Source organism: Cyanobium sp. T1B-Tous (assembly GCF_024345475.1).
Classification (GTDB): domain Bacteria; phylum Cyanobacteriota; class Cyanobacteriia; order PCC-6307; family Cyanobiaceae; genus Cyanobium_A.
Genome location: NZ_JAGQBE010000002.1, coordinates 1 through 55817 on the forward strand (window position 1 = coordinate 1; position 55817 = coordinate 55817).

The 55817-nt window shown below is 69.3% G+C and carries 57 protein-coding genes, 2 pseudogenes and 1 riboswitch (1 of these 60 running past the window's edge); of the genes and pseudogenes, 45 read left to right on the forward strand and 14 right to left on the reverse strand.

The window, feature by feature from the left end:
• Both KBY71_RS00580 and KBY71_RS00585 read right to left on the reverse strand, forming a co-directional pair.
• Positions 1–831, reverse strand: an 831-nt coding sequence (locus tag KBY71_RS00580) for an NAD-dependent epimerase/dehydratase family protein (RefSeq protein WP_254927152.1), incomplete at its 3' end; no start/stop codon positions are given.
• Between the two features lie 60 nt (positions 832–891).
• Positions 892–1833, reverse strand: a complete 942-nt coding sequence (locus KBY71_RS00585) for a substrate-binding domain-containing protein (RefSeq protein WP_254927064.1) — start codon at positions 1831–1833, stop codon at positions 892–894.
• Positions 1834–1963: 130 nt separating this feature from the next.
• On the opposite strand from KBY71_RS00585, the pseudogene KBY71_RS00590 reads away from it, so the two are divergent.
• The 11 genes and pseudogenes from KBY71_RS00590 to glnT all read left to right on the forward strand — a co-directional run.
• Positions 1964–2152, forward strand: a pseudogene (locus KBY71_RS00590) (TIGR02450 family Trp-rich protein); the annotation flags it as partial.
• Between the two features lie 33 nt (positions 2153–2185).
• Positions 2186–2950 (forward strand): 1-(5-phosphoribosyl)-5-[(5-phosphoribosylamino)methylideneamino]imidazole-4-carboxamide isomerase, encoded by a 765-nt coding sequence (hisA, locus tag KBY71_RS00595; RefSeq protein WP_254927153.1) that lies wholly within the window; start codon positions 2186–2188, stop codon positions 2948–2950.
• Positions 2951–2969: 19 nt separating this feature from the next.
• Entirely contained in the window at positions 2970–3719 is a 750-nt protein-coding gene (locus KBY71_RS00600; RefSeq protein ID WP_254927065.1) for a hypothetical protein, read from the forward strand.
• A gap of 158 nt (positions 3720–3877) precedes the next feature.
• A complete protein-coding gene (locus tag KBY71_RS00605) occupies positions 3878–4243 on the forward strand; it encodes a Fur family transcriptional regulator (protein ID WP_254927154.1) in 366 nt (121 codons plus the stop codon).
• A 71-nt stretch (positions 4244–4314) separates the two neighbouring features.
• On the forward strand, positions 4315–5925 hold the full coding sequence (locus KBY71_RS00610; RefSeq protein WP_254927066.1) for a DUF3685 domain-containing protein: 1611 nt from the start codon (positions 4315–4317) through the stop codon (positions 5923–5925).
• 78 nt (positions 5926–6003) lie between these two features.
• Entirely contained in the window at positions 6004–6594 is a 591-nt protein-coding gene (locus KBY71_RS00615) for a thylakoid membrane photosystem I accumulation factor (RefSeq protein ID WP_254927067.1), read from the forward strand.
• A complete protein-coding gene (gene fumC, locus KBY71_RS00620; protein WP_254927068.1) occupies positions 6594–7967 on the forward strand; it encodes a class II fumarate hydratase in 1374 nt (457 codons plus the stop codon). The genes KBY71_RS00615 and fumC overlap by 1 nt, the downstream gene beginning before the upstream one ends.
• Before the next feature lie 115 nt (positions 7968–8082).
• Positions 8083–9794: pseudogene (locus KBY71_RS00625) on the forward strand (putative bifunctional diguanylate cyclase/phosphodiesterase).
• A 5-nt stretch (positions 9795–9799) separates the two neighbouring features.
• Positions 9800–10717 (forward strand): fatty acid desaturase, encoded by a 918-nt coding sequence (locus tag KBY71_RS00635; RefSeq protein WP_254927070.1) that lies wholly within the window; start codon positions 9800–9802, stop codon positions 10715–10717.
• Complete coding sequence (locus KBY71_RS00640; RefSeq protein ID WP_254927071.1) at positions 10714–11715, forward strand: alpha/beta fold hydrolase; 1002 nt, start codon at positions 10714–10716, stop codon at positions 11713–11715. The genes KBY71_RS00635 and KBY71_RS00640 overlap by 4 nt, the downstream gene beginning before the upstream one ends.
• Positions 11708–13024 (forward strand): type III glutamate--ammonia ligase, encoded by a 1317-nt coding sequence (gene glnT, locus KBY71_RS00645; RefSeq protein ID WP_254927072.1) that lies wholly within the window; start codon positions 11708–11710, stop codon positions 13022–13024. Before KBY71_RS00640 ends, glnT begins: the two co-directional genes overlap by 8 nt.
• Positions 13025–13034: 10 nt before the next feature.
• Here the strand turns inward: glnT and KBY71_RS00650 are convergent, their stop codons facing one another.
• Entirely contained in the window at positions 13035–14447 is a 1413-nt protein-coding gene (locus KBY71_RS00650; protein ID WP_254927073.1) for a PhoH family protein, read from the reverse strand.
• Between the two features lie 139 nt (positions 14448–14586).
• Here KBY71_RS00650 and KBY71_RS00655 point away from each other — a divergent pair, with 139 nt between their 5' ends.
• The 15 genes from KBY71_RS00655 to fba all read left to right on the forward strand — a co-directional run bounded on the left by KBY71_RS00655 (position 14587) and on the right by fba (position 27910).
• Positions 14587–15753, forward strand: a complete 1167-nt coding sequence (locus tag KBY71_RS00655; RefSeq protein ID WP_254927156.1) for a F420-0:Gamma-glutamyl ligase — start codon at positions 14587–14589, stop codon at positions 15751–15753.
• Positions 15754–15811: 58 nt separating this feature from the next.
• Positions 15812–16903 (forward strand): GNAT family N-acetyltransferase, encoded by a 1092-nt coding sequence (locus KBY71_RS00660; protein ID WP_254927074.1) that lies wholly within the window; start codon positions 15812–15814, stop codon positions 16901–16903.
• A gap of 20 nt (positions 16904–16923) precedes the next feature.
• Positions 16924–17373: a Holliday junction resolvase RuvX gene (gene ruvX / locus KBY71_RS00665; RefSeq protein WP_254927157.1), complete on the forward strand. Its 450-nt coding sequence runs from the start codon at positions 16924–16926 to the stop codon at positions 17371–17373.
• A gap of 19 nt (positions 17374–17392) precedes the next feature.
• A complete protein-coding gene (locus tag KBY71_RS00670; RefSeq protein WP_254927075.1) occupies positions 17393–17953 on the forward strand; it encodes a DUF3727 domain-containing protein in 561 nt (186 codons plus the stop codon).
• Positions 17953–18462, forward strand: a complete 510-nt coding sequence (locus KBY71_RS00675) for a YqeG family HAD IIIA-type phosphatase (protein ID WP_254927076.1) — start codon at positions 17953–17955, stop codon at positions 18460–18462. Before KBY71_RS00670 ends, KBY71_RS00675 begins: the two co-directional genes overlap by 1 nt.
• Entirely contained in the window at positions 18462–19550 is a 1089-nt protein-coding gene (gene proB, locus KBY71_RS00680) for a glutamate 5-kinase (RefSeq protein WP_254927077.1), read from the forward strand. Before KBY71_RS00675 ends, proB begins: the two co-directional genes overlap by 1 nt.
• Positions 19551–19587: 37 nt before the next feature.
• Positions 19588–20640: a UDP-3-O-(3-hydroxymyristoyl)glucosamine N-acyltransferase gene (gene lpxD / locus KBY71_RS00685; protein WP_254927078.1), complete on the forward strand. Its 1053-nt coding sequence runs from the start codon at positions 19588–19590 to the stop codon at positions 20638–20640.
• 25 nt (positions 20641–20665) lie between these two features.
• Complete coding sequence (gene leuB / locus KBY71_RS00690) at positions 20666–21748, forward strand: 3-isopropylmalate dehydrogenase (protein ID WP_254927079.1); 1083 nt, start codon at positions 20666–20668, stop codon at positions 21746–21748.
• 102 nt (positions 21749–21850) lie between these two features.
• Positions 21851–22753, forward strand: a complete 903-nt coding sequence (locus KBY71_RS00695) for a phosphoribulokinase (protein ID WP_254927080.1) — start codon at positions 21851–21853, stop codon at positions 22751–22753.
• A gap of 41 nt (positions 22754–22794) precedes the next feature.
• Positions 22795–23163 carry a hypothetical protein gene (locus tag KBY71_RS00700; RefSeq protein WP_254927081.1) on the forward strand — a complete coding sequence of 123 codons (369 nt, stop codon included), beginning with the start codon at positions 22795–22797 and terminating at the stop codon, positions 23161–23163.
• Positions 23164–23170: 7 nt separating this feature from the next.
• A complete protein-coding gene (locus tag KBY71_RS00705; protein ID WP_254927082.1) occupies positions 23171–24019 on the forward strand; it encodes an A24 family peptidase in 849 nt (282 codons plus the stop codon).
• 50 nt (positions 24020–24069) lie between these two features.
• Complete coding sequence (accD, locus tag KBY71_RS00710; RefSeq protein WP_254927083.1) at positions 24070–24945, forward strand: acetyl-CoA carboxylase, carboxyltransferase subunit beta; 876 nt, start codon at positions 24070–24072, stop codon at positions 24943–24945.
• Between the two features lie 10 nt (positions 24946–24955).
• Positions 24956–25363, forward strand: a complete 408-nt coding sequence (locus tag KBY71_RS00715; protein WP_315858476.1) for a hypothetical protein — start codon at positions 24956–24958, stop codon at positions 25361–25363.
• On the forward strand, positions 25360–26487 hold the full coding sequence (locus KBY71_RS00720; protein ID WP_254927084.1) for a Gfo/Idh/MocA family protein: 1128 nt from the start codon (positions 25360–25362) through the stop codon (positions 26485–26487). Before KBY71_RS00715 ends, KBY71_RS00720 begins: the two co-directional genes overlap by 4 nt.
• A gap of 2 nt (positions 26488–26489) precedes the next feature.
• Positions 26490–26553, forward strand: a riboswitch (Glutamine riboswitch).
• A gap of 283 nt (positions 26554–26836) precedes the next feature.
• Entirely contained in the window at positions 26837–27910 is a 1074-nt protein-coding gene (gene fba, locus KBY71_RS00725) for a class II fructose-bisphosphate aldolase (protein ID WP_254927085.1), read from the forward strand.
• Positions 27911–27970: 60 nt separating this feature from the next.
• Here the strand turns inward: fba and KBY71_RS00730 are convergent, their stop codons facing one another.
• Positions 27971–30820, reverse strand: a complete 2850-nt coding sequence (locus KBY71_RS00730; RefSeq protein WP_254927086.1) for a UPF0182 family protein — start codon at positions 30818–30820, stop codon at positions 27971–27973.
• A 179-nt stretch (positions 30821–30999) separates the two neighbouring features.
• Here KBY71_RS00730 and thrC point away from each other — a divergent pair, with 179 nt between their 5' ends.
• The 3 genes from thrC (at position 31000) to KBY71_RS00745 (ending at position 33645) form a co-directional block, all read left to right on the forward strand.
• Positions 31000–32265, forward strand: coding sequence for a threonine synthase (gene thrC, locus KBY71_RS00735; RefSeq protein ID WP_254927087.1), 1266 nt, complete (start codon positions 31000–31002; stop codon positions 32263–32265).
• Positions 32266–32295: 30 nt separating this feature from the next.
• Positions 32296–32571, forward strand: a complete 276-nt coding sequence (locus KBY71_RS00740) for a MoaD/ThiS family protein (RefSeq protein ID WP_254927088.1) — start codon at positions 32296–32298, stop codon at positions 32569–32571.
• A 108-nt stretch (positions 32572–32679) separates the two neighbouring features.
• Positions 32680–33645, forward strand: a complete 966-nt coding sequence (locus KBY71_RS00745) for a cupin domain-containing protein (RefSeq protein WP_254927089.1) — start codon at positions 32680–32682, stop codon at positions 33643–33645.
• Here KBY71_RS00745 and ftsH read toward each other — a convergent pair.
• Positions 33583–35379 carry an ATP-dependent zinc metalloprotease FtsH gene (gene ftsH / locus KBY71_RS00750; protein ID WP_254927090.1) on the reverse strand — a complete coding sequence of 599 codons (1797 nt, stop codon included), beginning with the start codon at positions 35377–35379 and terminating at the stop codon, positions 33583–33585. The two genes, KBY71_RS00745 and ftsH, sit on opposite strands and share 63 nt — an antisense overlap.
• Before the next feature lie 171 nt (positions 35380–35550).
• On the opposite strand from ftsH, the gene rpmF reads away from it, so the two are divergent.
• Positions 35551–35730: a 50S ribosomal protein L32 gene (gene rpmF, locus KBY71_RS00755; RefSeq protein ID WP_254927091.1), complete on the forward strand. Its 180-nt coding sequence runs from the start codon at positions 35551–35553 to the stop codon at positions 35728–35730.
• Between the two features lie 12 nt (positions 35731–35742).
• Here rpmF and KBY71_RS00760 read toward each other — a convergent pair whose 3' ends face one another.
• Genes KBY71_RS00760 through KBY71_RS00770 form a run of 3 tightly spaced genes read right to left on the reverse strand, consistent with a single transcriptional unit; the run spans position 35743 to position 37657 of the window.
• Positions 35743–36564: a hypothetical protein gene (locus tag KBY71_RS00760; RefSeq protein WP_254927092.1), complete on the reverse strand. Its 822-nt coding sequence runs from the start codon at positions 36562–36564 to the stop codon at positions 35743–35745.
• The gene (locus tag KBY71_RS00765) at positions 36561–36908 is read right to left on the reverse strand and encodes a DUF565 domain-containing protein (RefSeq protein ID WP_254927093.1); all 348 of its coding nucleotides are present in this window, start codon (positions 36906–36908) and stop codon (positions 36561–36563) included. Before KBY71_RS00765 ends, KBY71_RS00760 begins: the two co-directional genes overlap by 4 nt.
• Entirely contained in the window at positions 36905–37657 is a 753-nt protein-coding gene (locus KBY71_RS00770; RefSeq protein ID WP_254927094.1) for an HAD-IA family hydrolase, read from the reverse strand. The genes KBY71_RS00765 and KBY71_RS00770 overlap by 4 nt, the downstream gene beginning before the upstream one ends.
• Positions 37658–37745: 88 nt before the next feature.
• Between KBY71_RS00770 and recJ the strand changes: the two genes are divergently transcribed.
• Entirely contained in the window at positions 37746–39653 is a 1908-nt protein-coding gene (gene recJ, locus KBY71_RS00775) for a single-stranded-DNA-specific exonuclease RecJ (RefSeq protein ID WP_396095047.1), read from the forward strand.
• A 1-nt stretch (position 39654) separates the two neighbouring features.
• Positions 39655–40992, forward strand: coding sequence for a chloride channel protein (locus tag KBY71_RS00780; RefSeq protein WP_254927095.1), 1338 nt, complete (start codon positions 39655–39657; stop codon positions 40990–40992).
• On the opposite strand, the gene psb30 is transcribed toward KBY71_RS00780, so the two are convergent.
• Positions 40971–41078 carry a photosystem II reaction center protein Ycf12/Psb30 gene (gene psb30 / locus KBY71_RS00785; protein ID WP_094559277.1) on the reverse strand — a complete coding sequence of 36 codons (108 nt, stop codon included), beginning with the start codon at positions 41076–41078 and terminating at the stop codon, positions 40971–40973. The genes KBY71_RS00780 and psb30 overlap by 22 nt on opposite strands.
• 165 nt (positions 41079–41243) lie before the next feature.
• Between psb30 and KBY71_RS00790 the strand changes: the two genes are divergently transcribed.
• The 12 genes from KBY71_RS00790 to KBY71_RS00845 all read left to right on the forward strand — a co-directional run bounded on the left by KBY71_RS00790 (position 41244) and on the right by KBY71_RS00845 (position 51965).
• Positions 41244–41639: a YkgJ family cysteine cluster protein gene (locus KBY71_RS00790; protein ID WP_254927096.1), complete on the forward strand. Its 396-nt coding sequence runs from the start codon at positions 41244–41246 to the stop codon at positions 41637–41639.
• Positions 41636–42001, forward strand: a complete 366-nt coding sequence (locus tag KBY71_RS00795; RefSeq protein ID WP_254927097.1) for a TMEM165/GDT1 family protein — start codon at positions 41636–41638, stop codon at positions 41999–42001. Before KBY71_RS00790 ends, KBY71_RS00795 begins: the two co-directional genes overlap by 4 nt.
• A gap of 13 nt (positions 42002–42014) precedes the next feature.
• Positions 42015–42335: a TMEM165/GDT1 family protein gene (locus KBY71_RS00800; RefSeq protein WP_254927098.1), complete on the forward strand. Its 321-nt coding sequence runs from the start codon at positions 42015–42017 to the stop codon at positions 42333–42335.
• A gap of 171 nt (positions 42336–42506) precedes the next feature.
• On the forward strand, positions 42507–44840 hold the full coding sequence (locus KBY71_RS00805) for an RNB domain-containing ribonuclease (protein ID WP_254927099.1): 2334 nt from the start codon (positions 42507–42509) through the stop codon (positions 44838–44840).
• Between the two features lie 3 nt (positions 44841–44843).
• Positions 44844–45500 (forward strand): flavin prenyltransferase UbiX, encoded by a 657-nt coding sequence (locus KBY71_RS00810; RefSeq protein ID WP_254927100.1) that lies wholly within the window; start codon positions 44844–44846, stop codon positions 45498–45500.
• A gap of 26 nt (positions 45501–45526) precedes the next feature.
• Entirely contained in the window at positions 45527–46066 is a 540-nt protein-coding gene (locus KBY71_RS00815; RefSeq protein WP_254927101.1) for a hypothetical protein, read from the forward strand.
• 67 nt (positions 46067–46133) lie between these two features.
• Complete coding sequence (locus tag KBY71_RS00820; RefSeq protein ID WP_254927102.1) at positions 46134–46556, forward strand: DUF2996 domain-containing protein; 423 nt, start codon at positions 46134–46136, stop codon at positions 46554–46556.
• 48 nt (positions 46557–46604) lie between these two features.
• Positions 46605–47708 carry a magnesium-protoporphyrin IX monomethyl ester (oxidative) cyclase gene (gene acsF / locus KBY71_RS00825; RefSeq protein WP_254927103.1) on the forward strand — a complete coding sequence of 368 codons (1104 nt, stop codon included), beginning with the start codon at positions 46605–46607 and terminating at the stop codon, positions 47706–47708.
• Between the two features lie 51 nt (positions 47709–47759).
• Positions 47760–49184, forward strand: coding sequence for a TldD/PmbA family protein (locus KBY71_RS00830; RefSeq protein ID WP_254927104.1), 1425 nt, complete (start codon positions 47760–47762; stop codon positions 49182–49184).
• 2 nt (positions 49185–49186) lie between these two features.
• Positions 49187–50608: a TldD/PmbA family protein gene (locus tag KBY71_RS00835; protein ID WP_254927105.1), complete on the forward strand. Its 1422-nt coding sequence runs from the start codon at positions 49187–49189 to the stop codon at positions 50606–50608.
• Between the two features lie 24 nt (positions 50609–50632).
• Complete coding sequence (gene fmt / locus KBY71_RS00840; RefSeq protein WP_254927106.1) at positions 50633–51652, forward strand: methionyl-tRNA formyltransferase; 1020 nt, start codon at positions 50633–50635, stop codon at positions 51650–51652.
• Positions 51653–51743: 91 nt separating this feature from the next.
• A complete protein-coding gene (locus KBY71_RS00845; RefSeq protein WP_254927107.1) occupies positions 51744–51965 on the forward strand; it encodes a hypothetical protein in 222 nt (73 codons plus the stop codon).
• Positions 51966–51969: 4 nt separating this feature from the next.
• Here the strand turns inward: KBY71_RS00845 and KBY71_RS00850 are convergent, their stop codons facing one another.
• The 5 genes from KBY71_RS00850 to KBY71_RS00870 form a co-directional block, all read right to left on the reverse strand.
• A complete protein-coding gene (locus KBY71_RS00850; RefSeq protein ID WP_190389347.1) occupies positions 51970–52173 on the reverse strand; it encodes a hypothetical protein in 204 nt (67 codons plus the stop codon).
• Positions 52174–52279: 106 nt separating this feature from the next.
• On the reverse strand, positions 52280–53551 hold the full coding sequence (locus KBY71_RS00855) for a DEAD/DEAH box helicase (RefSeq protein ID WP_254927160.1): 1272 nt from the start codon (positions 53549–53551) through the stop codon (positions 52280–52282).
• Positions 53552–53688: 137 nt separating this feature from the next.
• Complete coding sequence (locus KBY71_RS00860; RefSeq protein WP_254927108.1) at positions 53689–54369, reverse strand: hypothetical protein; 681 nt, start codon at positions 54367–54369, stop codon at positions 53689–53691.
• A complete protein-coding gene (locus KBY71_RS00865) occupies positions 54362–54727 on the reverse strand; it encodes a DUF6464 family protein (RefSeq protein WP_254927109.1) in 366 nt (121 codons plus the stop codon). Before KBY71_RS00865 ends, KBY71_RS00860 begins: the two co-directional genes overlap by 8 nt.
• Positions 54724–55485, reverse strand: a complete 762-nt coding sequence (locus KBY71_RS00870) for a TerC family protein (RefSeq protein WP_254927110.1) — start codon at positions 55483–55485, stop codon at positions 54724–54726. The genes KBY71_RS00865 and KBY71_RS00870 overlap by 4 nt, the downstream gene beginning before the upstream one ends.
• Before the next feature lie 74 nt (positions 55486–55559).
• Between KBY71_RS00870 and KBY71_RS00875 the strand changes: the two genes are divergently transcribed.
• Positions 55560–55817: the 5' portion of a hypothetical protein gene (locus KBY71_RS00875; protein ID WP_254927111.1), read on the forward strand. Its footprint extends 594 nt past the window's final position; only the first 258 of its 852 coding nucleotides appear in the window; it begins with the start codon at positions 55560–55562; the stop codon falls past the right edge of the window.

The window sequence follows — 55817 nt, forward strand, 5'->3', positions numbered from 1 at the left end:
GGCCTCGAGATCGAACGCCGGCTCCCAGGCCAGCTCTCGCCGCACCCGGGTGAGGTCGGTGAGGAAGTGGGCCAGGCGCAGGGGAAAGGCCTTGCGGGCCTTTTTGTCGAGCCCGGCGGGATCGAAGCTGCGGATCTCCACGGCGGCCGGGTCCTGGCCAGCGGCCCGGGCCGCGGCGTGCACCAGGCCCCGGAAAGTGATGCCCTGGCGGCCGGTGCAGTTGTAGATGCGGTTGGCCGCGGCCTCCACCTCGATGCAGCGGGCCATGGCGGCGGCCAGGTCGCTCACATGGCCCAGTTGGGTGATCGTGCTGCCATCGCCCGGCAAGGGCACCGGCCGGCCGTGCACGATCCGGTCGAAGAACCAGCTCTCCACCGGGTTGTAATTGCCCGGGCCCACGATGTAGGTGGGCCGGAAGCTGGTGAAGGGAATGCCCTGCTGACGCAGCCAGGCCTCGGTTTCCGCCTTGCCGGCGTGGCGGCTGGCGGGATCGGTGGGGCTGTCTTCATCGAGGGGCCACAGCTCGCTGTCGGCGTACACCCCAGCCGAGCTCACATACACAAAGCGATGCCTGGGGGCACCGGTGCGCTCCACCACGGCGCGGGAATCCTCCAGGGTGCGGCCCGAGCTGTCGACGATCACATCAAACGAGCGGCCCAGGAGCGGTGCCAGCCCTTCAGCACTGCTGCGATCGCCCACCAGGTGCTCCACGCCGGCCGGCGCCGGCTTGTTGCCCCGGGTGAACAGGGTGAGGGCATGGCCGGCAGCCTGGAGCCGCTCCACCAGCGGCTTGCCCACGAAGCGGGTGCCGCCCATCACCAGGATGTCCATGCTGCTGCCCACCGGGCCACGAAACTGGGCGCCATTCAAGCCCCCGGCCAGCAGCGTCGATCACTCCACCACCGTGATCCCCGTGTCGATCCGCTCAATCACCGGGGCTCCAAGCTGCTGTTGCCACAGGGCCAGCACGGCCCAATAGCCCTGGGCCTTCGGCTTGGTGGCCACGCTGGATTGCACCACCCCGTCGCGGATCAGGGCCACCAGTTCGGGCAGGTCGTCGAGGCCAACGGCCTGCACCCGCCCCTGGGCACCCAAGCTGCGGATGGCACGCCCAATCCCGATCGGCCCGCTGGCGTCGCTGGCCACCCAGCCCCGCAGCGCGGGGTGGGCCTTCATCGTGGCGAGGGCCTGCCGTTCGGCGGTGGCGATGGCGTCCTGATCGCTGGGGGTGGCCACCACCTGGATGCCCGGGTAGCGGCGAAACACCTCCTGGTGACAGCGGAACCGGATGGCATGGTTCGGCGCCGTGGGCACCCCCTGCATGATCGCCACCTCGCCGCGTCCCCCCAGCAGGGTCGCCAGCCGCTCCGAGGCCAGCGTGGCCTGCCTGCAGTAGTCGTTGCCCACGCTGGTGATGGCCAGATCCACTGGCGCCTCGGAATCAAACACCGCCAACCGGATCCCCGCTGCCCGGGCCTGGTTCAGCAGGGGCCTCAGCCGGGTGGTGTCGAGCAGATCGATGAAGATCCCATCCGGTTTGGAGGCGATGGCCCGGCGAAGAATCCGCTCCTGCTGTTCGATGGTGGCCTCGGCCGGAGGCTGGTAGTCGACGCGCACCGGCCGGCCCGTCTCGGCGGTGATCATCCGCCCGGCCTCCAGGGCCCCCTGGCGCACCTCCTCAAACCACGGGTGGCTCACCTTGGGCACCATCACCAGGTGGAGTGCGGGTTTAGACGGTGCCGCCCCTGCCGGCAGCGCCTGGGCGCCGAGCAAGCAGCTCACCAGCGCTGCCCCTGCACCTCGGCCGAGCAAGCGGATCGGATTCGTCGTCATCACAGGCAGCGCAACCTGACCAGCAATCTGGCGACGCTCCAAGGCCCCAACCCAGGCCGAAACGATGAGTCACACCGAATCCTCGGAGTCCCACAGGGCCCACAATCCGGCTGTTCTTGCCTCTGCCGCGATGCGCCTGGCTACCGCCTGGACCGCCCAGCCCGCGCTGCTGGGCCAAACCCAGGGCTACCGCCACTTCGCCCTGTTGGGGGAGCGGGGACGGGGCGCCGAGCGGGCGGCGGAACTCCAGGCCGTGCTCGAGCCCGGCTGGCGCCTGGTGGTGCCCCTGCGGGAGCTGCGCAACCGCCAGCTCTGGCAGCCTGGCTGGCAGTCATTGCCCCCGGCCCCCTCCATGCAGGTGATCCCCGCCATCGATCTGCTCGACGGTCAGTGCGTGCGGCTGCACCAGGGCGACTACGACCAGGTGACCCGCTTCAGCGACGACCCCGTGGCCCAGGCCCTCAGCTGGCAGCAGCAGGGTGCCCGGCGGCTGCACCTGGTGGATCTCGACGGCGCCCGCAGCGGCGAGCCGGCCAACGACGCCGCCATCAAGGCGATCACCGCCGCCCTCACCATCCCCGTGCAGCTGGGCGGGGGGGTGCGTAGCACCGAGCGGGCCGAAGAGCTGCTGGCCTGCGGGCTGGATCGGGTGATCCTCGGCACCGTGGCCCTGGAGCAGCCCGAGCTGGTGGACACGCTGGCCGCCCGCCATCCCGGCCGGATCGTGGTGGGCATCGACGCCAAGAACGGCAAGGTGGCCACCCGCGGCTGGATCGAGGAGAGCAGCACCGAAGCCACCGAACTGGCCCGGCGGTTCTCCGCCAGCGGCATCGCCGCGATCATCAGCACCGACATCGCCACCGACGGAACCCTGGCGGGGCCCAACCTGGAGGCCCTGCGGGCCATGGCCGAGGCCAGCGCCGTGCCGGTGATCGCCTCCGGTGGCATCGGCACCCTGGAGCACCTGCTCTCCCTGCTGGCCCTGGCCCCCCTGGGGGTGGAGGGGGTGATCGTGGGCCGCGCCCTCTACGACGGCCGGGTGGATCTGGCCGAAGCCCTGCAGGCCATCGATGAGGGACGGCTCCAGGATCCGGACGCGGCGTCGATGATGGCCTGATCCACCGCCCCGCCCCGCCATGACCGATGCCCTGGGCACGCGGGCCGTGCTGGCGGTGCTGGTGCCCGCCACCAACACGATGGTGGAACCCGACCTGGCCTCCCTCCAGCCCCCGGGGGTGACCAACCACACCTTCCGCTTTCCGTTCCCGGAACTGCCGGCCACCCCGGAGCGGTTGCTGGAGCTGATGGAACCGGCCGTCGCCATGGTGCTGGCCTGCGAGCCGGACCACCTGGTGCTCGGCTACTCCCCCGAATACATGCCGGAGGCGGCCGGCGTGGCCCAGCAGCTCAGGGCCACCCTGGAAGCGGCGAGTGGCCTGGGCGTGACCACCGCCACCGCCGCCGTCAGTGCGGCGCTGCGGGCCCTGAACTGCCGGCGGCTGGGCATCGTCAACCCCTTTCCCGAGCAGGCGAATGCCGCCGTGCTCAGCCACTTCCAAGCCGAAGGCTTTGAGGTAGGGGCCATGGAATGCCTGGCCAGTGCCCAAAAGGGCAAGGTGTTTTCAGCGCGAGTCAGCGCCGAACGGATCCGGGAGGCCTTCCGGGCCGTGAACCACAGCGGCGTGGATGGGCTGCTGCAGGTGGGCACCAACCTGGTGGCCACCTCCCTGGTGGAGGAGCTGGAGCAGGAACTGGGCAAACCCGTGATCGCGGTCAACACAGCCACCTATTGGCACGCCCTCCATCACCTGGGCCTCCACACACCGGTGGCGGACTGCGGACGCCTGATGGCGCTGAAGGCCCATCCGGCCATGCCCACACCGTAAGCGGATCGGTTGCGGGTTGGCCTATAACAGATTCATCACCACTTGAGGTGTGTCGCGTGCTCACCGACGCCCTTTCCACCCCAGCCAACAACACGCAGCCCGCCCACGAGCAGTCGAGCAACGTGGACGACGTGTACCAGCGCTGCCGGGAGCTGGGCATGCGGCTCAGCCGCCAGCGCCGCATGGTGCTGGATCTGCTCTGGGCGGAGAAAAGCCACCTGAGCGCCCGCGACATCTTTGAAAAGCTGAACAACCTGGGCCGCAACATCGGCCACACCTCGGTGTATCAGAACCTCGAGGCCCTCCAATCAGCTGGGGTGATCGAGTGCCTGGATCGGGCCAGCGGCCGCCTCTACGGCTATCGCAGCGATCCGCACAGCCACCTCACCTGCGCCGATTCAGGTGCCATCCAGGATCTGGATGTGGAGCTGCCCCGCGACCTGCTCGACCAAATCGAGCGCCACACCGGCTTCGCCATCGAGAGCTACACCCTGCACCTCACCGGTCGGCGCCGCCCGGGCTGACCTGCCGTCAGCCCTGCACTGGAGAAACCGGTTTGGGCTCGTTAACGTGATCCCATTCCTCAGCCAGGCCCGTGAGTTCGCAGCTGCTGCTGTTTGCTGAACCACTGCTGCGTGATGGACTCAGCCGCCTGCTCACCGCCCAGGCTGATCGCTACACGGTGGCCCAGTCACCCGAGGAACTGAACGGCCTGCCGCAGTTGGTGCTCTGGCAGATGGGCAGCAGGGCGGCCTCGCTGGAAAGCTTGACCCAGGAGCTCCAGCTGCTCCAGGAGCGCTGGCAGCCCGCGCCGCTGCTGCTGCTCCTGCCCGCCGGCCATGGGCTGGCCCATGGGGCCCTGCTGCAGCTGCCCGCCGCGGGGGTGCTGGAGGCCCCAACGCCCCAGGAGCTGCTCGAGGCCATGGCCACCCTGCTCGCCGGTGGCCGGGTGCTGGCGGTGTCCTCCGGCTCGGCCGCGGCGTTGGCCAGCCCCGATCCCAGCCCCACCCTCGGGCTGGGCCAGTGGCTGCTGATCAGTGGACTGCAGCAGATCGACGCCGACAGCCAGGCGATTCAACGCCTGCTCACCCCGCCACCCACCAACCTGGTGCACCTGCTCGTGCTGCAGGGGCGGCTGCGGGAGCTCTCGGCGGCCCGGCAGCTGCTGCTGCTGCTCTGGGGGCCCATGAGCCTGGCCTGGGGCCCCGGCCCGCAGGCGGCGGCGGAGGCGGAGTCGGTGCTGGCGATCACCCTGCAGCAGCGCAGCGCCGATGGCATCTGGAGTGCCCTTCGCCAGCGGTTGGAAGCCGGCGCCGAGGCCGGGCTCACCAACCACAGCGGCCAGCTGCTGGCCCTGGAGGGCCTCAGCCCGGAGCGCCGCCGCGACCTGCTGCGGGCCCTGCTGAGTCAGGTGGACAGCCTGCGCCAAAGGCTGCTGGCGGAGGAGTGCCCCACCCAGCCCTTGCAGGAGCGCTGGCTCACCTGGCAACCGGAACTCCGCCAACAGGCCCTGCGCAGCTTGGTGAACCCCTATGTGCAACTGCCCCGGGAGGGCCAGCTCCAGCCCGTGGCCGAAACCCTGATCCGCAGCAGCGAGCTGGAGGGAGGCGACCCGGAACTGCCCGATCCCCAGCCGATGCTCGCCGCCCTGGTGCGGGCCCAGCCCCTGCTGGTGGAGGGCCAGTTGGTGGCCGCCGACGAGCCTCGGGCCGTGCTGCATCTGGAGCTGCTGCTCAGCAACTGGCTGGTGCGCAGCGCCGAACTCGTGAGCGCCGAAGTGCTCGCCAGCTGCGGCAGCTGGCCGGAACTGCGCCGTTACCTGCTCCAACCCGAGCTGCTGGCCACCCGCAACCTCGAACGGCTGCGCAACCAACTCAACGCCCAGCAGCGCTGGACCAGCTGGGTGGAGCGGCCAATCAGCCTCTACGAAAGCCGCCGCCGGCTCTACTGCCTGCGCGATGGCGCCATCCGCTGCCACGACCTCACCGAGCCCCGGGATCAGGAATTGCGCCAGCTGGGCTGGCTGCAGCAACTGGTGACCCTCAGCCTGGAAACCCGCGATGCCCTGGCCCCCCAGGTGCAGGCCCTGGTGCGCGGCCTTGGCGATCTGGTGGTGGTGCTGCTCACCCGGGTGCTGGGCCGGGCCATTGGCCTGGTGGGCCGGGGCATCGCCCAGGGCATGGGCCGCAGCCTGGGTCGCAGCTGACGCCCCGTCACAATGGCTCCACTTGGCGGGCAGTTCGGGATGGCACGGAACGGGCGAGGTCGGAACGGGATCGGGTCAATGCCCACCAGCCTCAGAAGCCTCCTCCAGGGTCTGCTCACCTCCGCCCTGGGGGTGCTGCTGGCGGCGGGTCTCTGGGGCCTGGCCAGCCAACCGGCCCAGGCCTCGCTCACCAGCAACAGCTACGACGGCAACATCTACGCCCTCTACGCCGGCAACGGCTCCCTGGTGCCGCCGCGCAGCAGCCTGGCCCAGGCCCTCTCCGACCACCGCACCACCGTGGTGATCTATTACCTCGACGACGATGCCGCCAGCAAACAGTTCTCGGCGGTGGTGTCGGAACTGCAGCGGGTGTGGCTCAACAACATCGAGCTGATTCCCCTGGTGACCGACCCCCTGCAGAACCGGGGCGATGCCGGACCCTCCGATCCGGCCCACTACTGGCGGGGCCAGGTGCCCCAGGTGGTGGTGTTCAACACCGAGGGGCGGGTGGTCTTCGATGAACAGGGACTGGTGGATGTGGATGCCATCAACGCCGCCGTGAGCCAGGCCACCGGCATTCCCCTGCCGGAGGGCGGCACCCGCAGCAGCACCGAGAGCTTCAACGAGCTCAATTCGGAGGTCGTGAGTTCGCAGGGGATCAGCCGCTGATGGGCCGCCTCGAAACCGACAGCATGGGCGCCATTGCGGTGCCCGACCAGCACTACTGGGGGGCCCAGACCCAGCGCTCGATCCACTACTTCCCCTTCGGCCAGGCCATGCCGCTGGCGGTGGTGCACGCCTTCGGCCAGCTGAAAGCCGCCTGCGCCGAAGTCAACCAGGCCAAGGGCAAGCTCAGCCCAGAGCTCACCGCCCTGATCGTGGCGGCTTCAGAAGAGGTGGCCGCCGGCACGCTCGATGGCGAGTTCCCGCTCAAGGTGTGGCAGACGGGCTCCGGCACCCAGACCAACATGAACGTCAACGAGGTGATCGCCAACCGGGCGATCGAAGCCGCTGGCGGGGTGCTGGGCAGCAAGAGCCCGGTGCACCCCAACGACCATGTGAACCTCAGCCAGTCGAGCAACGACACCTTCCCCGCCGCCCTGCACGTGGCCGTGGCGATCGAGCTGGAACGCAGCCTGATCCCAGCGGTGGAAGCCCTGCGCGCCGCCCTGGTGGCCAAGGCCGAGGCCTTCGCCGCGATCATCAAGATCGGCCGCACCCACCTGCAGGATGCGGTGCCCCTGAGCCTGGGCCAGGAATTCGGCGGCTATGGGGCCCAGCTCGACCTGGCCCTCGAGACCATCCGGGCCAGCCTGCCCCAGGTGCGCCAGTTGGCCATCGGCGGCACGGCCGTGGGCACGGGGCTGAATGCGCCCCCCGGCTTCGGCGAGGCGGTGGCGGCCCGGCTGGCCGAACGCGTGGGCCTGCCCTTCACCAGCGCCCCCAACAAGTTCCAGGCCCTGGCCGGCCACGAGCCCCTGGCCGCGGCCCACGGGGCCCTCACCGTGCTGGCGGGCTCGCTGATGAAGATCGCCAACGACATCCGCTGGCTGGCCAGCGGCCCCCGCTGCGGCCTCGGCGAACTGGTGATCCCGGAAAACGAACCGGGCAGCTCGATCATGCCGGGCAAGGTGAACCCCACCCAGGCCGAGAGCCTCACGATGGTGGCCGTGCAGGTGATGGGCAACAACACGGCGGTGCAGCTGGCCTCCAGCCAGGGCAACTTCGAGCTGAACGTGTTCAAGCCCGTGATCGCCCACAACGTGCTCGAGAGCATCGACCTGCTGGCCGGGGCCTGCACCAGCTTCCGCGCGCACTGCATCGAGGGGCTGCAGGCCAACGAGAGCCGCATCGAAACCCTGCTGGATCAGAGCCTGATGCTGGTGACGGCCCTCACCCCCGCCATCGGCTACGACCGGGCCTGCGCCATCGCCAAGCACGCCCACAACCACCAGCTCAGCCTCAAGGAGGCCGCCCTGGTGCTGGGGGAAATCAGCGCTGAGGAATTCGACCAGTGGGTGCAGCCCGGCGACATGGTCTGAGCCGCTGAATTGCTGTCACGATGAAGGGAAGGGCCCCTCCCATCGGGGACCCGCCGCGGATTTCACCATGCCCCAGCAACTGGGCGATAGCGCCTTTGCCGATGCGGGAATCCCGATGGCCTTCGTGGCGCCCAGCCAGGAACGGGGCGGCCTGGGCACGATCTTGGCGGCGAACGGGGCCATGGCCTTCTTCACCGGCCGCACCAAGGCCGACTTGAGCGGCCTCTCCTTCGCGGACCTGGTGCACCGCGACGATGTCGCCCTGTTCGAAGACCTGATCGCCCGCCTCTGCCGCGGCGAAATGGAAACCTGCAGCTTCGAGAAGCGCTTCGAGCACGCCGATGGCCATCGCACCTGGGGTCTGGTCACGGTGGCCCAGGGCCATGAGCTCACAGGCAACCGCCAAGGGGCCCTGGTCGTGCAGGTGCATGACATCTCCGAACGCAAGCATTTCGTCGGCCAGCTCGAATACTTCGCCGACCACGACCCGCTCACCTCGCTCTACAACCAGCGGCGCTTCCGGATCGACGTCGACCGCCAGCTCGCCTACGCCCGGCGCCATGGTGGCGGTGGTGCCGTGCTGATGCTCGACCTCGACAACTTCAAGGGCGTCAACGACCAGTACGGACACGCCGCCGGCGATGCCCTGATCATCGCGGTCGCCGCCGCCCTCACCGGCCACTCGCGCGAAACCGATCTGGTGGCCCGGCTGGGGGGCGATGAATTCGCCGTGTTGCTGCCGGAATCCAGCCTGAGCGAAGCCCAGGCCCACGCCAACAAATTGCTCCAGGCGATCGGTGCGGTGGTGGTGGAGGGGGCGGGTCAGGGCATCACCGTGGCCGCCAGCTGCGGGGTGGCGGGCTTCCAGAGCGACGACGGCCAGTGCGCTGACGACGTGCTGATCAACGCCGACCTGGCGCTGTATCAGGCCAAGGAATCCGGCCGGGGCTGCGTGAAGGTGTTTGCCACTGACAGCGGTCTGCACGAGAAGGTGACGGCCCGGTTGCTGTGGCCCGAGCGGATCCGCGACGCCCTCGACCACGACGGCTTCGTGCTGCATGCCAAGCCGGTGATCGACCTGCAGACCGATGCGGTGGCCTTCTACGAGCTGGTGATTCGGCTTAGGGCCCCCGGCGGCATCCTCATTCCCCCGACGGTGTTCCTGTACACGGCCGAACGCTTCGGCATGGCCATCGACATCGATGAGTGGGTCACCGGCCGGGCCATCACGCTGCTGGAGGAGATGGACCCCGCCCAACCCATTGCCCTGGGGGTGAACATCAGCGGCGCGTCCCTGCGGGGGGACGGTTCGCCCAGTTTCTCGAGACCCACCTGGCCGCGGCTAGCTTCCCCCGCGAGCTCCTGATCTTTGAACTCACGGAGTCGGTGGCGATGGCCAACCTGGAACGGGCCCGCCAGTTGGGCCGGGTGCTGGGCAAACTCGGCTGCCGGCTGGCCCTCGACGACTTCGGGGCGGCCTTTGGCAGCTTCTACTACCTCAAACATCTGCCCGTCGATCTGCTCAAGATTGCCGGGGAATATGTGCGCGGCCTGGGCACGGAAAACGATCCCGCCGACCGGCTGATCATCGAGGCGGTGGTGAAGCTGGCCAAGGGCCTCGGCACCCTGGTGGTGGCGGAGTTCGTGGGCGACCGCGAAACCCGTCAGGAACTGCTCGCCATGGGGGTGCGCCTGGGCCAGGGGGCCTTCCTCGGCCCCTCCCGTGACGTGCGGCAGATCGAAGGCCTCCAGCCCCTTGGCGGCCAGCGGGCCCCGCAGACGGTCACATCCCCTACCGAAACCGGGGGCGCCGGGCTGGTGGGATAGGACCCATGGCCCAACTCACCCCACCCCTGCTGGAGCGCGATGCGCTGGCCAGCCTCAACCAGCTACGCAATGGCCCCGGAGCCGTGCGCCTGGCCAGCCACCTGCTGTTCACCGTGGCGGGCGGACTGGTGTGGGCCCAGCAGCCCTGGCCCCTGGCCCTGAGGCTTGTGGGGCTGCTGGTGTGCGGCATCGGCCTGGCCACCTCCTTTGCCCCGCTGCATGAGTGCTGCCATCGCACGGCGTTCCGCAGCCGCCGCAGCAACGACACCGTGGCCTGGATCGCCGGGCTGCTGAGCTTTTACAACGCCACCTACTACCGGCGGTATCACCAGTGGCACCACCGCTACACCCACCAACCCGGGCTCGATCCCGAACTCGAGGATCCCGTGCCCACCAACGCCTGGGCCTACCTGCGCGAGGTGAGCGGCTGGAACTGGTGGACCGGCAAGTGGGGCGGCTACGCCAGGTTGCTCTGGGGAGATCTCAGCGCTCTGAGCTACCTGAGCCCTGAGGCCATTCCCCAGGTGCGCCGCTCCGTGCGGCTGCAGTTCGCCGTGTACGCCGCCCTGGCCCTGGCCTCCCTGGTGAGCGGCACGGGCTTTCTGTTCTGGTTCTGGCTGTTGCCCCTGGCCGTGGGGCAGCCCGTCCTGCGGGTTCTGCTGCTGGCCGAACACAGCGGCTGCAGCTTCAGCAGCGACGGCACCGAGAACACCCGCACCACCCTCACCAACCCGGCCGTGCGCTGGCTGATGTGGAACATGCCGTTCCACGCCGAACACCACCTCTACCCCTCCCTCCCCTTCCACGCCCTGCCCGCCGCCCACGGCCCCATCGCCCCGCACCTGCGCCACTGCGATCGGGGCTACCTGGCGGTGCACCTGCGGCTGCTGCGCAACCTGCCCGCCCTCGCCCTGCCGGCATGAGCGCCACCGCCGTCGCCCACCGGGCCCAGCACCCCCTGGGCCACCTTCCCCTGGCCTGCGGCCACACCCTGCCGGAGGCCCAACTCACCTATCTCCAGATCGGTGAGCTCAACGCCCAGCGCTCCAACCTGATCCTGGTGCCCACCTCCTATGGCGCCCGGCCCGAGGATCTGGCCTGGCTGGCCGGCCCGGTGCTGGATCCGGAGCGCTGGTGCATCGTCATCGCCGGCATGTTCGGCAACGGCGCCTCCAGCAGCCCCAGCCACGGGGCCATGGGGCTGGCGGAGCAGGGCTGGGTGGTGAGCCACCGCGACAACGTGGCCGCCCAACGGCAACTGCTGGCGGAGGTGTTCGGCGTCGAACGGCTCCCCCTGATTTACGGCTGGTCGATGGGGGCCCAGCAGGCCTACCAGTGGGCCGTCGATCACCCGGAGGCCGTGGAGCGGATCTGCTGCGTCTGCGGCACCGCCCGCACCTCCCCCCACAACCGCCTATTCCTGCTCAGCCTGCGCCAGGCCCTCACCGCCGATCGCCACTGGAACGGCAGCGGCTTCAACGCGCCGCCGGAGCAGGGGCTACGCACCTACGCCCTGATCTACGCCAGCTGGGCCGCCAGCCAGCCCTTTTTCCGCACCGTCGCCGAACCGGTCGAAGAGCACGTGGAGCGCCAGTGGCTGCCCCACTACCAGCGCCACGACCCCCGTGACCTGATCGCCATGCTCGACACCTGGCTGGCCCACGATGTGGCCGCCGGTGGCGACCTGGCCGCAAGCCTGGGCCGCATCACCGCCCGCACCGCCGTGGTGGCCGGCAGCCACGACCTCTACTTCCCGCCCGACGACCTGGCCGCCGACGCCGACGCCATCCCCGGCGCGGCGTTGCACGTGATCCGCTCGGAGCTCGGCCACCGGGCCGGCAACCCCCACAGCAGCCCTGCCGAGCAGCGGCAGCTGAGCCGCATCGTCGACACCCTCCTCCAGCAGCCCTCCCATGTCTGATCTCGCCCAGCGGGTGCAGGAACTGAACCTCCGGTTCTTGCTGATCTCCTTCACCGACCTGTTCGGCATCCAGCGGGCCAAACTCGTGCCGGCTTCGGCCGTGGCGGGGATGGCCCGGGACGGGGCTGGCTTCGCCGGCTTTGCGGCCTGGCTGGATCTCTCCCCCGCCGATGGCGACGTGATGGCGATCCCGGCGGCGGCCAGCCTCACCCCCCTGCCCTGGCAGCCGGAGGTGGGCTGGGTGGCGGCCGAGCTCCAGCTCAACGGCCAGCCGATGGCGCAATGTCCCCGCCGCCTGCTGCGCCGCCAGCTCGAGCGGGCCGCTGAGCGGGGGCTGGAGCTGCGCAGCGGCGTGGAGGCCGAGTTTTTTCTGCTCGATCCCACGGGTGAGCAGATCGCCGACGGGGCCGACACCCAGGACAAACCCTGCTACGACCAGCTGGCGCTGATGCGTCGCTACCCCCTGATCGCGCCGCTGCTCGACGCGATGGAACAGCTGGGCTGGGGCCCTTACCAGGCCGACCACGAAGACGCCAACGGTCAGTTCGAGGTCAACTGGACCTACGCCGAGGCGCTCACCACCGCCGATCGCCATGCCTTTTTCAAGGTGATGGTGAAATCCCTGGCGGAGCAGCAGGGGCTGCGGGCCAGCTTCATGCCCAAACCCTTCGCCGCCCTCACCGGCAACGGCTGTCACACCCACCTCTCACTGTGGGGTGCTGCCGGCAGTGCCAACGCCGGCCAAAACCTCTTCCACGACCCGGCCGGAGAGTTGGGCCTCTCAGCGCTGGCCTACCAGTTCCTGGCCGGCCTGCTGGCCCACGCCCCTGCGCTCAGCTGCCTCACCAACCCCACGGTGAACAGCTACCGCCGGCTGGCCGCTCCCCCCACCAGCTCCGGCGCCACCTGGAGCCCGGGCGGCATCAGCTACAGCGGCAACAACCGCACCCACATGGTGCGCATCCCCGACAGCCAACGCCTGGAGCTGCGGTTGCCCGATGGCGCCGCCCACCCCTACCTGCTCCAGGCGGCGATCCTGGCGGCGGGGCTCGACGGCATCGAGCGGCAGCTCCACCCCGGCTCCCGCCACGACAACGACAACTACGCCACTCCCCTGGCGGCCGACGCCTGTGGCCGACTGCCCAACAGCCTCGGCGACGCCCTGGATGCCTTTGCTGCAGACACGGCCCTGCGCCGGGCGCTGGGGGAAGACTTCTGCGGCGCCTACGAGCGGCTGCGGAGGCGCCAATGGAGCGAGCACCGCTCCGAGGTGACCCCCTGGGAACGGCGCACCGGGCTGGACGGCTAGGGACGCGGGCTCAGAGCAGATTGGCCGCCAACTCGGCCAGTTCACTCCGCTCACCCCGCAGCAGGGTCACGTGCCCGGCGAGGGGCTGGCCCTTGAACCGCTCCACCAACCAGGTGAGGCCATTGCTCTCGGCGTCCACGTAGGGGTTGTCGATCTGGTACGGGTCGCCGGTGAGCACGATCTTGGTGCCTTCACCCACCCGGGTCACGATCGTTTTCACCTCATGGGGGGTGAGGTTCTGGGCCTCATCCACCACCATGAACTGGCGGGGAATCGAACGGCCGCGGATGTAGCTGATCGCCTCCACCTCCAGCAGGCCCATGCCCTTGAGGTCGGTCCAGTTGCTGCGCGGACCCCGGTGGCTGCCACCCCGGCCACCTGCTCCAGCCCCGCCGCCACCCCGGGGGGCACCGCGCCCCTCGTCCTCGCCGCTGCCGCCCAGCAGGAAGTCGAGGTTGTCGATGATCGGCTGCATCCAGGGGCCCATCTTCTCCTCGAGATCCCCGGGCAAAAAGCCGATCTCCTTGCCCAGGGAGATCACCGGCCGGGTCACCAGCAGGCGCTCATAGAGGCGTTCGTCGGCCACCTGGTGCAGGCCCGCCGCCAGGGCCAGGAGGGTTTTGCCAGTGCCGGCCTTGCCCACCAGGGTGATCAGCTGGACCTCCGGATCCAGCAGCAGATCCAGGGCAAAGGTCTGCTCCCGGTTGCGGGGCTGGATCCGACCGAGCTTGGCCTTGGGGGCCCGCTGCAGGGGCTGCAGGGTGGCGGTGGCCGCGTTGAAGCGGGCCAGCAGGGTGTGGGCTGGCTGGGCCAGATCGATCAGGGTGACCCCTTCATTGGCCTGAAGGGGACTCTCCACCGCCAAGCCCTCCACGGCGAGGCCCGGAGGCAGCTTCACCCGGTCCATCTGCTCGGCACTCACCCAGAGCTCACACAGGCCGGGATAGAGGTCGCCGATGTCGACCCGATCGCTGGTGTAGTCCTGGGCGTTCAGGCCGACGGCATCGGCCTTGATGCGCAGGTTGGTGTCCTTGGTGACCAGGATCACCGGCGGCTGGCTGCCCATCACCGCCTGCAGGCGCTGCTCCTCCAGGGCCACCGCCAGGATGTTGTTGTCGCCGTTGCCGGCCTTGAGCTCGGGCGGCAGCTGGCTGAGGGTCTCCGCCCGGCAGAACACCACCTTGAGGGTGCCCCCCTGCTCCCCGTTGGGCACCCCATCGGCCAAGTTGCCCTGGGCCCGCAGCGCATCCAACAGCCGCGACACCTGGCGGGCATTGCGGCCCTTCTCGGCGGGGTCGCGCTTGAAGCGGTCGATCTCCTCGACCACCTCAATCGGAATCAGGATGTTGTTGTCTTCAAACCGGGTCAGGGCCGCCGGATCGTGCAGCAGCACGTTCGTGTCGAGCACGAAGGTCTTGCGCATGCTCGGCACCGAAATCGCGACCGTTTGAAGCTAAGGCCGCAGGCCCCATTACGCTCCGGCGATTCTTGCCCGGTCGCAATTGGCTTCGACGCAACTGGCTCCGACGCAGCTGGCCTCCTCCCTGGTCGCCCTGCTCCTGCTGAAGGTGGTGCTGGTGCTGGCGCTGCTGCTGGGCCTCACCCTGCTGTGGCTGGAACTGCGCCACCGGCTGCGGCCCGCGTCACCGCTGCAGCTGCGGGCCGATGGCTTCCAGGTGGAGCCAACCCCCGCGGGTCTGGAGGTGACCGGCACGGTCACGATCAGCAATCCCCATCGCCGCATGGAGGTGATGGTGCCGGAGATCCAGCTCAAGCCCACCCTGCTGGGCCGGGGCGACCTGGCCGGCGTCACGGTGAGCGCTCGGATCGAGGCCCTGCACCCCGATGAGGAGTCCCGCCCCGATGGCTACTGGGCCGCCTACATCGTCAAAGGCCGCAAGAGCACCCGTGCCCGCGTCCACATCAGCCTGGCCGGCGCCCCGGGCCAACCCCTCAACCAGCTGCTCGACACCTTGTGGCTGGAGATCCTCTGGATCAACTACGGCCCCTTCGGCCGGTTGGAGCGCCGCGATGGCGTGCTGATTCCCCTGCAGAAGCCCAGCCCCCAGAGCGCCGCCAGCGCCAACTGGCGTGAGGGCGACCGCTGCCGGGTGCTGCCGGTGGGCACCCACCTGCTGGGGGTGCTGGACGAGCCCGAAGCCGTGCTGCGCCGTTACGCCGGCGAGCTGGTCCAACCCGGTGATGTGCTCACCATCGGCGAGACCCCCCTGGCGGTGATGCAGGGCCGTTACCACCATCCCGCCACCGTGCAGCCCAGTGGTCTGGCCCGGCTGCTCTGCCGGGTGTTCCACCCCACCAGCTCCCTGGCCACCGCCTGCGGCCTGCAGAGCCTGATCGACGTTGTGGGACCGGCGCGGGTGCTGGGGGCCTGGCTGGTGGGCCTGGCGCTCAAGCTGGTGGGCAGCAAGGGCTGGTTCTACCGGCTGGCTGGGGATCAGGCCCGCCTGATCGACGACATCACCGGCACCACCCCGCCCTACGACCAGACGATTGTGTTGGGCCCGGACCAGCCCGCCGCCTTCTGTGCCGCCATGGCCCGCTCCCTCGGGGTGGCCGTCGCCGTCGTCGATGTCAACGACCTGGGCCGGGTCAAGGTGCTGGCCTCCAGCCCCGGCTGTGATGAGGCGCTCCTGGAGCGGGCCCTGCGCCCCAACCCCGCCGGCAACGCCAACGAGCGCACCCCCCTGGTGTTGGTGCGGCCAGCCTGAGCCCGGCCCCGGCGGCGCCGATAGAGTTGGTTGACCCCGGCAGCCCTCGCCACGCCCCATGCCCGGGATCCCGCCGCCGCCCAGCTCCAGTCCCAGCCCCCCGTCGGGGACGGCCCGGCCCGATCCTGAGAGCTGGCGGCTCCAACCCCTGGCCGGTTGGCACCTGCCCCTGCTGAGCGACCCCGCCTTCCTGCCCCTGCAGGCGGTGATGCAACGGGCCGTGTTGCTTGGGCTGCCGGAGCGGCTGATGCAGGCCCTGCTGGCACGGCCCTCCCTGGCCCCCCAGGTGCTGGTGGCCCTGAGCGGCCAGACCCCGCTGGGCCTGATCGTGTGCCGCCGGTTGAACCGCAGCGGCACCTGCTGGCAGATGCAGCATCTGCGCCTGGCCCCCGGCGCCGCCCGCCAGGAACTGGCCGCCACCCTGTTGCGGGCCGCGATCCAGCGAGCCCGGGGCGCTGCCAGCTGGATTGCTGCCGCCTCCACCCTCGACGACACCCGCCTGGCCATGCTGCGCGAGCAGGGTTTCCAACCCCTGCGCACCGACCGGCTCTGGTGCTGGTGCCCCGAGCCGGCCGCCAGCGGCGCCGTTGCCCCGGCCCTGCCCCCCGACCTGCAGCTCACCCCCCTCAACCGGCGCAGCGCGCCCCTGCTCTGGCATCTCGAACAGGCGGCCTGTCCAGCCCAGTTGCGGCAACTGCTCGATCGGCGCGTCGAAGACCTGCTGGACCAAAGCCATGGCCGCGGCTGGATGCTGGTGGATTCCAGCCGGGAGCAGGCCGTGGCAGCCGTGCGCTGGATCGGCGAGCACGCCGGCGGGGGCCATGACGTGGAACTGAGCATCCACCCCGGTTGGGAGCACCTGGTGGGAGCGGCCAGCGAGCTGCTGCTGCGCCAGGCCTACGCCGCCCTCGGATCGAAGGAACCCCTCTGGCTGCGCTGTGACCTGCGCGATGGGGCCCAGCAACGCTGGCTGGCCAGCCTGGGAGCCGAGGAACGGGGGGAACGGGTGTTGATGGCCCGCAGTGTCTGGCGCCGCCAAGGGCTGCAGGCCCCGGTGCGCGCCGCCCGGCGCCTCGAAGCCATGCTCGATCAATGGCAGCCCCGTCGCCGCCCCTTGCCCACGCCCACACCCCTGGCCCCCACCCCGTGACGGCCCCCCGGCCCCGCTCGATGCTGGCCCTCGACGTGGGGCGCCGCCGCATCGGCCTGGCGGGCTGTGACCCCCTGGGCCTCACGGTCACCCCCCTGCCGGCCCTGGCCCGGGGGGCCTTCGCAGCCGATCTGGTGCACCTGGGCACCGTGGTGCAGCAGCGCCGGATCGAGGCCCTGGTGGTGGGCCTGCCCCTCGATCAGGCCGGAGCACCCACCGCCCAGGCCGTGCACTGCCGGCGCTATGGCGAACGGCTGGCCCAGCAGCTGGCCCTGCCCCTGGCCTGGGTGAATGAACACTCCAGCAGCTGGGCTGCCGCGGAACGCCACGGCCTCCACGGCGACCGCAGCGGCGCCCTCGACAGCGCCGCGGCGGCCCTGCTGCTGGAGCAATGGCTGCAGGAAGGACCGGAACCGGTGGCGCCAGCGACCATGGCTGGCGGCCAGACGGCCGACGCTGCACCATCCTGAGGAGAACCAATCCCAGCGCATGAGCCCCGAACCCCCGTCCCCCACTCCCTCGGAGATCCCCGCCGACGTGCCCACCGTGCTGGTGCACGACAGCCGCGGCCGCCAGCTGCTCTGCTTCCTCGAGCAGCTGATCCCTCTGGATGGCCACGACTACGTGCTGCTGACCCCGGTGGATACCCCGGTCTGCCTGTTCCGCCTCGACGACGACGAAGACCCGGAACTGATCGACACCATCGATGCCACCGAGCCGATCCTGTCGGTGGCTGATGTGGTGCTGCAGGAGCACGACCTCACCCTGGTGCGCTCGGCCGTCACCCTCACCGTCAGCGGTGAACTGGACGAACCGGAGCCCGATGAACTCGAGGACGATGACGACGACGATGACGACTCCGAGACCTACGAGCTGCTGGTGAGCTTCCTCGTGGACGAGCGGGAGTACGGGCTCTACATCCCCCTCGATCCCTTCTTTGTGGTGGCCCGCATGAACGGCGACGGCGCGGTGCTGGTGGAAGGCGAGGAGTTCGAACGGGTGCAACCCCGGATCGAGGCCGAGCTGGAGGAGCGGGAGGGCGACGACTGATGCTGCGCCAGCTGCTGCGCCCCAACTGGCTGCGGGACTGCACCCTGGCCGAGCTGCCCCTGCAGGAGTTGCTCGACCAGCCGATCCGGGCCCTGGTGCTCGATGTGGACCGCACCCTGTTGCCCCGCCGCCAGGCGGCCCTGCCTGACAGCGCCCGGCGCTGGCTGGAGACGGCGCAGCAGCACATGCCGATTCATCTGTTCAGCAACAACCCCTCCCGCCAGCGGATCGGAGCGGTTGCGGCCGAACTGAACCTGCCCTACACGATTTCGGCGGGTAAACCCCGCCGCAGCGCCCTGCGCAAGGTGCTGGCCGAACTCAAGCTGCCCCACGAGCAGGTGGCCCTGATCGGCGACCGGCTGTTCACCGATGTGATCGCGGGCAACCGACTCGGCCTGTTCACCGTGCTGGTGAAACCGATCGATCCCCTGGGCCGGCCCTGCCAGCGGGATCGGCTGCAGAAACTGGAGCTGCGCCTGGCCCGCTGGGTCGGCACGACCCTGGGCTGATGGCACGCGAGCAAGGTTCCATGCGCCGGGTGATCAAGGTGGGCACGAGCCTGCTGCGGGGCAGCAGCGAGCGGCCGACGGCAGCGGTGATCGCCGACCTGGCGGCCAGCCTCAGCCGTCAACAGCGCCGGGGCGATGCGATTGCACTGGTCACCAGTGGTGCCGTGGGCCTGGGCTGCATCGCGCTGGAGATGGGCCAGCGCCCCAGTGAGGTGGTGGCCCTCCAAGCCGCCGCCGCCGTGGGCCAGGGCCGGCTGATGGCCCTGTACCAGGACGCCTTTGCCGTGCGGGGCCTGGCCGTGGCCCAGGTGCTGCTCACCCGGGGCGATCTGGCCTCCCGCCGCCGCTACCAAAACGCCTGCCGCACCCTGGAGCAGTTGCTCGCCTGGGGAGTGGTGCCGGTGGTCAACGAAAACGACACCCTGGCCACCGACGAGTTGCGCTTCGGCGACAACGACACCCTCTCCGCCCTGGTGGCGGTGGCGATCGGCGCCGACGAGCTGGTGCTGCTCACCGATGTGGATCGGCTCTACTCGGGTGACCCCCGCACCGATGCCGATGCCCGGCCGATCGAGGAGGTGGGCAGCCTGGCCGAACTCGACAGCCTCCAGAGCGTCGCCACCGGCGGCGGCCAGTGGGGCACCGGCGGCATGACCACCAAACTCACCGCGGCCCGCATCGCCACCTCCAGCGGCATCCGGGTGCGTCTGGCCGATGGCCGGGACCCGGCGGTGCTGGAGGCCCTGCTGGCCGGTGAGCGGGTGGGCACCGTGTTCCAGCCCAGCCCCACCCCCCTGCCCGACCGCAAGGGCTGGCTGGCCCATGCCCTGTTGCCCAAGGGCAGCCTCCATCTCGATGCGGGGGCCGAGCGGGCCCTGATGCGTCAGGGGGCCTCCCTGCTGGCGGTAGGGGTGCGCGCGGTGGAGGGCGACTTCGGCCGCCGGGAGGCCGTGCGGTTGCTGGCCAGCGACGGCCGGGAGCTGGGGCGGGGGCTCGCCACCCTCAGCAGCCGGGAGCTGCGGGAGTTGATGGGCCAGGCCGGCGTCGAAGTGGTGCACCGCGACCAGCTGGTGATCACGGGCTCCTAGGCCCGGCCTACGATCCCGCCAGGCCGGTGCCCCTGGAATGCGCTTCAGCGAACTGCTCAGCCATCTCAACGAGGTGACTGAGGCCCACGCCCGCGACCTGGCCCACGATCCAGAGATCAGCGGCGCTGAAGCGCTCGATCGGGCCGGCAACGGCCAACTGAGTTTTCTCGAACCCGGCAACGCCCTGGCGGCAGCCCTGGCCGGGAGCGGCGCCAGCGCCGTGCTGATCCCGGCCCGCGGCGACGGGGCCGAGGCCCTGCAGCAGCAGGCCCGGGAGCGGGGTCTGGCCTGGGTCGCTGTCAACGATCCCCGCCTGGCCTTCGCCGAAGCCCTCGACGCCCTCCATCCCCGGCGCCGGCCGGAGCCCGGCATCCACCCCAGCGCCGTGGTCGATCCCACCGCCGTGGTGGGGATGGGCAGCCACATCGGGCCCCACGTGGTGATCGGTGCCAACGCGCAGATCGGCGCCAGCTGCACCCTCCATCCCCAGGTGGTGCTCTACGACGATGTGCAGATCGGCGAGGGCTGTGAACTGCACGCCGGGGCGGTGCTCCATCCCGGATCACGCCTGGGGCCCGGCTGCGTGGTGCACTCCAACGCCGTGATCGGCAGCGAGGGCTTCGGCTTCGTGCCCACCGCCCAGGGCTGGCGCAAGATGCCCCAGACGGGCCAGGTGATCCTCGAGGCGGGGGTTGAGGTGGGCTGCAGCAGCACCATCGACCGGCCCTCGGTGGGTGAAACCCGCATCGGCGCCGGCACCAAAATCGACAACCTGGTGCACATCGGCCACGGCGTCACCACCGGCCAGGGCTGCGCCCTGGCGGCCCAGGTGGGCATCGCCGGCGGCGCCCGCCTGGGCAACGGCGTGATCCTGGCTGGCCAGGTGGGCCTGGCCAACAAGGCCGTGATGGGGGATCGCTCGATCGCCAGCTCCAAATCGGGCATCCACGGCGAGGTGGCCGCGGGCGAAGTGGTGAGCGGCTACCCGGCCATCCCCAACCGCCTCTGGCTGCGCTGCTCCGCCGCCTTCAACAAACTGCCGGAGCTGGCCCGGGCCCTGCGCCAGCTCGAGAAGCAGGCCAAGCCCTAGCCTCGCGCCCAGCACCAGCGCCCCCATGACCTCCAGCTACCGGATCACCCTGCTGAGCGGCGACGGCATCGGCCCGGAGATCACGGCGGTGACCCGCCAGCTGCTGGATGCGGTCAGCGCCCGCCATGGCTTTGGCCTGGTCTACGACGAGCAGCCCATGGGCGGCGCCGCCATCGACGCCACCGGGGAACCCCTGCCCAACAGCACCCTGGAGGCCTGCAAAGCCGCCGATGCGGTGTTGCTGGCCGCCATCGGCTCACCCCAATACGACAGCCTGCCGCGGGAACAGCGGCCCGAAACCGGCCTGTTGGGCCTGCGGGCCGGGCTGGGGCTGTTCGCCAACCTGCGCCCCGTCAAGATCATTCCCGCCCTGATCGACGCCTCCACCCTCAAGCGCGAGGTGATCGAAGGCGTCGACCTCCTGGTGGTGCGCGAGCTCACCGGCGGGGTGTATTTCGGCACCCCCAAGGGACGGGTCGAGGCGGAGGGGCGGGTGCGGGCCTTCAACACCATGGCCTACTTCGACGACGAGATCGACCGCATCGCCAAGGTGGCGTTCGAGGTGGCCGTAACCCGGAGCGGGCGGCTCTGCAGCGTGGACAAGGCCAACGTGCTCGATGTGAGCCAGCTCTGGCGCGACCGCGTCACCGCCATGGCGGCCGACTACCCAACGGTGGAGCTCAGCCACATGTACGTCGACAACGCCGCCATGCAGCTGGTGCGCAACCCGCGCCAGTTCGACGTGCTGCTGACCAGCAACCTCTTCGGCGACATCCTCAGCGACGAGGCCGCCATGCTCAGTGGCTCGATCGGCATGCTGCCCTCCGCCTCCCTGGGCGCCAGCGGCCCGGGCCTGTTCGAGCCGATCCACGGCTCCGCCCCCGACATCGCCGGGCAGGACAAGGCCAACCCCATGGCCATGGTGCTCAGCGCCGCCATGATGCTGCGGATCGGCCTGCATCAGGAGGCCGCCGCCGCTGAGCTGGAGGCCGCCGTCGACCGGGTACTCGCCGCCGGCTACCGCACGGGCGATCTGATGGCGGAAGGCTGCACCCCCCTCGGCTGCAAGGCCATGGGCGACCAGCTGCTGGCAGCCCTCGAAGCCTGAGCGCCAGGCGCGAGGCGAGCCCAATTCCTTCAGAAGCCCCGTTGAGGCAGAGGGTGGTCCGGCGACCTGCCAAACTCACGGTCGGTTTCTGGATCCCTGCGCATGTCGAAGCGTCACCCGGTTGTGTCTGTCACCGGCTCCTCCGGCGCTGGGACCAGCACCGTCAAGCGGGCCTTCGAGCACATCTTCAAGCGCGAAGGCATCGTGCCCGCCGTGGTGGAGGGCGACAGCTACCACCGCTATGAGCGCGGCCCCATGAAGGAGGCCATGAACGCCGCCCTGGCCAAAGGCGAGAACTTCTCCCACTTCGGCCCCGAGGCCAACCTGTTCGACAAGCTGGCCGAACTGTTCCAGACCTACGGCGAAACCGGCAGCGGCCAGAAGCGCTACTACCTGCACTCTGTCGAAGAGGCCGCCGAGCACAACGGCCGGCTTGGCACCAACCTCGAACCCGGCCAGTTCACCCCCTGGGAGACCATCCCCGGCGGCACCGACCTGCTCTTCTACGAGGGTCTGCATGGCGGCGTCCAGGGTGACGGTTACGACGTAGCCGGCCTGGCCGACCTGCTGGTGGGCGTGGTGCCTGTGGTCAACCTGGAGTGGATCCAGAAAATCGCCCGGGACAACAAGGAGCGTGGCTACTCGGCCGAGGCCACCGTGGACACGATCCTGCGCCGCATGCCGGATTACATCAACCACATCTGCCCGCAGTTCAGCCGCACCGACATCAACTTCCAACGGGTGTCCACGGTGGATACCTCCAACCCGTTCATGATCCGGGATATCCCCACCCCGGATGAATCGTTCGTGATCATCCACTTCCGCAAAGGAGCCCGGGAGAAGTGGGGCATCGACTTTGCCTACCTGCTCGACATGATCCACGACTCCTTCATGTCCAGCCCCACCTCGATCGTGGTGAACGGCGGCAAGATGGGCTTCGCCATGGAGCTGATCCTCACCCCGATCATTCACCGCATGATCGAAGAGAAGAAGAAGCTGGCCTGATTGCAGCGGCAGCCCCTAGTCTGGGGCTGCCCAGCGTTCTGGTGAGGCCGATCTCCTTCGCCACACCCACAACGACATCGGAAGCGGCACTTCGTGCCGACAAGGGCTCTCCCTCGTTTTTGATTGCGGGGGCGTCCAGCAAGGCCGCCCCCTCCCTCCGCCTGGACCGGATCAACAGCAGCCAAGTCATTCAGGCCGCACGACGGGTGTTGTCCCAGTCGCTGGAGCAGGGAACGGCCACGGTTGATCCTTCAGGGGTGGTGCTCAGCCGTCTCCACGGTCGCCTTGTCTTTGATCTGCCCGTGCTGCTGCCCGACGAACAGTTCGTGCCGATCGAGTTGATCCGCGGCCGCCAAAGCCGCTCAGGTCCGGCGCGTCTGCGCCTGCCCCGCAAACCCTCGTCCACCTGAGGCCCGCTTGAGCGCCGTCAGCCCGTTCCTGCTCTCCAGCGCGCCCGGCCTGCCCATCGTGGTCGCCCTGATCGGCGCCTGTGTGGGCAGTTTTCTGAACGTGGTGGCCTGGCGGCTGCCGCGGGAGGAGTCGGTGGTGCTGCCCCCCAGCCATTGCCCCAAGTGCGGCAGCCGGTTGCGCTGGCATGAAAACGTGCCCCTCCTGGGCTGGCTGCTGCTGCGGGCCCGCTGCAACCACTGCGGGGCGCCGATCGCCATCCGCTACCCCCTCGTGGAACTGCTCTGCGCCGGCCTGTGGGTGGCAGCCCTGCTGGCCCAACCCAGTGCCATGGGCCCCCAACCCCAATCCTGGCTTCTGGTGGCTGCTGGATGGCTGCTGCTGAGCTGGCTGATTCCGTTGGTGCTGATCGACCTCGACCACCTCTGGCTGCCCGAACCCCTTTGCCGCATCGGCCTGCTGCTCGGGCTCGCGGTGACGGCAGTGATCGGCTTCCAGCAAAACGCCACCGTGGGCCGGGAACTGCTGTTCCACCATCTGGTGGCGGCGGGCGTGGCCCTGGTGGGCTTTGAAACGGTGAGCGCCCTGGCCCAGAAGCTGATTGGCAAGCCTGCCCTGGGGCTGGGGGACGCCAAGCTCGCCGCCCTGCTCGGGGCGTGGCTGGGCCTCACTGGCCTGGGCATCACCGTCTATCTCGCCGTGTTTGGTGGTGCCGTGGTGGGCAGCATCGGCCGGCTCACCGGACTGCTGGGCAAGCACCAGCCCTTCCCCTTCGGCCCCTTTCTGGCGGCCGGCGGAGCGGCGGTGTGGCTGCTGGGCAACGACGTCTGGCTGCCGTGGCTCGGGCTGGCGTGGTGAAACGCCTTAAATGGGGATCAGCCGACGGGCCCTCGCGCCCCTGAGATCGCATGTCGTTGTTCGACTGGTTTGCGGATCGCCAGAAAAATGCCCCGACCGTGCGGGTCACCCAGGACGTGGAGGAAGGCGATGGGCTGTGGAGCAAATGCCCCGACTGCGGCCTGGTGGTGTACCGCAAAGACCTGGTGGCCAACGCCAGTGTCTGCAAGGGATGCGGCCACCACAACCGCATCGACAGCGAGGAGCGCATCGCCCTGATCGCCGATGCCGGCAGCTTCGAACCGCTGGACACGGCCCTCTCGCCCACCGACCCCCTGGCCTTCAAGGATCGGCGCAGCTACGCCGATCGGATCCGTGACAGCCAACAGAGCACGGGGCTGCGGGATGCGGTGGTGACGGGCCTCTGCCGCACCAGCGGCCTCCCCCTGGCCCTGGGCGTGATGGATTTCCGCTTCATGGGCGGCTCGATGGGTTCGGTGGTGGGCGAGAAGCTCACCCGCCTGATCGAAACGGCCACCGCCCACCGCTACCCGGTGCTGATCGTGTGCGCCTCGGGCGGCGCCCGCATGCAGGAGGGCATGCTCAGCCTGATGCAGATGGCCAAGATCTCCGGCGCCCTCGAGCGCCATCGCCAGGCCGAACTCCTCTACATGCCCCTGCTCACCTACCCCACCACCGGGGGAGTGACGGCCAGCTTCGCCATGCTGGGGGATCTGATCCTGGCCGAGCCCAAGGCCCTGATCGGCTTCGCCGGTCGGCGGGTGATTGAACAGACCCTGAGGGAAAAACTGCCCGAGGGCTTCCAGACCGCCGAATATCTGCGCGACCACGGCTTCGTGGACGCGATCATCGATCGCACCACGCTCAAGGCCACCCTGGCCAGCCTGCTCAAGATGCATGGCTGCCGCGAAACGGTGTCCGCGTGAGCAACCTGGCGTGAAACAGCTCCTCTCCACGATGGTGCGCCGGTTCGCAGCCCTGCTGCTGCTGGTGCTTGTGCTCACCGCCCAAGCCGGGGCAAGCCTGGCCGGCCCGGTGGACTGGCACGAAGTGCCCAGCACCAGCGAAGGCCGTCAGTGGTGGGATGGGGGCAGCCTGAGGCGCAGCCGCGGCGGCAATGTCTCGGTGTTGAGCCGCTTCCAACCCGCCGTCAGCGAGGACAAGCCCCGCCCGGTGAGTGACCTCTACGTGATGGAAATTGCCTGCGGCGAAGATCTGTACCGCGACACCTCGATCAACGGCCTGCCCCAGTTCGGCGCCGAGTGGCAACCAGCCGCCGGCGACAGCCTGATCAGCAGCATGATCGCCGAGGTGTGCGACGACGCCGCCTCCCAACTGCCATGACCGCTCCTCTCCGGGTCGCCATCGCCGGCTTGGGTTTCGGCGAATCGGTGCATCTGCCCGCCCTGCGCAGCTGCCCCGGCACTGAGCCCGTAGCGCTCTGGCACCCCCGCGCCGAACGGCTGGAGGCCGCCTGCCGCCAGGCCGAGCTCCCAGGCCACTGCGATTTCCATGCCCTGCTGGACGATCCCAGCGTGGAAGCGATCGTGATCGCCACCCCCCCGGCCGCCCGCTATGCCCTGGCCCGCCAAGCCCTGGAGGCCGGCAAGCACCTGCTGCTGGAAAAGCCCGTGGCCCTCTGCGCCGACCAGGTGGAGGACCTGCAGCGCCTTGCCCTGCAACGGGGCCTCACCGTGGCGGTGGATTTCGAATACCGGGCCGTCCCCCTGTTCCAGCAGCTGGCGGCGCTGGTGGCCAGTGGCGCCCTCGGGGAGCTGGTGCTGGTGAAATTCGACTGGCTGATGGGCAGCCGCGCCGACGCCAGTCGCCCCTGGAACTGGTATTCCCAGGCCGCCGAGGGCGGGGGTGTGCTGGGCGCCCTCGGCACCCATGCCTTTGACACCCTCCACTGGTTGGTGGGGCCCAGCCGTCACCTCCAGGCCCAGCTCAGCACCGCCATCCACCACCGGCCCCTGGCCGACGGCAGTGGCCGCCTGGCCAGCGTCGACGCCGAGGACATCGCCCTGGTGCAACTCAAGCTGGAAACGCCCCAGGGGGGCAGCGTGCCCGCCCAGCTCAATCTGTCCTCCGTGACGCGGCGTGGCCGGGGCTGCTGGCTCGAGCTCTACGGCCGTGACGGCACCGCCGTGTTGGGCTCGGACAACCAGGCCGACTATGTGCACGGCTTCGGCCTCTGGCTCTCCCAGGGCGGCGAGCCGCTGCGACCGGTGGACAGCGATCCCCGCTGGAGCTTCGCCCGCACCTGGGAAGACGGCAGGATCGCCCCGGTGGAACGAATCCACGGCTGGTGGAGCGCGGCGGTGCGCGAGGGGCGACCCATGCTGCCGGGCCTGGGCGAAGCGGTGCTCAGCCAGCGCTGCTGTGACTGGGCCCGACTGGGCCAGGGGGGGGCGGGATTTCCGCCTCCAGCCACACACCAAGATTCGGTAACAACCGCTACCGTTTAGCCATCGTTGGCCTCAGAGCTGCGGCTCTGCAGGTGGAAGTAGGGGTCAGACCCGAAGCAACGCGCCATCCACCCACCCCATCGGGGTTTCCACGGAGGCACTGCCATGACCATCACCACAGCCAAACAACTCGTTCGCCAGGCCGAAGAAGCCCGGCGGGCGGCCCGCCAGAACGGCTACGCCGTGCTGGCCCTGCGCAAGCAAAGCCTGATCGACTGATCGATCCCGGCTTGGGCCCGAGCCCAGAGAACGCCCCGCTGGAACGATTCCAGCGGGGCTTTTTGGTGGCCCGGGGGCATCCCCTAGACTCCCCCCCAGTCCCAACGCCCGACCCCCGAGAGGTTTTCCCATGGCGCTCGTTCCGCTTCGCCTCCTGCTCGACCATGCCGCTGAAAACGGCTATGGCATCCCTGCTTTCAACGTGAACAACCTGGAGCAGGTGCAGTCGATCATGGAGGCGGCTTACGAGACCGACTCTCCGGTGATTCTGCAGGCCTCCCGCGGTGCCCGCCAGTACGCCGGTGAAAACTTCCTGCGCCACCTGATCCTGGCGGCCGTGGAAACCTATCCCGACATCCCGGTGGTGATGCACCAGGACCACGGCAACAGCCCCGCCACCTGCTTCGGTGCGGCCGCCAACGGCTTCACCTCGGTGATGATGGACGGCTCCCTGATGGCCGACGCCAAGTCCCCGGCCAGCTACGAGTACAACGTGGCCGTCACCAAGGAAGTGGTGGACGTGGCCCACGCCATCGGCGTGAGCGTGGAAGGCGAGCTGGGCTGCCTCGGCTCCCTCGAGACCGGCATGGGTGAAGCCGAGGACGGCCACGGCTTCGAGGGCAAGCTCGACCACAGCCAGCTGCTCACCGATCCCGCTGAAGCCGCCGACTTCGTCGCCAAGACGAAAGTGGACGCCCTGGCGATCGCCATCGGCACCAGCCACGGCGCCTACAAGTTCACCCGCAAGCCCACCGGTGAAGTGCTGGCCATCAGCCGCATCGCCGAGATCCACAAGGCCATCCCCAACACCCACCTGGTGATGCACGGCTCCTCCTCGGTTCCCCAGGAGTGGCTCGACATGATCAACAAGTTCGGCGGTGCCATCCCCGAGACCTACGGCGTGCCCGTGGAAGAAATCCAGGAGGGCATCCGCAACGGCGTGCGCAAGGTGAACATCGACACCGACAACCGCCTGGCCTTCACCGCCGCCGTGCGGGAAGCCGCCTTCAAGGATCCCGCCAACTTCGATCCCCGCCACTTCAACAAGCCTGCCCGCCAGTACATGAAGCAGGTGTGCCTGGATCGTTACCAGCAGTTCTGGTGTGCCGGCAACGCCAGCAAGATCAAGCAGCGCGACATCAACTACTACGCCGGTCTGTACGCCAAGGGCGAACTCGACCCCAAGACCGCCGTCGCTGCTTGAGCACAACAGCTGTCTGACCGACAAGCCATGGGCCCCGCAAGGGGCCCTTTTTTTATGGGTTCAGGGGGTTGTTTCGGCGGGGCTGCTGGGGGCGCCCGCTTGGGAAAGGCGAGGATCCAGCAGGGCCTCAATGGCCTTATCCAGGGAGGTTTCCATCGCCACCCGGCTGCCATCGCTCACCACCACCCGGGTGAGGGTGGGCAAACCGCCGTTCCGGGCCTTGAGGTACACCGGCTCCACATAGAGCAGGGCCTCTCCGACGGGCACCACCAGCAGATTGCCCTGGATCACCTCCGACCCCGCCCGATCCCAGAGACCGAACTGCTGGCTGATGCGGGGGTTCTGATTGATCAGGGCTTGAATTTGCTCCGGGCCAAAGATCGGCGTCTGGGTCGGGAAGCGCAGCAACACCAGCTGGCCGTAGTGGGGCGCATCGCTGCGGGCCGCCAACCAGGCGGCCAGGTTCGGTCGCGCCAGGGGGGTGAGCGGTTGCAGCAGCAGAAATTCGGGGGGGAGGTCTGGAGCCAGCTGGGCGCTGACGTGATACGGCTTCACCGGGATCTGACTGCGCCCATACAGCTCCATGGGCACCTGCCACACGTCATCCCCGCTGTAAAAGACCCGTGGATCGGTGACGTGATAGCGGAGCAGCTGGGCGGTCTGAAGCTCGAACTGACGCTGGGGATAGCGGATGTGGGCCCGCAGGGGGGCCGGCATCGCAGCCAGGGGCTGGAACAGGTCGGGGAAGAGCCGTTGCCAGCCCGCAATGATCGGGTCCGGGGAATCCGACACGTAGAGCACCACCGAGCCGTTGTAGGCATCCACCACCGCCTTCACGGAGTTGCGCAGGTAGCGGATGTTGGGATCGGTGGGAACGGCGGCGCTGTAGGGGTAGCTCCGGCTGGTGGTGAAACCTTCCACCAGCCAGTACTGGTGCTGGTCACGGGAGAAGGGCCCCTTCCCGTCCAACTGCACCGACACCAGAACGGGATCCCCTTCAAAGCGGACAAAGGGAGCCAACGTGCGCAGCCGCTCGCGCACCTCCCGGCGCAGGAGCAGTCGGGTTGCCGGTGTGATGGCGCCCTGCACCAACAACTTCGGCTCCCCCAGATACAACGCGGCGGCCAACCGGCCCCAGGCCGACCCGATCGGCACACCCGCGCTCCCGTCGTAATGGGTGTAAAGGTTTTCGTCCCCCTGGGGATAGTCGAACTCCTGCACCCGGGTCGGCGCCAGGGCATAGGGGGAGACCAGTGCTCCGAAATACAGACTGGGCTTACCGATCGGGATGCCGGCCCTCACCTCAGAGGTGGAAATGCCCAGCCGGGCATTTCCCTGCACCCGGGTGGAAGCGCCCAAGTCGCTGATGAAGTAGTCGGGCAGGCCATCGAGGCTGCTGGTGTTCACCGGTGAGACGGTGAACCCGTAGCCATGGGTGAAGACCAGGTGGGTGTTGAGCCAGGTGCGTGCCGCCGGCGGCAGGGAGGCCTGGTCCAGCTCGCGGGCCGAAATGATCACCAGCTGGTGTCGATCCTTGCCCCGGGCGTCATTGAGGCTGTAGCGATCAACCGCAGCGCCGGAGAAGCGGTAGTACACCCGTAGCTGCTGCAACTGACGGTTGGTCGAGAGCAGGGGCTGGCTGTCCCAGAGGCGGATATTGCGCAGGGTGGCCTCTCCCGCCTTGACATCGGCCCGGGTGAGGCGGCGGCGGGGCCTGACATTGCGGCTGACGATGGCATCCAGCTGAAACGCCGCGCGGGTGGCCCGGATCGAACGCGCCAGGTAGGGGGTTTCCCGTTGGAGTTCCCGCGGCTTCACCAGCAGCAACTGGAGAACAGGCGTGAGCAGGGCCTCAAGCAGCGGCACCAGCAGCAAGGCCAGGGAGACCCCCGCCAGCAGGGGCCCGCGGATCCCCCGACGGCGCAGGGGCAAGAGCAGGGCTACGGCCGTCAACACAGCCACCACGGCCGCCAGGGTGCGCAGGGGCAGCACCAGGTGCACGTCCAACCAGCCGGCGCCCGGCACGCTGCCCGCGGTGCTGAGCAACAGCTGGTGCCGACCGAGCCAGAAGCTGCAGGCCACCAGGAGCACCAGCAGGGCCAGAGGCACCCGCAGGTTCAGGAGCTGGGTGGCCGTGAAGCCGTGGAAACGGCCATCACTGAGCTGGGGCGCCCGGGCCAGGATTCCCCAGAGCCCCGCCGCCAGGTGGCAGATCAACAGGGCCAGCAGCAGGGTCAGCCCGAACGCCAGGGCCGGGAAGCGCACCAGGCCAAAGCTGATGTCAGCCCAGAGCATGGGCTCCTGGATGCCGCTGTCGGGGGCCAGGAGCGCCAGCGACCACACCCCCCAGGACCGGCCAAGGGCCGTCGCCGTGGCCAGGGACGCCATGCCCGCCACCAGGCGGGGAGTCACCTGCGGGCGGAGCAACAAGGCCACCAACAGCCCTCCCAGGACCAGCAGCAGCGGCCAGGACAAGTCCTGGAGCATGGTGAGGCCGTGCAGTCGGCTGGGATCGAAGGGACTGCGCACGAGCCGCTCCGCCAGGCGCAGCAACAGGGCCAGGGGCACCAGCTGGGCCAGGGCCAGCAGCCCAAGACTCACCGCGTAGCGCCCAGGGGCCAGGCCAAAGCGCAGGTCCTGGGACCCGACCGGCTCCACACGCCAGAAATAACGCAACCACCGCTGCAGTCCCAGCCCCAGGCCCAACCCCAGCAAGGCGCCCGCCAGCTGCAGCAGCCAGCGCCGCAGCAGCACCCCACCCCAGGAAAACTGCTCAAACCACTGCCATTCCACCCAGAGACGGGCCACCAACAGGGTGCATCCGGCCAAGAGCACCAGCCCGAGGGTCAGAACAACCAGGAACGGGGCATCCAGGAACGGGGCAGTGGAGGGCGTCGGGCGCCGCGGCATGGGGAATTGGCCTACCGGCCGAGGCTAGGAAGCCCTGGCGCAACAGCAAGCCCAGCCCCGAAGCAGCCCAGCACCCACCCACGCCCAACACCAGCCACAATCTCCTACTTTAAAAGTCGGGATTTAGCGACGGGTTCGGTCGACGCTGTTAGCCTCGCCTCACCTGCCCGGGCGTGTTCGTGACGGCCACCCTCTCCCGCTCCACCTTCACAGGATTGCGCTGCAAGGAATGCGGCCACCCCTATGAAGCCGGAGCGCGTCACGTCTGCGAAGACGTCTGTTTCGGCCCCCTCGAAGTCGTGTACGACTACGAGGCGATCAAAAACCGCGTCAGCCGCGCCACCATCGAAGCCGGCCCTGCCTCCATCTGGCGCTATCGGGAATTTCTGCCGATCGAGGGCGAGCCGATCGACGTGGGCACCGGCTTCACGCCCCTGCTCAAAGCGGGCAATCTGGCGAAGCGTCTGGGGCTCAAAAGCCTCTACATCAAGAACGACGGCGTCAACATGCCGACGCTCTCGTTCAAAGACCGGGTGGTGAGCGTGGCCCTCACCCGCGCCCGCGAGCTGGGCTTCACCACGGTGAGCTGCGCCTCCACCGGCAACCTGGCCAACTCCACCGCTGCTATCGCTGCCCACGCCGGCCTCGATTGCTGCGTGTTCATCCCCAGCGATCTGGAGCTGGGCAAGGTGCTCGGCACCCTCATCTACAACCCCACCCTGATGGCGGTGAAGGGCAACTACGACCAGGTGAACCGCCTGTGCTCGGAAGTGGCCAACACCTTCGGCTGGGGCTTCGTGAACATCAACCTGCGGCCCTACTACTCGGAGGGCTCGAAAACCCTGGGCTATGAGGTGATCGAGCAGCTGGGCTGGCAATTGCCCGACCACATCGTGGCGCCGCTGGCCTCCGGCTCCCTGTTCACCAAGATCCGCAAGGGCTTCGACGAATTCATCAAGGTGGGGCTGGTCGAGGAGAAGGCCGTGCGCTTCAGCGGGGCCCAGGCGGAGGGTTGCAATCCCATCGCCACCGCCTTCCGCGAAGGCCGCGACTTCATCACCCCGGTGAAGCCCAACACCATTGCCAAGTCGATCGCCATCGGCAACCCCGCGGATGGCCCCTACGCCATCGACATCGCCAACCGCACCGGCGGCACCATCGCCGATGTGACCGACGCCGAAATCATCGACGGCATCAAGCTCCTGGCTGAAACCGAGGGCGTCTTCACCGAAACCGCCGGCGGCACCACCATTGCGGTGCTCAAGAAGCTGGTGGAACAGGGGAAGATCAACCCCGACGAAACCACCGTGGCCTACATCACCGGCAACGGGCTCAAAACCACCGAGGCCGTGGCGGATTGCATCGGCGCGCCCTACACGATCGAAGCCCAGCTCGATAGCTTCAAAGCCGCCTGGGCCCAAGCCCAAGCAGCCCACCACAACTGACCGTCGTCCACTCTCCGCCCACTCCCCACCATGGCCGTTCAGGTTCTGATCCCCACCCCCCTCCAGAAGTTCACCAACGACGAGGCCAGCGTCGACCTTGAGGCCACCAACGTGGATGGATTGATCGATGCCCTGGAGGGCCGCTATCCCGGCATCAAAGGTCGCCTCTGCGATGAAGGCGGCAAGCTGCGTCGCTTCCTGAACGTGTACGTCAACAGCGAGGACATCCGTTTCCTCGACAACCAGGCCACGCCCCTTGGCGATGGCGACGAGGTGTCCATCGTGCCCGCCGTGGCCGGCGGCTGAAGGGAACGGAGCTCAGACCCGCCTTCGCAAATGGTGCCGAATGCGGCAGCCCACCAGCCTCCGCTGTGGGCTCAATAGTGTGTAGATCCCGCTTGGAGCCCCACCACCATGACCCAAGCCCCGATGCAGCCAGACAGCCCTGTGCTGGAGAGCACCTGGCAGGCGAAGTCCCAGGTGTTCGACTACCGCCAGGCCGCCAATCCCGTCCGGCCCGGCCTCACCGAACCGCTGCGCTACCACCAGTGGGGTGCGGAGCTGCACCAGTCCGGCCCGACGGCCGTCGTGCCCTTGGATCTCAGTGCTGAGCTCGGCTGCAGCGGACCGGCCACCAGCCCGGGCTTGGCCGCCCATTTTTTGCGGATCCTGGCGGGCGAGGGGCTGAAGGCTGCCGCCAACGCCACCAGCTCCCTTTTCTATGTACTCCAGGGCGCCGGTGAGCTGCACTGGGGTGGCCAGCAGCTCGCCTGGAGCGCCGGCGACCTGTTCGTGCTGCCCGCCGGGGAAACTCCCCTGCTGCAGGGCCATCAGGACAGCGTTTTGTACTGGGTGCACGACGGCCCCCTGCTCACCCATCTCGGCGTGGAAGCCACCCTGCCCCGCTTCCAGGCAACCCACTATCCCGCCGCCCTGCTGCAACGGGAACTCGACCAGCTGCTGGCGGATCCAACGGCAGCCCGCAGCAACCGGCTCAGCCTGTTGCTGGCCAACAGCGACCTGCCCCAGAGCCGCACGGTGACTCACACCCTCTGGGCCATGCTCGGCGTGGTTCCCCCCGGGGCCGTGCAGCCACCCCACCGGCACCAGTCGGTCGCCCTGGATTTGATCATCGACTGCGATCCAGGCTGCTACACCGTGGTGGGCACCGAGCTCAATGCCAGCGGCCAGATCGCCAACCCCCGTCGCATCGACTGGCAATCCGGCGGAGCCTTCATCACACCGCCGGGCCACTGGCACTCCCATGTGAACACCAGTGATCGGATGGCCCGGCTGATGCCGATTCAGGATTCAGGCCTACACACCTACCTGCGCAGCCTCGACATCCGTTTTGCTGGAGGACTCCAGGGCGACGCCTGAGCGGGCCACCACCGCCCGGAAGGCATCGCCCTCTATGGTCTCGTCGCGGACCAGCAGGTCCACCAGCTCGTCCATCAGACCCCGCCTGGGCTGGAGCAGCCCAACCGCCCGATCGAGGGCGCCGCAGGCCAGCTCCCGCACCAGCGCATCAATCTGACGCCCGGTGCGATCGGCATAACCCGCCCGGGTGTGAATCAGATCCCGGCCGAGGAACACCTCCGCCCCATCCCCCTCCAGGGCCACCGGCCCCAGGCTGGAAAAGCCATAGCGGGTGACCATCTCGCGGCAAATGCGGGTGACCAGCTCCAGATCGCCGCTGGCGCCCTGGGTGACCTCACTGGGCCCGAACACCACCAGTTCCGCCGCCCGACCACCAAGGGCAACCACCAGCCGCGCCTGCAGATAGGCCTTGCTGATCAGGCCCGAATCGAGGATCTCCTCGTCGGGCATCATCCGGGCAAAGCCCCCCACACCCCCGGCCCTGGGCAACAGGGTGACCTTGTCGAGGGGATCGGCATGGGGCACCAGGGTGGCCAGCAGGGCGTGGCCCACTTCGTGGTAGGCGATCAGACGCTTTTTGGCACTGTCCTGCAGGGGCGCCGCCGACAGCCCCATGGTGATGCGCTCCAGCGCACCGGCCATGGCCCCATCGTCGATGGCGCTCTGGTGGTGCCGGGCCGTGAGAATGGCGGCCTCGTTGAGCAGGTTGGCGAGATCGGCACCGGAGAATCCCGGGGTGCGGCTAGCCCAGGCCGAGAGGGACACCTCGGCAGCCAGGGGGCGGGTGCGGGCATGGACCGCCAGGATCGCTTCGCGGCCCCGTCGGTCGGGCAGGTCGACGGTGATGCGGCGATCAAAGCGGCCTGGACGCATCAGGGCCGTGTCGAGCACATCGGGCCGGTTGGTGGCCGCCAGCAGGATCACACCGGAGTTGTCGGCGAAGCCATCCATTTCGGTGAGCAACTGGTTGAGGGTCTGCTCCCGTTCGTCGTTGCCCCCACCGATGCCCGCACCGCGCTGGCGGCCCACGGCATCGATCTCGTCAATGAAAATGATGCAAGGGGCCTTGGCCTTCGCCTTGCGGAACAGGTCGCGCACCCGACTGGCGCCCACCCCCACAAACATCTCGACAAATTCGGAGGCGGCCATCGAGAAGAACGGCACGCCGGCCTCCCCGGCGATGGCCCGGGCCAGCAGGGTCTTGCCGGTGCCCGGAGGGCCCACCAGGAGCACCCCCTTGGGAATCTTGGCGCCCACCGTGGTGAAGCGCTCAGGCTCCTTCAGGAAGGTGACCACCTCCTGAAGCTCCTCCTTGGCCTCCGCAATGCCGGCCACATCTTCGAAGCGCACGGCCACGGCGCCCTCTTCCTGCAGCCGCGGCTTGCTGTTGCCGAAGCCCATGGCCCGATTGGCCACCTGGGCAGAGCGGCGGATCAATAGGGCCAGGCCCCCCACCAGCAACAGCACCAGCAGGCCATTGGCCACCAGACCAGCCATGGCCCCATCGGCCCGGTCATCCCGGACGGTGAGGGGAACCTTGGCCTGCTCCGCGGTGCGCAACAACAGCTGGTCGTTGCTGAACACCGGCACCGCCGCCTGGCGACCGTCGTCAAATTGGACACGCACCTCCCGCTGGCGCAGGGAGAGTTCCAGGTCCTTCACCTTGCCGGCCCGCAGATCGGCCAGCAGCTGGCTGTAGGAGGGGGCCGGTTCCCGAGGGGAGAGAGAACCCAATCGGAAGGGCTGCCGGTCCGTAGGTGGGCTGCCTGGAGGGAGGCTGCCTGGAGGGAGGGTGTCCGGAGAAAGGCTGTTGCTCACAGGGTTCCGGCTTTAGCTGGAGCTTAGCGATTTGACGAAAGGCCAGGTGGCAGCGGAGGATCTTGGTTTGGCAGTGAGTGAGCGGGGATGGCTGTTCCCAAGAAGAAAACCTCCAAGGGCAAGCGCAACCAGCGCCACGCCACCTGGAAGGGTAAGGCTGCCGTGGCGGCCCAGAAGGCACTCTCCATCGGCAAAGCCGTGCTGAGCGGCCGGGCCCAGGGCTTCGTCTACCCCGTCGCTGAGGACGGCGACGACGACGAGAGCTGAAGCTGAGGGTCCTCAGGGACGGATGACCGCCTGCCCCACCCAGCGGCGGCGGCCATCCAGAACGGCCATGCCGCGGGCGCTTGGGATCAGCGGGTCCTGGTAGAGGTGTGGCGGCAGGGAACAGAGGCTGGAGCGCACCACGGCCTCGAGGTCCTGGGGGGGCAACCAGGCCCCACCCCTGCGGCGCTGGCGGGCTTCGGCTTGGAAGCGCCAGCGCCTCGGCAAGTTCCAGCTGAGCGGCCGCAGCAGCCAGAGCTGGGCGCAGCTCTCCCACAAGGGCTGGTAGGCCTCCAGGGCCCGGTCCCAGCGGGGCAACCAGCTGCGTTCCTCCGGGAGCAGGTTTTCCAGCTGCGCATCCGCCAGGCGCTCCGTTCCAAGGGGCCGGCAGCCCAGCAACCAGCCCTCCAGCAGCAACACGTCAACGTCGAGGCTCACCGCGCCGGCCCGATCTCCCTGCCCGTCCCGCAGGGTTTTGTCAAAACGGGGCAGGCGCAACGCGGCGCCACCGCGCCAGTCCGCCAGGCAGGCCAGGGCCAGCTCCACGTCATGGCTGCCTGGCGGCACCCGCGAGACCCCGAACGGATTGCCAGCCAATGCCTGGAGGCGGCGCTCCCAGGGCAGATAGAAGTCGTCGATCGAGGCGACAGCCAGCCGCACCCCCTGGGCGCGGGCCCGCTCGAGCAGCTGGGCTCCCAGGGTCGACTTGCCGGCTCCCACCGGTCCATTGAGGGCCACCACCTGGCGCCCGCCACCGCTGCCAGCCCCAACCGCCAGCGCCGTGAGTTCGGCCAGCAGGGGCTGCACGAAGTGGGAATCCAGGCCTGGGTCGATCACGTGCCGAGCTTGAAGGCTTCAAGCACCACCGCGTACACCATGCCGATCCGCAGGTTGTCGGCGATCACCCATCCCAGGCCGGGCTGGGCGGTCACCAGACGGCCCCGCAGCCGCACGACCAGCTCCACCAGCAGCACCATCAGCAGCACCGCCATGGGACGCCCCCCGGGTATGCGCACCACCACGTAGGCCGTGACGTTGCTGCCCGCATAGAAGCCCAGCAGCAGGGCCAGCACCACGCTGCTGCGGTAACGCCAGTTGCCCAGGACGTTGCCCAGCACCAGGGCCCCCAGTTGCTCGAGGGCACGGTTGAAGCGGGTGCGCTGAAGGGGCAGGCGCGTCACGGCGGCAAAGCCTCCAACAGATCTTGCAGATAGGAGAGCGTGATCCGCTGACCCTGGCAAGCGGGGCCCCGCAACACGGCGGCACCCGCACCCAGCTGACTCACGACCGCCCGGGCGGGCCACCAGCGCTCCGGCGGCTCGGCACTGCCGTAGTGGCTGGGGGTGAGCAGGCAGGCCACACCGGCCCGATCAGCGGCCTCCAGGCCGTTGCCGGAATCCTCCAGGGCCAGGGCGGTCTCGGCGGGCAGGCCCAACTGCTGAAGGGCGCGCCGGTACGCCTCCGGATCGGGCTTCTTGCGGGCGACATCATCGCCACACACCCAGAGGCGGAAGCAGCCCGCCAGCCCCGCCAGCAGGTGCTCGGCCAGGGCGGTGACGGCAGGGCGGCCGCTGGTGGTGACGATGGCCTGAACCACCCCGGCGGCGCTGGCCTCGGCGATCAGTTCTGCCACACCGGGACGCAGCCGCAGCTCGCCGGCCGCCACCAAGGCGGTGTAGTGGCGCTGCTTGCGGGCCTGCAGCTCCGCCACCAAGCCTGGATCGGCCGGTGCGCCCTGGGCCAGCTCGAGGGCGGCGGTGATCCGTTCCCGGCCACCGCTGATGGCCAGCAGCGCGCCGTAAGCGTCCTCATCCCAGTGCAGGGGGACGCCGGACTCGGAAAAAGCCCGGTTGAACGCCAGCCGGTGGCCATCCCGCTCGGTCTCGGCCAGGGTGCCATCCACGTCCCAGAGCAAGGCCTGCAGCGGCATCGGCTCGTCCTGTGGGGCCCTTGCAGATTAAGGGGATGCACCCAGCCGGCAGGCCCCGCACAATGGCGGAGCCCCTGGTGTCCCAGCGTTGCTGCCTGCCCTCGACCAGCAACGCTGGCATCTGCCCGCCCCGCGCCCGACCAGCGCCGATGGCGCCCCAGCGGCCATGGTCGGGCTGGAGGCAGCGCTGCCCGAGGAGTTGCTGGCGGTGCTGCAACGGCGCGGCTTTGACACCCCGGCCCGGATCGAAGCCCTGCTTGATCCGCCAGCCGCCCCCCCGCCCGGCCGCCATTTCCCCGACCTGGCCAAGGCCGTCGCCCGGCTGAAACAGGCCTGCACCCAAGGGGAACAGGTGGCCATCTGCGGCGACTACGACGCCGACGGCATGACCAGCACGGCGCTGCTGGTGGGAGTGCTGCAGCGCCTGGGGGCCCGACCGATCGCCGCCATCCCCAGCCGGATGGACGACGGCTACGGGCTCAACGCCGCCATGGTGGAGCGGCTGGCCGAGCAGGGCGTGGCCCTCCTGGTGACGGTGGACAACGGCGTGTCCGCGCTGGAGGCCTTGGAGCGGGCGGAGGTGCTCGGCATCGAGGCGATCCTCACCGACCACCACACGATTCCCGATCCCCTGCCCCCCCATCTGGCCCTGCTCCATCCGGAGCGCACCCCGCCCCAGTCGCCCTACCGCGGCCTGGCCGGTGTGGGGTTGGCCTACGTGCTGGCGGCAGCCCTGTGCCGCCAGCTGAAGCGGGCCGATGGCCTGCAGATCGCCCGCGACCTCTTCTGCATCGGCACGATCGCCGACATGGCCCCCCTGGTGGGCGTCAATCGGCGCTGGCTGATTGACGGGCTGGCGGAGCTGGGCCGCAGCCCCCTGGCCGGCCTTCAGGCCCTGCAGCAGCTGGCCGGACTGGACGAGGCCCCCCTCGACGCCCAGGCGGTGGGCTTTCAGATCGCCCCCCGCATCAACGCCGTGGGCCGGCTGGGCGATCCCCAGCTAGTGGTGGAACTGCTCACCACTGACGATCCCGACCGAGCCCTGGCCCTGGCACGGGAGTGCGAAGCCCTCAATCGCCAGCGCCGCGACCTCTGCGGCGCCATCGAAGCGGAGGCCCTGGCCCTGCTGGAGGCCGATGGGCCCGAGCGAGCCGCCTTCCTGCTCCTGGCCCAGAACCATTGGCATCACGGGGTGATTGGCATCGTGGCCGCCCGCCTGGTGGAGCGTTTTGGCCTGCCCGCCGCCCTGCTGGCCGGCGAGGGCCGGGGCCGCCTGCGGGCCTCCGTGCGGGCCCCAAAGGGGTTTGCGGTCGACCGGGCCCTGGGCCACTGCGCCGATCTGCTGGAGCGGTTCGGCGGCCATCCGGCGGCGGGCGGCTTCACCGTGCGGGCCGAGCAGGTGGCCGCCCTGCATGACCAACTCAATGGGCTCGCCCAAGCCTGGCTGGAGCAGGCCGGCCCCGGCACGCCGGTGGAACCGGAAGCCCTGCTGCCCTTCGCCCGGATCGACCGCGACTTTCACCGCCAACAGCAACGGCTCGAACCCTTCGGCATCGGCCATCCCCAACCCGTGTTCTGGAGCCAGGGGTGTGAGGTGGCCTCCCAGAAACTGCTGCGGGGCGGCCATCTGCAGCTGGAGCTGGTGCAGGGAGGCCATCGGCTGCGGGCCATGGGCTGGCGCTGGCAGGGGGAGGCCAACCTGCCGGCCCTGGTGGATGTGGCCTACCGGCTGCGGCTCGACAACTGGCAAGGGCAGGAGCGCCTCCAGCTGGAGCTGGTGGGACTGCGAGCCAGCGCCACCCAAGCCTGTGGCAGCACGGAAGTGCGGCTACAGCGACGCGATCGGACCTACTGGTGCCGACGCGAGGGCAGCGGCCTGGTGGTGCGCAATGCGGCGGGAGAGGAACTCAGCTGCGCGGAGGGCGCCAACCATGCCCATCCCTACGTGCGCGCCTTGATGCAGGATGCGGCCATTGCGCTGGGGCTCGTGGCCTGAAATGGGATTCCGTTTGGAGCGCACGCGCCTCAAAGCCCTGCTCCAGCTGCTTTTGGTTGGGCTGCTCGTGGGCCTGGCCTGCTGGCCGCTCAACCTGGTGGACCATGCCCAGGATCTGCTGCTGCACCAGCTGCCGGGCTTCAGCGGCGACGGCTGGAGCGGCCGTTCTCTAGCCCTGGCCCTGGCTCCGGTGCTGACCACGCCGCTGCTGCTGGTGCTCCAGGCCGGTGGCCTGGCCAGCGGCGCCGGCTCGGGCATCCCCCAGACGCTCGAAAGCCTGGAGACCCCCGACCAGGCCCCAAGACTGATGGCCCCCGCGGCCACCGGGGCGCGGCTGGCCCTGTGGACGGCCGCCAGCCTGGCCCTGATGCCCCTGGGCCGGGAGGGCCCGGTGGTGCAGGTGGGGGCCGCCGTGGCCCATGGCCTGCGCCAACGCTTCCCCCGCCTGCTGGCCGGCCTCTCCACCCGCAGCCTGATGGCCATCGGTGCCGGAGCCGGCCTGGCCGGCGGCTTCAACAGCCCCTTGATGGGCACGGTGTTCGTGATGGAGGAGCTCACCGGTCGCTTCCAGACAGCCGTGCTCTGGCCCGCGGTGGTGGTTTGCGCCGCAGCGGCCCTGGTGAGCAACCTCGACGGCATTCCGATCTTCACCCTCGGTCTGCTGAGGACCGTCCAACCGGAATGGCAGCAACTGCTCTGGGCCCTGCCGCTGGGGGTGGCCGGCGGCCTGCTGGGGGGCCTATTCAGCCGGATCCTCTGGCAGACAACCGCCCTGCTGCGTCAGCGGGTGCGGCGCCGGCCCCTGGCCTGGGGCCTGGGCCTCGGCCTGGCGCTCGGTCTGATTGCCGTGGCCAGCGGCGGCTGGAGCGGCGGCGATGGCGAAGCCCTGATGGGTCAGCTGCTCGACGGCCACGGAAGCTTGCCGGTGCCCGGGGCGCCGCTGAGCATCCTCGGCTGGCTGCTGGTGCTGGTCGCCCGGATCGTGGCGCCCATCCTGGCCCTGGCCGCTGGAGTGCCAGGGGGATTGATCGACCCGGCCTTCGCGATCGGCGCCCTGTTCGGCAGCGGCAGCCTCGAGCTGCTCGGGGGTGATGCCCAGCTCGGCCTCGCCCTTGGCATGGCAGCCAGCCTGGCGGGGGCCACCCAGCTACCGCTGATGACGGTGCTGTTCGCCCTGCGCATGGCCGGCGATCAGCAGTGGCTGTTCGGCATCCTGCTCAGCGCCGTGGTCGGGGCCTACGCGGGCCGCCGAATCCAGAGGGAGCCGATCTATCACGCCCTCTGGGAACTGGGCAGGCAAGCCGAACCGGGGAGCGATCAGAGCGCGCCGCGGCGGTAGAAGAGCACGAAGATCACGGCCGGACCGGCCAGGGTGATCAGTGCCAGGGCGGCGAAATTCGCGATCAGGTGAAAGTCGATACCCATGGTGACGGCGACGCGGTGGTGGCGAGGATGGCGGTGCTGGCGGCGGCTGCTGTGGGGCAGAACACCTGCCGCACCAGGTTAGGCGGCAGGCCAACTCCACCAGGGCCGGGTGTGGGGTCTGTGACGGCTTGTCACAGCGGGCTGGGGCCAACGGGTTGTGGCTGAATGGAGGCCAGCCGCTTCAAGGGGATGGCCAGGGACGACCAGGCGCAGTGGCGCTGCATCAGTGGCTGCGGGGCCTGTTGCCGCCTCGACCCGGCCCTGCGCCAGGAGGCGATTGACGCCCTCAGCGCCGAGCAACAGGAGCGCTATTTGGCCATGGTGGGGCCCGACGGCTGGTGCATCCACTTCAACACCGGCTCTCGCAGCTGCCGCATCTATGCCGACCGGCCCGATTTTTGCAACGTGGCCAACCTGGTGGCCCTGTTCGGCACGGAGACCGACCCAGGCGCCGGCGACCGCCTGGCCATTGCCTGCTGCACCCAGCAGATCCGCAGTGAATACGGCGGCCGTGGCAGGGTGTTGAGGCGCTTCCTGCGCGCCATCCAAACGCGTTCATGAGCAGCGAACCCGAATCCAGCGCCAGTCCCCCCGAGGCTTCCCACGCCGGTAGCTGGGGGGCTGCCTTTGTCACGACCTTCACCACGGTCTTCCTGGCCGAGCTGGGCGACAAGACCCAGCTGGCCGCCCTGTTGCTGTCGGCCCAGTCGGGGCGACCGGGGGTGGTGTTCGTTGGAGCCTCCCTGGCCCTGATCAGCTCCAGCCTGGTGGGGGTGTTGCTCGGCCGCTGGCTGGCACGGGTGATGCCGCCGCAGCAACTCGAGCGCCTGGCCGGAATCCTGATGGTGGCCCTCGGTCTCTGGCTGGGCCGTCAGGCCGTGGTCGGCCTGGTGCCCGCCCCCACCGACCTGCCCCTCACCTGACCTGTTCAGCACCATGCCGATTGCCCTGCTGGCCTCCACCTTTGCCACCGTGTTTCTGGCGGAACTGGGCGACAAAACCCAGTTGGCCATCGTGACGATCAGTGGCACCTCCACCCGGCCAGGGGCCGTGTTCGCGGGCAGCTCCGTCGCCTTGGTGCTGGCCAGCCTGCTGGGGGCCGCAGCCGGTGGCTCGCTTTCGGCCGTGATCCCCACCAATGCGCTTCAGCTGGCGGCCTCCGTGGGCTTCCTGGTGATCGGTGTGCGCCTGATCCAGCGCTCCAGCACCAGCGAGGTGCCCGACACCGCAGCAGACGAGGGTCCGTCGGCGGATTAGCATCGAAGCTGAAAGGTCCTGGTGGCCGTGGGCATCGCTCCGAGCCCAGTCCGCCATCTTCGGCCTTGCCTCCCAAGCCCCCAGCCCTGCTAGCGGGCTTTCCCACCGCGCCAACCGCCATGCCCCCAGGGGCTGACCACGGTGGCCCACTGCCCACCAGCCTCCCCACCGATGAAGTTCACGGTCGCCGACCTGCTCGACCAGCTTCCCGCCGTTGAAGCTCTTCCCCTGCCGAAGCTGGAGAAGGCCCTTGGCCTCACCCAGAAGGCCGAGAAGCAGCAACTGCAGATCGGCCTCGAGGGCTTGACCAAGCTGGGCCTGCTGGAGGTGAACGAAGCCGGCGTCGCCAGGCGGCAGGATCCGGAGCTGATTCCGGCGCGCCTGCGCTGCTCCAGCAAGGGCTTTTGCTTTGCCCTGCGCGAAGACGGCGGCGAAGACATCTACATCCGGGACCACCAGCTCAACCACGCCTGGAATGGCGACCGGGTGCTCGTGAAGGTGACCCGGGAAGGGGGGCGGCGGCGCTCACCGGAAGGCGGGGTGCAATGCATCCTCGAGCGGCACACCACCTCGTTGCTGGCCCAGGTGGAACAGCAGGAGGAGCGACTCATCGCCACTCCCCTGGACGACCGTCTGCTGACGGCGGTGGAACTGCCCCCAGCCGATGCCAGCCATCTCCAGGCTGAGCAGGCCTCCGTGGTGGAGGTGCTGGTCGACCGGTACCCCGTGGGCCAGTTCGCCCCCCAGGGCCACGTGGCCCGCAGCCTGCCGGTGAACGGCGGCGAAACGGCCGACCGCGACCTGCTGCTCACCAAGCACCGCCTCCACGCCCGTCCCCAGCCCCCCCGGGCCACCCTCAAGGCCCTCGCGGCCAAGGAACGCACCGACCTCACCGCCCAGCCGGTCCTGCTGCTGGAACCCTGGGCAGGCAAGGACGCTCCGGCCCTGCCGGGCCTCGGTCTGGAGGAGCGCGAGGGGGGCTGGACCCTGTGGGTGCACACCCCGGCCATCAGCGAGCGCTATGGCCCTGGCAGCGCCCTCGACACCTGGCTGCGCCAGCAGGCTGACGCCTTCTGCGTGGGGAACGAATGGCTTCCCCTGCTGAGCCCCGCCCTCACCAAAGCCGCAGCCTTCAAGGCGGGGGAGGCCCAGGCCGCCCTTTCGGTCGCCCTGGAACTCAGCCCTGAGGGCCAGCTGGAGCACTACCGCTTCTGCCGCAGCCAGATCAAGCCCGTGGCTGCCGCTGGCCTGGACGCCCTGACCGCCCTGGCAGAACGCAAACCCAAGAGCCGCACCGTGCCCCCGGCCCTGAAGGGCCTCAAGGATCAGCTGACCCTGTTGGACCAGCTGATCACCGTCACCGGGTTGCTGCGGGAGCAGCGCCAGGCCGCCGGTTCCCTGGACCTCAACCTGCCCCTGCCGGCCATCCCCAGCCTTGGCGACCTGGCCGTGCCCGGCCCCGATGCGGCCCTGGAAGGCTGGATGGTCAGCCTGGAGGGCCACCATCCCCTGGCGGTGCTGCGGGAAGCCGTTCTCGTGGCCGAGCGCGCCCTCGGCCAGCACCTGTCCGCCCTGGCGCTGCCGGCGATCTACGCCACCAATGCCACCGCTGACGCGGCCGATCTCAACGACGTGGCCCGCGCCGCCCTGGCCCTCGACATTCCCCTTGAACTCAGTGAGGAGGGCAACGCCAGTGCGGCGGAGCTGGCCACAGCCTTCGCCAGCACCGACCGCAGCCGGGCTCTCCAGCAGCAGCTCAAGGCCATCCTCAAGCCGATTCTGCTCAGTGACGTCCCCGGCACCCATGCGCTGGCCGGCCTGATGGGGGAAGGGGCCGCCCTGGCCCCCTGGTGCTGCCCAACCCTCCATTACGCGGATCTCTGGAACCAGCAGATGCTCGTGGTGTTGCTCACCGAGGGGAAGGATCGTCCGAGCGTGCGCCACAAGACCAGCGTCGACCTGGCCTCCGATGGCTGCCATGGCGCCATCGACTGGCCCTTGCTGGCCCCCAGCCAACTCACCCCCTACCAGGAGGTGCTGGAGCATGGCCTGGTGCAGCGCCTGAATGGACGCCGGCGATTCCTGGCCGAACTCCAGGGCGACCTGCTCGCCATGGTGCAGGCGCGCCAGGCCGAACCCCTGGTGGGCCAGGTGCTGCCCGGGGTGATCAGCGGGGTGCAGAGCTACGGCTTCTTCGTGGAGGTGCCGCCCTCCCAGGTGGAGGGCTTGGTGCACGTCAGCTCCCTCAAGGACGACTGGTACGAATACCGCTCGCGCCAGAACCGGCTGGTGGGGCGCAAGAACCGCCGCACCTACATGCTGGGGGACCAGGTGGAGGTAGAGATCCAGAAGGTGGATGCCCTGCGCCATCAGATCGACCTGGCTGTGATTCTTCCCGAAGGGGAGGAGCCCTCCGAGGCGGACCACTCCCGCGGCGCCGAGCAGCGCGAGGCCGATGAGGAGGCCGATCCCTTCGCACCAATCGCCGTCCTGAGCGAGGTCTGAGCCATGGTTGCCGCGGCCGGACCCGCTCCAGTGGTGCTGGCGGTGTCCGGCGCTTCCGCCCAGCCCCTGGCCCAACGGGCCCTGCAGCTGTTGCTGGAGGCGGACGAAGCGGTGGAGCTCGTGACCTCCCGCGGCGCCATCGGGGTGTGGCAGGCCGAACTGGGTTTGCGGGTGCCGTCTGAGCCCGAAGCCCAGGAAGCGTTCTGGCGGGAGCGCACCGGCATCCAGTCGGGCCAGTTGCGCTGCCACCGCTGGAACGACCAGGCCGCGGGCATCGCCAGCGGCAGCTTCCGCACCAAGGGCATGGTGATCCTGCCCGCCTCGATGGGCACGGTGGGACGGATCGCCTCCGGGGTCGCGTTGGATCTGGTGGAGCGCGCCGCCGACGTGCACCTCAAGGAGGGACGCCCCCTGGTGATCTGCCCCCGGGAAACCCCCTGGAACCTGATCCACCTGCGCAACCTCACCGCCCTGGCGGAGGCCGGTGCCCGCATCGCCCCACCGGTTCCGGCCTGGTACCACCAACCCCAGACCATCGAGGACATGGTGGATTTCCTGGTGATCCGGGTCTTTGACGTGCTGGGCTTTGAGCTCGGCAACCTGCGCCGTTGGCAAGGGCCGCCCCACCAGCCAGGATCCCAGGACACCCGGTCTCTCTAGATCCCCCCTACCCACCAGTCCGTCCGTTGGTCCTGCTGCAACGCCTGCTGCTGCTCCCCCTGCTGGCCCCGCTGTTGGTGGTGCTGCTGGTGGGTGCCCTGAACCCCAGGCCCAGCCTCGCCCTGCGGCTGTTGGTCTGGACCTCTCCTGCCCTGCCGATTGGCGTGTGGATCGCCCTCGCCGCCGGGGGTGGGGCCGGGCTGAGCGCCGCCGGTGCCGCCCTGGCCCTGGGAACGGCACCAGGGGGCCTGCGCCGCCAGGTGCGCCGATCGGCCCGCGATCCCCGCCAGACCTGGAGCGAGGACGGCCCGGAACCCTGGGAGGAGGCCGCCGATCGCACGCCTTCACCGCGGCAGAGCACCCCAGCGGCCCAGGGCCCGTCCGCCGGACCGCCCAGGGCACCGGGCGATCCGGCCCCCACCGTGGCCGTGCCATTCCGGGTGATCCGCAAGGGCCGGCCGCCGGCGAGCCCCCCCGCCCAGGCCCCTGCCGTCCCCGAACCGGTGGTGACCCAGGCGGCCGCCGTGGGCGATGGCTGGGACGGCCCGGCCAACGACGACTGGTGAAACCGGCCCCCTGCTGCAGGTCAGACCTGCGTAAAGTCGTTTCAGATGCCGCAAGGGGCCTGCACAGGTGAGCGAAGCCGCCCAACCCGCCGCGAACGCGGAAGCCAAACCCGCCAAGGCCAAGCCGCCGAGCCCCGAAGATCAACCCTTCGACAGCTACGTGCCCCAGCTGTTGATGCCAGCCCTGGCTAAGGAAATACAGGGCTACGGCGGTCCCGCTCCCGAGCTCTCCTTTGAGCAGGGGCCGATGCCGGTCGTCGGGGCGAACTGCTGGATGGTCAAGGGCACCCTGCCCGGGGAGCGGCGCTTCTGGCTCTGCTTCACCGGAGCCGACATCAATGCCACCAAAACCGTGGCCGTGGCTGAAGCGGGCAGCGAACCCAGCCTGCTCGAATCGTTTTTGATCGACGAGAAAAAGATGAGCCTGGCGCTGCTGGTGTCCCGGCTGGTGCAGCGGCTGAACGGGCAGAAGTGGCTCGGCCCGAACTGAGGGCGAGTCCCTCTACGATGCAGACACTGCCCTAAGCCCCAACGCTCGATGGTGCCTCCCGCCGCAACCGCCACTCCCGCAGCCCCTTCCCCAGCCGCCACGGGCACCCCGGACGCGCCGGCCACCAAGGATCCCGTCAGGGACACGATCCTCACCCCTCGCTTCTACACCACGGATTTCGACGCCATGGCGGCGATGGATCTGCGGCCGAACGAAGTGGAGCTGGAGGCCATCTGCGAAGAGTTCCGCAAGGACTACAACCGTCACCACTTCGTCCGCAACGGTGAATTTGAGGGAGCGGCCGACAAGCTCGATCCCGAAACCCGCCAGGTTTTCATCGAATTCCTCGAGCAGAGCTGCACTTCCGAATTTTCTGGTTTCCTGCTCTACAAGGAGCTGAGCCGCCGCATCAAGCAGAAGAACCCCCTGCTGGCGGAGTGCTTTGCCCACATGGCCCGCGATGAGGCCCGCCACGCCGGCTTCCTCAACAAGGCCATGGGCGACTTCGGCCTGCAGCTCGACCTGGGCTTCCTCACAGCCAGCAAGGCCTACACCTTCTTCAAGCCGAAATTCATCTTCTATGCCACCTACCTGAGCGAGAAGATTGGCTACTGGCGTTACATCGCCATTTACCGCCACCTCGAGAAGCATCCCGAGAGCAAGATCTTCCCGATCTTCAATTTCTTCGAAAACTGGTGCCAGGACGAAAACCGCCATGGCGACTTCTTTGACGCCCTGATGAAGGCCCAGCCCGACACGGTGCGTGGCCTGAGCGCCCGCCTCTGGTGTCGGTTCTTCCTGCTGGCCGTGTTCGCCACGATGTACGTGCGCGACGTGGCCCGCAAGGAGTTCTACGAAGCCCTCGGCCTCGATGCCCGCGAATACGACAAGGTCGTGATCGCCAAGACCAACGAAACCTCCGCCCGGGTGTTTCCGGTGGTGCTGAACGTGGAGCATCCGAAGTTCTACGTTCGCCTGGAGCGTCTGGTGAGCAACAACGCCAAGCTCAGTGAGGCCGACGCCAGTTCAGCCCCCGCTCCCGTGAAGGTGCTGCGCAAACTGCCCTACTGGATCGCCAACGGGGCCGAGATGGCCAAGCTCTACCTGATGGCCCCAATCCGCAGCGAGCAGTTCCAGCCCTCAGTCCGCTGATCCCAGCCGCACCGCTCCCCTTCCTCTCGCTACTTCCCCTTGGTTGCCACCATGCCCGCCGTGGGCGCCATCGCCGATGGCTTCGATCACACCTGGCGACCACGCCTCGACAGCCTGCTGGCAGCGGGGCGGGGCGCCGGGGCCGACCTGGTTGAGATCTTCCTGGAGCGCACCGACCACATCGGGGTGTTGGCTGAACAGGACACGATCACCAGTGTCAGCCCCGCCTTTGGCATGGGGGCTGGCATCCGGGTGTTCCTCGGGGAACGGGACGGGTTTGTCAGCACTAACGACCTCAGCGACCGCGGCCTGCTCCAGGCCCTTGAGCAGGCCCTGGGCATGCTCGGCCTGACCCGCAGCAGCACCCCCGCCACCGGCTTCGAGGGCCTCGGAGCCCTGGCTGACTTCGCCGAGGCCAAGGCCCACTGGCTCAACGGCTGTCCCTCCCTGGCTGAAGCCACGCTCAAGCTGCTCGAGGGCACAGCCCGCCTGGCGAACCACGGGCGGCACCTCCAGGCCCGCCGCGCCAGCTACGCGCGCGACTGGCAGAGCGTGCTGGTGGCTGCCAGCGATGGCACCTTCGCCCAGGACATCCGTCTGCACCAGTCTCTGGGCCTGAATGTGCTCGCCGCCGATGGGGATCACCGCGCCGGCCTGGGCCGCCGCTACGGCACCTCGGGCCGCCCCGATGACCTGCGCCAGTGGGATGCGGACGCCTCCGCCCAGGATGTCTGCGCCAGCGTGGGCACCATGCTCTACGCCGACTACGTCGAGGCCGGCCAGATGCCCTGCGTGCTGGCCAACCGCTTCGGCGGTGTGATCTTCCACGAGGCCTGCGGCCACCTGCTGGAAACCACCCAGGTGGAGCGGGGCACCACCCCCTTCGCCGACAAGGTGGGCGAGCGGATTGCCCATGAAGCCGTCACCGCCATTGATGAGGGCCTCACCGACGGCGCCTTCGGCTCCCTCTCCATGGACGATGAGGGCATGGAACCGCAACGCACGGTGTTGATCGAGAACGGCGTGCTCAAACGCTTCCTCAGTGACCGCGCCGGCCAACGGCGCACGGGCCACGAACGCACAGGCAGCGGCCGGCGCCAGAGCCATGCCTTCGCGGCTGCCAGCCGCATGCGCAACACCTTCATCGCTGCGGGCCCCCACACCCCGGATGCCCTGATCGCCTCGGTGGACAAGGGCCTGTACTGCAAGTCAATGGGCGGCGGCAGCGTCGGGCCCACCGGCCAGTTCAACTTCGCCGTGGAGGAGGGCTACCTGATCGAGAACGGCCAGCTCACCAAGCCGGTGAAGGGGGCCACCCTGATCGGCGAAGCCAAGGAGGTGATGCCCCGCATCTCGATGTGTGCCAACGATCTGGAGCTGGCCGCGGGCTTCTGCGGCTCCGTGAGTGGCAGCATTTTTGTCACCGTCGGCCAGCCCCACATCAAAGTGGATTCGATCACCGTGGGGGGCCGTTGACCATGGCCAGCCTCCCCACCCCAGACGAGCACACCCCTAACCAACACCCCACCAAGCAGACGCCGGCGACGCTCAACCCCGAGGCCCTGGGCGACCGCCTGCAGCAGCTGGCCCGCAGCTCCGGCATCCAGCGCTGGGACCTGGGGGCCTCCTGCAGCACCGACACCTCCGTGCAGGTGGATCGCGGGGAAGCCAAACAGATGAAAGGGGCCCAGCGCAGTGCCATCACGGTGCGGGTGTGGAACGGCGATGGCCTGGTGGGCATCACCAGCACCTCGGATCTCTCCGATGGGGGGCTGGCACGGGCCCTGGCCGGGGCCCGGGATGCCAGCGCCTTCGGCAATGCCGAGGAGACCCCGGCCTTCTCCCCCCTGGCCACCGCGCCCCTGGCCAGCCTCGAGCAACCGCTGCACGAACCCCAGCCGATCCTCACCCTGCTGGACACCCTCAAGCAGGCAGAACGGGACCTGCTAGCTCGCCATGCCGCCATCGGCACCGTGCCTTACAACGGCCTGGCCCAGCGCAGCAGCGAGCGGCTCTACCTCAACAGCGACGGAGCCTGCCGCCACCAGGTGCTCACGACGGCGAGCCTCTATCTCTATGCCCGCGCCGAGGAAACCGGTCGCAAACCCCGCAGTGCCGGAGCCGTGCGGCTGGGTTACGGCACCGCTGACCTCGACATCGCCGGCTGCATCGAGGAAGCGGCCGAGCGCACCATTGCCCACCTGGATTACGCCCCGATCGAAACCGGGCATTACACCTGCGTGTTCAGCCCGGAGGCCTTCCTCGATCTGATCGGCGCCTTCAGCAGCCTGTTCAACGCCCGGGCCGTGCTCGATGGCGTCAGCCTCAGCCAGCGTGATTCGCTGGGATCCAGCCTGGCCGTGCCGTTCCTGAGCATCCGCGACAACGGTCTGCACCCCGGCAACGTGGGGGCATCGGCCTTCGACGGCGAGGGAACCCCCACCGCTCCCCTGGATCTGGTGGCGGGAGGTGTGCTCAGGAATTTTCTGCACTCGGAGGCCACGGCCCGCGCCTTCGGGGTAGCCCCCACCGGCCATGCCGGCCTGGGCGCCAAGGTGTCCGTCGGTGCCGACTGGTTTGAGATCGGGGCCACGCCGGGCAGCGACGGCGGCCAACAGGGGCTGAACCGCTTCAGCCACGCAGGGCCGGTGGTGGTGATCGATTCCCTGTCCGCCCTGCACGCCGGGGTGAAGGCCAGCCAGGGATCCTTCTCCCTGCCCTTCGACGGCTGGCTGGTGCACAACGGCGTCAGCCGCTCGATCGAGGCGGCCACCGTGGCCGGCGACATCCGCGCGGTGCTTCAGGCGATTGTGGGCTTTGAAGGCGACGCCAAGATCACCCCGGATGGGCTCTGCCCCTACGTGTGGGTCGAGGGCCTCTCGATCACCGGCGAGGCCTAACCCCCCAGCCCGGAGGCAGCCCCTGTGAAGATCCTGTTCTGGGGAACGCCGGCCTACGCCGTGCCCAGCCTGGAGGCCCTGGTGGCCGCCAGCCACACCCTGGTGGGCGTGGTGACCCAGCCCGATCGGCGCCGCGGCCGGGGCAAGGAGCTGCAGCCCAGCCCCGTGAAGGCCAGGGCCCTCGAACTGGGGATCCCGGTGTTCACCCCGGAGCGGATCCGGCGCGAGCCTGCCTGCCAGGAGCAGCTCGGTGCCCTGGGTGCCGACGCCTATGTGGTGGTGGCCTTTGGCCAGATTCTTCCCCCGGAGGTGCTGCAGCAGCCCCCCCTGGGCTGCTGGAACGCCCACGGCTCCCTGCTGCCGCGTTGGCGGGGGGCGGGGCCGATCCAGTGGAGCCTGCTGGAGGGCGATGCCGAAACCGGCGTGGGGATCATGGCCATGGAGGCAGGGCTCGACACCGGACCGGTGCTGCTGGAGCGCTCGATTGGCATCGGACTGCTGGAGAACGCCCACCAGCTCGGCCAGCGCCTGGCCAGCCTCAGCGCCGACCTGCTGGTGGAGGCCCTCCCGACGATCGCCGCCGCAGGACCGGGCCCGGAAGCCGAGCGCCTCAGCCGCCTGCAGGTGCGGGCCCAGGGAGAGGTGGGCCTGAACTACGCCCGCATGCTCACCAAAGAGGACGCCGTGATCGACTGGGGCGCCTCTGCTCTGGTGATCCACCGGCGGGTGATGGGGCTGTACCCCGGGGCCCACACCAGCTGGCGGGGCAAACGGTTGAAACTGCTGGCCACCGAACCCCTCGTCGCCCGGCTGGCGGATGGGCTGAGCGCGGAAGCCCGGGCCCTGCTGGGAGGCCCCACCGCTGACGCCCCCCCGGGCAGCGTGCTGGCGATCGTGCCCGGGGTTGGCGTGGTGCTGGCCAGCGGCGGATGCCCCCTGCTGCTGCGCCAAGCCCAGCTGGAGGGCAAGGCAGCGGCCCAGGGGCAGAGCCTGATCCAGCAGCTTGAGGCCCGGCCCGGCGACCGCCTGGGTGACGGGGCGTAACAACCGGCTTACGTTCTGTGTTGTTAGGACTCACTCACTTTTGCGCTCCCCGGACTCTGGCTAGAGAGGAGGGAGAGTTTGCACCGGATCCATGGGGAACGAGCTGTCCTACGTCGGCGAAACCGGAAACGGCTGCCTGATCTACCGGGAAACCTCGGGCCGCTATGTGGTCAGCCACGAGCAACAGCCCCTGCAGCGCCGCCGGGTGGCGACCCTGGCCAGCGCCTATGCCACCTGTCACGGACTGGAAATGGGGCAGGCCCTCGATCGGGCACGCCAGCCGATGGTGGTGAGCGCCTCGCCGGCGAGCTGAGCGCTCAGGCCCCAGCCGGGCTCTCGGGAGGAAGGGAGGCCTTGCGGTGCAGGGCGTGCAGACCTTCGAGCTGGTTGTGGACCGAGACCAGCTGATCACGGATGTGCTGGCTGTTGTCAATGCGCCCCAGGGCCAGGAGCATCGACTCGATCTGTCCCTTGCAGTCGATCAGCACGCGGCACTCCGGAGATCCGGGCTCGTAGGGCATGGCGGTAGCTCCAACCCATCCATTCGAGCCGACAGCCGCCGCCGCCAGTGTGTCGACGGCTGCTGTTTAGAGCAGCCTGAGGAGCAGACCTCGCTCGAACCCTGGCTCAGCGGCCGGAGCCGCCGGGGCGGCGGGGGCGGCGCCCCTCGACTCCCCCACGCCGGGCACCCCCACCGTTGCCCCCACCGCTACGGCCCCCGCGGCCGCGGCCGCCACTGAGATCCAGGGGCGGAGCCGAGAGCACCTTGGGCTCGAAGCCCGGCACCTCCTGACGGGGCAGACGGGTGCCGATCATCCGCTCAATGGCCCGCAGCAGTTCACTCTCTTCAGCTGCTACCAGGGAAATGGCGTGGCCGTTGTGGCCAGCGCGGCCGGTGCGGCCGATCCGGTGCACGTAATCCTCCGCCTGGTTGGGCAGGTCGAGGTTGATCACGTGGGGCAGCTGGTGAATGTCGATGCCCCGGGCAGCCAGATCCGTGGCCACCAGCACCCGCAGGGAGCCGGCCTTGAAATCGGCCAGCGCCCGGGTGCGCGCACCCTGGCTCTTGTTGCCGTGGATGGCTGCCGCCGACATGCCCTCGCGGGTGAGGCGCTCGGCCATGCGGTTGGCGCCGTGCTTGGTGCGGGAAAACACCAGCACCTGCTGCCAGTCGTTGCTGCGGATCAGATGGCTGAGCAGATCCCCCTTGCGGTCCATGTCGCAGGGGTGCAGCAGGTGCTCCACCGTGGGCGCCGTGCGGTTTTCCGGTGTGGCCTGGAGCTGCACGGGGTTGTGCAGCAGCCCGGTGGCCAACCGGCGAATGTCCCCGGAGAAGGTGGCCGAGAACAGCAGGTTCTGGCGCTTGGGCGGCAGCAGGGCGAGGATTTTCTGGATGTCCCGGATGAAGCCCATGTCGAGCATCCGATCCGCCTCATCCAGCACCAGGATCTCGACCCGATCCAGCCGCAGGGCCTTCTGCTGGTAGAGATCCATCAGGCGGCCCGGGGTGGCCACCAGCACGTCGGTGCCCCTTTGCAGGCGGCTGATCTGGGGGTTGACCTTCACCCCACCGAACACCACGTCGCTGCGCAGGTCGAGATAGCGGCCGTAGGCCCGCACGCTCTCACCCACCTGGGCCGCCAGCTCCCGGGTGGGGGTGAGCACCAAGGCCCGCACCACACCCGCGCGGGCATGGGGGCCATGGCGCAGCTTCTCCAGCATCGGCAGGGTGAAGCCCGCCGTTTTGCCGGTGCCCGTCTGGGCAGCCGCCATCACGTCATGGCCGGCCAACACGGCCGGGATGCACTGGCCCTGGATCGGCGAAGGCTTGGTGTAACCCTTCTCGGCCACCGCCTTCAGGATCGGCTCACCGAGTCCGAGCGAGGAGAAGTCGACCACAGCAACGCTGGGCACCGGATCGGCGGCCACCGCCTGGGGACTGGCAACGGCCGATGCGGTGCCGGATCGGGGAGCGGACTGACGGATCGCTGGCGCTGCGAGATCCTCCACCCTAGGGGGCCCCGCGCGATCCACCGTCAGGGTCCGTAGAGCTGCCAGGCCCGCTCACAGCAGAGCCGCAGATCCCGATCCGACAGCGCCAGGGCCTCGGGCCAGGAGGTCTGCAACCAGGGCCGCAGCCGGGCTGGATCCAAGGCGCCGGTGTGGGGATCGCGCCAGTCGCGGAAAAAGCTGTCCTGGGCCGCCAGCACCCGAAACTTGAAAAACTCCAGCAAGCGAGCCCGGAGCCTGGCGCCATCGACGGTCCAGAGGCGATCGGGATCCACCCCAAGGGAGATCCAGGCGCCGGGCTCCAGGTCGGGCAGAACAGGGGCCAGCACCTCCACCACCGGGGCCGGCTGGTCGTGGTGCAGCTTGGTGTCCGGATCCGGCTGATAGATCCATCCCGCCAGGGGGGCGGAGTCCCCCTGGCGCACCAGCACCCGCCAGAAGCGGAAGGTCTCCGGCGGATGGCGGTCGGTCCACTCCAGCCGTTCAAAGCAGTGGTCGGGGCGCTCGCTGCGCAACTCCAGGGGGGCCAGTGAGAGATTGAGGGTGCCGGCGAAGCAGTCCGACAGATCGAGACCCCTTTGGGCAAACCAGGGGCTCTGCAGGCTGATGGTGCCGGCCGGGTAGGGGGAGCTGGGATCACGGCCAGAGGCCACGCCGTGGCCCTGCACCCGCTGCCCCTGAATCCAGCGGATCGGCGCCTCAGCCATGGGGCTGGGATCCGGCGGCCGCAAAGTGGCTGCAGCGGTCGCAGGGACCATCCGGCAGCACCGCGCAGCGCAGCAGTGGACTGCGGGCGTTGAAGCGGCAGCTGGGATCGCCGATCACCCACTGGTTCTGCCACCAGCGGGCATCGGCCGGTTGGCGCTGGGCCTTCACCTGCAACGCCACGCTGGCGAGTTCATAGCGGCCGTTGCGCAGCTGGTAGCGGTGACGGCGCTGCAACACCAGATAGCTGCCGCCACCAGCCTCAAGCCAACGGCCGGGATGGGGCACCTCGCCGGACTCGTCCAGCTCGAGCACCTCCAGCAGGCGGTCACTGCCGATCTGGCGCAACTCGACCCTCACGGCTCGGCGGGTGGCTCCAGCTGGGGCGATCGCACGGAGAAGCCCCAGACGAACAGGGCCGCCACCAGCACCAGCAGCAGCCATTCCGGGGGCACCACCTGGGGCAGGCCGAGCCGGAGCAGCAGGCGGATGCCCACCAGCCCCACCGCCAGATAGCCAGCGGTCTCGAGGTGCTGATACACCTCCAGCCAACGGATGAACAGTTCAGCGGTGAGCCGAAGGGCAATCACCCCGATCACCCCGCCGGCCATCACCAGCAACAGGCGATCACTCACCGCCACCGCCGCCGCGACGCTGTCGAGGGAAAAGGCCAGGTCGGTGAGGGCCAGGGTGACCACGATCGAGCCCAGGCCGGCATGGTGGAGGGAACCGTGCTCGCCCGATCCGGCGCCAGCCGCTCCAGCCGCGGCGGCCGGGTCCGCGTCGCCGCCGGACCACACCAGCACCAAATGGCGGCCGCAGAGCCAGAGCAGATAGCCCGCCGCCGCCAGCTGCAAGGGCCAGAAGTTCAGCACCCACTGGGCCGCCACGATCAGCCCGAGCCGAAACACCAGGGCCAGGGCCAATCCGAGGTTGAGGGCCTGACGCTGGCGGGCCGGATCCTCCAGGCCGCGGGCAATGGCGGCCAGGGCAATGGCGTTGTCGGCGGAGAGCACGGCCTCCAGGGCCACCAGCAGGGGCAGCAGCAGCAGCACCTCCCGCCACTGGTCGGCCTGCTGGAGCAGCGGTGTGAGGGACTGAATCGACTCCGCTTCCACGGGCTGCAGCGGGTCAGGATGGAACCCAGTCTAGAAAGTCAGCTTCAACAGGCCGGGACCTTGGGGAACAGCACGTGGGCGTGACAGGGGAAAGCTCCAACCGAAGCTCGGAACTCGAGCTGGAGGTTGAGCTCGTGCATGCCGAGGGCGGCAGCCGGGTGGTGCTGGTGCGGGCCCGTCGCGGCGGGCGGGTTCTGGAAGCCGCCCTGGGGGAGGGCGCCACCGCCGAGGAGGCGGAAGACCGGGCCCGTCAGCGGCTGCTGAGCCGCCTGCCAGATCCGCCGCTCAAGGAAGCCCAAGCAGCCGGGAGCCCCGAGCCAGCCATCACCACT

What these genes read in the sequence shown, in the direction of transcription:
- KBY71_RS00585 (WP_254927064.1), bottom strand. Translation starts at nt 1,833, where the DNA reads ATGACGACGAATCCGATCCGCTTGCTCGGCCGAGGTGCAGGGGCAGCG.
- hisA (WP_254927153.1), top strand. Translation starts at nt 2,186, where the DNA reads ATGCAGGTGATCCCCGCCATCGATCTGCTCGACGGTCAGTGCGTGCGG.
- KBY71_RS00600 (WP_254927065.1), top strand. Translation starts at nt 2,970, where the DNA reads ATGACCGATGCCCTGGGCACGCGGGCCGTGCTGGCGGTGCTGGTGCCC.
- KBY71_RS00605 (WP_254927154.1), top strand. Translation starts at nt 3,878, where the DNA reads ATGCGGCTCAGCCGCCAGCGCCGCATGGTGCTGGATCTGCTCTGGGCG.
- KBY71_RS00615 (WP_254927067.1), top strand. Translation starts at nt 6,004, where the DNA reads ATGCCCACCAGCCTCAGAAGCCTCCTCCAGGGTCTGCTCACCTCCGCC.
- fumC (WP_254927068.1), top strand. Translation starts at nt 6,594, where the DNA reads ATGGGCCGCCTCGAAACCGACAGCATGGGCGCCATTGCGGTGCCCGAC.
- KBY71_RS00635 (WP_254927070.1), top strand. Translation starts at nt 9,800, where the DNA reads ATGGCCCAACTCACCCCACCCCTGCTGGAGCGCGATGCGCTGGCCAGC.
- KBY71_RS00640 (WP_254927071.1), top strand. Translation starts at nt 10,714, where the DNA reads ATGAGCGCCACCGCCGTCGCCCACCGGGCCCAGCACCCCCTGGGCCAC.
- glnT (WP_254927072.1), top strand. Translation starts at nt 11,708, where the DNA reads ATGTCTGATCTCGCCCAGCGGGTGCAGGAACTGAACCTCCGGTTCTTG.
- KBY71_RS00650 (WP_254927073.1), bottom strand. Translation starts at nt 14,447, where the DNA reads ATGCGCAAGACCTTCGTGCTCGACACGAACGTGCTGCTGCACGATCCG.
- KBY71_RS00660 (WP_254927074.1), top strand. Translation starts at nt 15,812, where the DNA reads ATGCCCGGGATCCCGCCGCCGCCCAGCTCCAGTCCCAGCCCCCCGTCG.
- ruvX (WP_254927157.1), top strand. Translation starts at nt 16,924, where the DNA reads ATGCTGGCCCTCGACGTGGGGCGCCGCCGCATCGGCCTGGCGGGCTGT.
- KBY71_RS00670 (WP_254927075.1), top strand. Translation starts at nt 17,393, where the DNA reads ATGAGCCCCGAACCCCCGTCCCCCACTCCCTCGGAGATCCCCGCCGAC.
- KBY71_RS00675 (WP_254927076.1), top strand. Translation starts at nt 17,953, where the DNA reads ATGCTGCGCCAGCTGCTGCGCCCCAACTGGCTGCGGGACTGCACCCTG.
- proB (WP_254927077.1), top strand. Translation starts at nt 18,462, where the DNA reads ATGGCACGCGAGCAAGGTTCCATGCGCCGGGTGATCAAGGTGGGCACG.
- lpxD (WP_254927078.1), top strand. Translation starts at nt 19,588, where the DNA reads ATGCGCTTCAGCGAACTGCTCAGCCATCTCAACGAGGTGACTGAGGCC.
- leuB (WP_254927079.1), top strand. Translation starts at nt 20,666, where the DNA reads ATGACCTCCAGCTACCGGATCACCCTGCTGAGCGGCGACGGCATCGGC.
- KBY71_RS00695 (WP_254927080.1), top strand. Translation starts at nt 21,851, where the DNA reads ATGTCGAAGCGTCACCCGGTTGTGTCTGTCACCGGCTCCTCCGGCGCT.
- accD (WP_254927083.1), top strand. Translation starts at nt 24,070, where the DNA reads ATGTCGTTGTTCGACTGGTTTGCGGATCGCCAGAAAAATGCCCCGACC.
- KBY71_RS00720 (WP_254927084.1), top strand. Translation starts at nt 25,360, where the DNA reads ATGACCGCTCCTCTCCGGGTCGCCATCGCCGGCTTGGGTTTCGGCGAA.
- fba (WP_254927085.1), top strand. Translation starts at nt 26,837, where the DNA reads ATGGCGCTCGTTCCGCTTCGCCTCCTGCTCGACCATGCCGCTGAAAAC.
- KBY71_RS00730 (WP_254927086.1), bottom strand. Translation starts at nt 30,820, where the DNA reads ATGCCGCGGCGCCCGACGCCCTCCACTGCCCCGTTCCTGGATGCCCCG.
- KBY71_RS00740 (WP_254927088.1), top strand. Translation starts at nt 32,296, where the DNA reads ATGGCCGTTCAGGTTCTGATCCCCACCCCCCTCCAGAAGTTCACCAAC.
- KBY71_RS00745 (WP_254927089.1), top strand. Translation starts at nt 32,680, where the DNA reads ATGACCCAAGCCCCGATGCAGCCAGACAGCCCTGTGCTGGAGAGCACC.
- rpmF (WP_254927091.1), top strand. Translation starts at nt 35,551, where the DNA reads ATGGCTGTTCCCAAGAAGAAAACCTCCAAGGGCAAGCGCAACCAGCGC.
- KBY71_RS00770 (WP_254927094.1), bottom strand. Translation starts at nt 37,657, where the DNA reads ATGCCGCTGCAGGCCTTGCTCTGGGACGTGGATGGCACCCTGGCCGAG.
- KBY71_RS00780 (WP_254927095.1), top strand. Translation starts at nt 39,655, where the DNA reads ATGGGATTCCGTTTGGAGCGCACGCGCCTCAAAGCCCTGCTCCAGCTG.
- psb30 (WP_094559277.1), bottom strand. Translation starts at nt 41,078, where the DNA reads ATGGGTATCGACTTTCACCTGATCGCGAATTTCGCCGCCCTGGCACTG.
- KBY71_RS00790 (WP_254927096.1), top strand. Translation starts at nt 41,244, where the DNA reads ATGGAGGCCAGCCGCTTCAAGGGGATGGCCAGGGACGACCAGGCGCAG.
- KBY71_RS00795 (WP_254927097.1), top strand. Translation starts at nt 41,636, where the DNA reads ATGAGCAGCGAACCCGAATCCAGCGCCAGTCCCCCCGAGGCTTCCCAC.
- KBY71_RS00800 (WP_254927098.1), top strand. Translation starts at nt 42,015, where the DNA reads ATGCCGATTGCCCTGCTGGCCTCCACCTTTGCCACCGTGTTTCTGGCG.
- KBY71_RS00805 (WP_254927099.1), top strand. Translation starts at nt 42,507, where the DNA reads ATGAAGTTCACGGTCGCCGACCTGCTCGACCAGCTTCCCGCCGTTGAA.
- KBY71_RS00810 (WP_254927100.1), top strand. Translation starts at nt 44,844, where the DNA reads ATGGTTGCCGCGGCCGGACCCGCTCCAGTGGTGCTGGCGGTGTCCGGC.
- acsF (WP_254927103.1), top strand. Translation starts at nt 46,605, where the DNA reads ATGGTGCCTCCCGCCGCAACCGCCACTCCCGCAGCCCCTTCCCCAGCC.
- KBY71_RS00830 (WP_254927104.1), top strand. Translation starts at nt 47,760, where the DNA reads ATGCCCGCCGTGGGCGCCATCGCCGATGGCTTCGATCACACCTGGCGA.
- KBY71_RS00835 (WP_254927105.1), top strand. Translation starts at nt 49,187, where the DNA reads ATGGCCAGCCTCCCCACCCCAGACGAGCACACCCCTAACCAACACCCC.
- KBY71_RS00845 (WP_254927107.1), top strand. Translation starts at nt 51,744, where the DNA reads ATGGGGAACGAGCTGTCCTACGTCGGCGAAACCGGAAACGGCTGCCTG.
- KBY71_RS00850 (WP_190389347.1), bottom strand. Translation starts at nt 52,173, where the DNA reads ATGCCCTACGAGCCCGGATCTCCGGAGTGCCGCGTGCTGATCGACTGC.
- KBY71_RS00860 (WP_254927108.1), bottom strand. Translation starts at nt 54,369, where the DNA reads ATGGCTGAGGCGCCGATCCGCTGGATTCAGGGGCAGCGGGTGCAGGGC.